Source organism: Bacillus paramycoides (assembly GCF_038971285.1).
In the GTDB taxonomy this organism is placed as follows: Bacteria; Bacillota; Bacilli; order Bacillales; family Bacillaceae_G; genus Bacillus_A.
The window spans coordinates 57672-115342 of record NZ_CP152428.1; the positions used below are offsets into that span (position 1 = coordinate 57672).

Genomic DNA, 57671 nt, shown 5'->3' on the forward strand with positions numbered 1-57671 from the left:
TAATTTTATCGTTCTGTGGTAAGAAATTTACAGGGGAAATAGCATCTCAGTCGGATGAGTGAGTTGCGCACACAAGATTGCGCCAAAATTTATGGATGTCAATACCACCCAACCATGAAAATACCATAGGTTGTCCAGGCTGCAAGAATCCTTCACGGAAAAAAGTTTTATTTGATGCATTTGCCTACACCTTCATTTCTATGCTCATCCATACTTTCTTAGTTTTGTAACGTTTGATGAGATCAATGTAGGTGCTAGTTACGTAAATAGAACTCGTCTGTTGGCTGTCATTCGCCTATAACATTTAAGCGTAGCTAAGTGGAGTAGTTCAATTAGTAATTAGTATGTAAATACTCTAAAAAAAGAGTCCTATATCTAGGACTCTTTTTTTAGAACTTTATTTTAAACTTACATCTTATCGATAATTAACTGTCGTTTATACCATTGACTTAAATTGTTTCTCGCCGTACTAGAGAGTCGTTTTGTTTTTTTATGATAAAATCTAGAAAGAGTAGGCTGCGATATACCTATCTCTATTGAAAGTTCTCGCATAGTTATATTCTTTTTCAGGTGCACAAACTCTATCTTCTCTCTAATTACTTGTTCATTTTCACTCGTATCTAATGGTTTTTCTATAATTTTTATTGGCTGACTTTCCTCATGTATTGTATCAATTGTTTTCTTTTTTGCTAATTTTTCCATTGAACTAATTAGTTCTTGAGGTGGCAATATTACTATTCCTAACTGTGAATAATAGTTTTTAAACCAATTCTTCTTGGTCAGTTTTTCTTCTTCTAAACCATTATCATATTCCCAATGAGAAATTACCTTTTCTTTTTCTAAATCCATAAGAACATTTTCTAATTGTTCACGAATACGATTAGGTTTTTGTTTCTGGTTTATACCCATAACTGCTAACAAACCTTTATCTCCACCTATAGAATAAGGTCTTTGTATACTAGAAAACATTTGACGTATTCTCCATTGCCATGTCAAATATCGAATTAACCTTTTATGATATTTGTGTCTATAACTATTATATTCAAGTGCCTTTTTTGATAATAATGCGGTAGTACTATTAGATCCATATAAATATCCGGATAAGAAACTACCCGGTTTGATTCGGCACGATTCTATTCCCATGTATTCGTTTGTATTTTTATCTCTCCATAGAACTACAGAATCTAATACGAATAGCCTTTTAATTACCTCACGTTTAACTTCATAATGCTTACCTGTTTCAGCACGATCATTTAATACGACTACTTCATTGTCATCATTTAGATATATAAAAATACTCGCTAGGGCCGCAATCCGCTTCGCTACTTTAATTTTATCTTCTACCCTATAATATTCAACACCATTTGCCTTGGCCTTTGAAATACTGCACATCTCTAAAACTTGTTCATATGAAAAATCGATAAATTCATCCGGCGATTTAGCTTCATTCAACCATTGAATCGTGATGGAATCTAAACAATCTGCAGTTAGATCATCCATATTACTCATTACACCGTCTACTAATGTATTCCATCTTGCTGCCTCTTCAATATTCGTTAACTTTAGATCTTCATCTTTATGAGATGAAAGCTGTGCTACCCCATTACTATCTTTTGTTTCAATAGGGTATGATTTTAACCGTGTGTTTTCATCTTCTTCAAATTGATTTTTAGCTATTCCATCTCTTAACTTATAATACACAGCGGAGTTATTTACTTCTAAATAGTTTTCATTCAAATTGCTTGCATCTGATTCACTTGTTGCTGTATTCACTATATTAGCTGTTTGATTTTCACGAAACTCTTGTTCAATAAAAACTCCTATTTTCTCATGAATAATTAATTTGTAAGTATCTATATTTTTAAATATATCTAGAGAAGAAACACCTTTTCTTTGTTGTTGCTCTAGCCACTGTACAAGCATTGAAAATGATGGAGAAAGGTATTCTGAAGTCACAATTTTACTTTTATCTGCTTTAACCTCAATATAATAGGAATTCCATTTACTCCACAATTGCTCATTCTGTTTATACAGTGGTTCTGTTATTGACAGTGCATCTCTAAACAATTGAAGAACGTCTTCCATATAAACTCGGCTCCTTATATACATTTATTTATTGGCGATCTTAATTTGAAAACAATTAGCTATATGATGTTCCTTTATATAAAACTAGAAACGTAGTCGGAATCTTCCACTCTTTCATTTCAACGTTAACATCTTAAGGGCTCTAATTTGTATACTTATAGCCCGCTCTGTAACTGATTATACAAGACGCAATTGATTTTTAAAATCCAAATAGCAATTTTTTCAATAACCAATCTTTTTCCATACGCTCTTTTCCTATTAGCATTTCGGCAATATTATTCATATTTATCATTTTAGCCAAGAAGACTCCTTCCTCAAGGAGCGTGAAGGGTCACAGCCCAGTGAGTAGGTGGGAGATGAATTGGCTTCGAACAAGGGATGGCAGGAAGCCATCTTAATTGTTCGACATACATAAAGTGTTACTCCACTACCTATCGAATGTACGTTTGGTATATAATAGTCATATACCGAAATGGAGGTGAATTAAATGATGATTAATAAAGCCTATAAGTTTCGTATCTATCCAAATAAAGCACAAGCAATTCTAATCAACAAAACGATTGGTTGTTCTCGCTTTGTATTCAATCATTTCCTATCCTTATGGGATCACGCATACAAAGAGACAGGAAAAGGCTTGACCTATGGTACATGCTCTGCCAAACTACCTGCCATGAAGAAAGAGTTTGTTTGGCTAAAAGAAGTGGATAGTATTGCGATTCAGTCGTCTGTTCGCAACCTTGCGGATGCCTATACACGCTTTTTCAAAAAACAAAACAGCGCCCCGCGCTTTAAATCTAAGAAAAACAACGTACAATCTTATACCACAAAACAAACAAATGAAAACATTGCTGTTATAGAAAACAAAATTAAATTGCCAAAACTAGGGCTTGTTCGATTTGCCAAAAGTAGTGAAGTAAAGGGACGTATTGTAAATGCTACAGTTAGACGGAACCCTTCTGGTAGATATTTTGTGTCATTGTTAGTTGAAACAGAAGTACAAGAACTTCCGAAAACAAATTCTTACATTGGAATAGATGTAGGACTAAAAGATTTCGCTATTTTGTCAGATGGAAGACCCTATAAAAATCCGAAGTTTTTCCGATCATTAGAAGCTAAGTTGGCGAAAGCACAGCGTGTTCTTTCTAGAAGAATGAAAGGATCTTCTCGCTGGAATAAGCAACGAGTAAAGGTAGCTAGAATTCATGAATACATTTCAAATGCTAGAAAAGATTACTTAGACAAAATCTCAACTGAAATCATCAAAAACCACGATGTTATCGGTATTGAGGATTTGCAAGTATCGAATATGTTAAAGAATCATAAGTTAGCAAAAGCAATTAGTGAAGTGTCTTGGTCGCAATTTCGATACATGTTAGAATACAAAGCAAAATGGTACGGCAAACAAGTCATTGTCGTATCGAAAACATTTGCTTCCAGCCAATTATGCTCTTGTTGTGGATATCAGAACAAAGACGTTAAAAATCTAAACCTACGTAAATGGGACTGTCCTTCTTGTCGTACACACCATGATAGGGATATTAACGCAAGTATCAATATAAAAAATGAAGCGATAAGGCTTCTAACCGCAAGGACTGCGGGGTTAGCCTAATCAACTAGAGTTCGATAGAACTCTTTACTTAGGAATCCCTCACTTCTAAACGAAGTGAAAGTGGGGGTAGTTCAATAAAGAGATGAAAGTTAAAAAATGTAAAGATGAAAATATAAATTTCACTTTGCCCCCCCAAGCTCATCAAAAATGAAAATTTATAGCCATATCATTGCCCTTTCCACCAAAACATGAAACAAAAAATTACATGATGTAATTCTTTTTACTAATTCGAAATTTTTTTCTAAAAGTGCTTAAAGCTTGATATATAAGCTTTTCTATTAAAGCTATACTATTAGTTATGAAAATTTATAGCTATATGATGTCCCTTTCTTTTCAGATAAAAACCTCATAAACCCTTTTATATTGGGAGTTTTCAAGTTATTATCTCTGTTTTCACATATTTATGAAACATGAAAACCTATAGCTGTATGATGTCCCTTTTTTTACCCAAACATGAAAATCCACCTAGCTACTTCATGTTCCTTTTGAAATTATAAAATTATAGATAAACCCCATTAACATCACTATTCAAAAGGTTTTAGCGTTTTAAATCACAATTATAAACATGAAAATTCATAGCCATATGATGTCCCTTTTATTTTTTAAAAAATTGATATAAACGCTGATTTAATCACATTTACAAGGTTTATTTTCTATTTTTCTTCTTTTCTACCAATATGAAAACCTATAGCCATATCATGTCCATAAAAAAAAATACAACAATCCTTTAACCCCTTGGTACACAAGGGGTTAAAGGGCGTTTCATCTTTTTATTTTTTCTCTTAAAGGGACGCATTTCAGCAAATTTCGATTTGGTATAATCAAAATTGGTATATTTTATAGTTTATTGGCATTTATTTCTGAATCTATAGGTAGGAGGTGAAAAAGATGGGAAAATCATTTATTATTCGTAATCAACGTAGTCTAAATGGACAATCTACAAATGCGGTTTTAGTAACACTGAAATCTTGGCAAAAACTTGTGGAAACTTTTGAAGAGAAATACTACAGCTATAAAGACACATACCTTGAGGATATTGTTGATCATATGACATATGAGGAGCGTATTGCCGATGTGGATGGCTTCGTAGCACAGGCTAAACCATCTTTTTCACGTCGTACACTATCTGCTATTTCGGAAACAATGGGAAGAAAGCATAAATTATATGGCATTACAAACGCAGATTTGGAAGTCTTCTTATATCTACATAAAAAATGTTACACGAATGGGGTCATTCCAAATGTAACAATACATATGATGTGGGAAGATTACAAACTATATAAAGAAGAATTTGCTTATATACAGCATTCTCAATTCTATATTGCATTAAAGAAATTAAGTATACATAACATTATTACGATTGAAAATGAATTAGATGGTCGATATACAATTAAATTAGCTCATTTTATGAATGAAGAAACTAAAAAAGCCAATGCATATGTTTATATTAGCCCAGTGGTATTTACGAAAGCTTTCTTTGAACTATCAGTTGCATCTAAGAAGCTATTCTTAGATATTGCTATGCAACAACATAGTGAAACTACACTAAAACGTTCCTTAGACAAACAGGATGAAAAAGGGAATAAAACTCATTTTGGTGGGATGTATCGCTTTTTACATAAAAAATATCCACATCAAATCCGCGCAGTTATGACAGAATTAACAACTGCCTTACCATGTACAGGGACTCCATTATTCAAAATTTGCAAATTGCAAAAAGGAGTTAAGAATAAAAAAAGATATACGACTCTATATCTATCCTTACATACAGATTTCTTGTGTGCAAAAGAAACAGGAGAAGTACAGTATCGCGATCCATTCACACCAAAGCTTACTTATGCTCGTAAAGCTCGTTTTATCGAATCCGTACTACAAGAGATGAATATCGGTGAATTTGCACAAGACATGAACAAATTCATTCATGTACTTAAATATACATGCCATCGACAAATTCGAAGCGTAATTCATAGCTTACGTGACATGATAGATCGTAATGAAGAATATCCAAGTAAATTAGTCTATACTCTAAAGAAATTATTAAATCAAACATCACAATATCAAATTCTTGATACTGCGGCTAAAGAGGGGATTTACCCTCTTATTACACAACATGTTCCAAAAGAACAAAAGGAACAAGCTGTATTTGATTTCGGATTGCATTTCTCTATGTACTCTCTTCGAAACATCAAAAAGCTGTTCCGCAAAACATATGAGTTACTAAACTATAAATTTGCTGTACCTGTTACAGAGGAATCCTATCACCGCAACTATCTAAAGTATCAAGAAGAAACGTTATTTAGAAAGTACGCCTATGAACAAGGTGCAAACCTAAATGCTTATATTGCTTTAGAAATAGAAATACGTGAACTCTTAAAAGCAAGAGGACATAAAGAGCGTATTATTCCTAGTGATGTTCGTGAATTGTTCATTGAAAAGATAGATAGATTACCGAAAGAAAAGCTTCGTGTTATTGAAGTACCCGATAGCTTCAATTTAATAAAATTTATTCGTGCCTTTGAACAGTTAATCCGCGGTGGTATTCGAGTAACAACAGCTGAGCAAGTAATTTCAGCAATGAACACGAACTAATTATAATCAGCTCTCTATTTTTGAAAAAATTCAAGATAGAGGGCTATTCGTGTTGATACGTATATCTAAAAGAATTTTACTTGCTCTTCACAATAAGTAACTTTACTGGATTCTATTCATAATAGAATCTTTTTTTATGCACTCATATACAAAAATAGAATAGTGCCTATCTAAATCTCCACACATACTTTCATATAGAAATGTTATAAATTATCTATATACATTCAAATACCTACAAAAAATCATAAGGAAAAAATTAAATTTCGTGGATAAGTAGATAAATAACATATAATGTGAGCAATTTATTGTAAATATCGTTGGTATAAATAGTATCTACGTCTTTATCTACCAAAAATCATCAATATCAATGTTAGTTATGTGCTAAAACTGGATTATGTTGATTAATTTACATATAATGTGAATCTTTTGTGGATAAATATAATAAGATTGTGGAAATCCAGTGAATTCATATGGAATTTTACAATTGAATAAATATGTTTATTAATGTATTAATTTGTTTCATTTTTTATGTAGGAATACTACATTTCATTTATGATTATTTGTAGATTCCAGATTGTAATAACACCTATTTTTTCGTTGTTATATTCTACTATTTATGATTTTTTACGCTATGTACTGTTACAAGGCATTGTTACAGTAAGGATAAACATACATTTGGCAATCCTATATAAGTTTTATCTTTTTATTTTAAATATATATAAGATATATATTTATATTAGATTTTATTAACTAACATTCAATTTCATTCATACTAAATTAACTGAAAACAAAGATTAAAAAATGTTCTATTCATATACGAAAAAAAGGATGTTTTCTAAAATCAAAACATCCTTTTAAAATTTTCAAATTAATGTTCTTTAAACTGTATGGTTGCTACCACTTGGGCATGATCAGATTGTTTTTGATTTCCAATATCATCACATTTTAAATGCCGGTCAAGTACCTCATATGTGCTTACTCGACCAACATGCTCTTCGTTTTTTTCATTAAGTGCATTAGATACAAAAATATAGTCTAGTACATTTCCTATTTTTTTATAATAATGAGTTGGCAATCTTTTTTGTCCACTTTGATTTGGAGCTAAGTCAAAAGCATCGTAAAGTTTATAATCGTACCCTATTTTTTGTGTTTCTTCAGGAAGCGTTGAATAGGCTTTTCCATCTACTTCTAAAAGCCTTTCTCTATTAGTTAATGCTTCGATGGGAATAGAGTATTCATCATCATTTAAATCACCCAGCAAGATAACTGGAACCTCTTTATGAGTGCTTAGAGTTTCTGAGATCTCATGATACAAAACTGCTGATTCTGCCCCTCGTTGTAGTAATGATGCTACATGTCCAATTGATCTTGCACGTAAAGTTTCTAAAATTTTCTTATCCCATGTATCACTAGATGTAAAATTTAGATCTTTAACTACTGGATTTTTTGATTTTAAATGAGAAACATAAAAAACGACATCACCAGATCCATTAATATGTATCTTAGCTTTTATCGGAATTCGGCTGAATTTAAAACCTTTTTCAACCGGTAGTTCTTCAGTAATAGAATCTGGAACTTTAACTGGATCTATTGATATTATTGAATGCTTTGAAGCTATAGCAACCACTGGTTTTATAAATACTAACGAATTGTTTGCATCTGTCACAGCGTTTTCTACTGTTTCAAAATGAGTAAACCCTAGCTCCTCAACTAAGCTCTTCAAAGTCGTTGTGCTAAATACTTCTTGGAAACCAATAACATCGCATTTCATCTTCAATATTTGTTCTTTAATCCATTCTTTCTTTATTAACCAATCGGCGTCTGAATAAACATTTTGAGGCTCATACCATGCGAAAGGCGGTTCAACAAATTGGTATAAGTTAAATGTTCCACAGCGGATTTGCATAAGCTTTCACCTTCTTTAATATGATTTTTCCACACAGTGAAGATAGTGGCTGTTTTTCACCTATTAATTCGAATTTAATGATCTATTCTTTCTACTTATATTGTCTTGGTTAGTATTATATTTTAATTGGCTATTTAGAAAGAATATTTTCAGGATATGCCATTAATGTTTCCTTCTAAATGATGAATATACCCTATTAAATATTCTCTACAATGTGAAGGCATATTTTTATGCTTTTTAAGGTATAAATCGAAAATTTGGATTCTAACGCTCTCAAGGGGGATGAATGTGCGATGCAACAGCATAAAACTTACAGGACTTCTCATGTTCTATTTAATAGTTGGGGAATGTAAAAAAATCTTGGGCTCCAAATTATGTAGAAAGTTCAATTCATCCATTCACAAAAAAAGTTATTATGGACTAAATTTATTTTATTAAATGCTAATTCCTTTTTTTTCATGTATGAGATGTTTTACCGATTACTCATAATATGGATGTTCTTAAACTTATTCAAAGGAGTAACGTAAAATGAATCAACTAAAAGAAGTTATAAGTAAAGCCAAAATTTTATTAGTGATATCGCTAATACTTTTGTCAGGATGTCGTATGAATGGGGCAACTCAACCGGATGTTAGTCAAGAAAAAGTTTCTAACAAAAGTAATTCAATAAGAAACATTCAATTATCTCATGAAAATGAGGGGAATACTCGTACAGAGGGGATTTTAGGTTCTGATTATTACAAAAATGTAAATGAACAATCAGGAGAAGAGCTTAAGGGGGTATTACATGAAATCATTAAAAAACAAGACGTACTGTCTTACGAACAAACAAAGCAAGCATTAAAAGAAACAGATGAAGATCCCAATAACCCAAATAATATTTTGTTATTTTATGCGGGGCGTTCTCAATCTAAGCAATCATTTGGGAGTAGTGGGGATTTATGGAATCGCGAACATGTATGGTCCAAATCACATGGTGGATTTGATACAGAGAAAGGTCCAGCAACAGATCTTCATCAACTTAGACCAGAAGATGCCTCAGTAAATGCGGACAGAGGTAATCTTGACTTTGACTTAGATAATGGACATGTGAATAACCATAATGCAAAATGTTCTGGAACGGAACATAATGAGGCTCCAGATACTTGTTATGACGATGATTCTTGGGAACCAAGAGACGAAATAAAGGGTGATGTTGCAAGAATAATGTTTTATATGGCAGTTCGTTATGAAGGAGAATCTGGTGAACGGGATTTAGAGTTGGTAGACAGAACAGGCACTAAAGTACCTAATCACGGAAAATTATCTACATTGTTAAAATGGCATGAGCAAGACCCTGTTGATGAATTTGAAAGAAGAAGAAATAATATCATTTATGAAAAGTATCAACATAACCGTAATCCTTTTATTGATCATCCTGAATATGTAGGACGAATTTGGGACTAATTAACTAAATCAGCATTGATTTTAAAATGATGTAATAGCTATATATATATTGAAGTTCAAGAAAATGAATTTGTATATCAAAAAATTTTATTCGATTATTATTAAAGTCAAAAAAAGAGGGATTAAATGTTAAAAAAGAAAAATATGAAATTAAATTCCCCCTTAAACTTCATCGAGTATTAAATGAAAAATTTGAATTAAGTTGCGAAATAATAGAAGAATTCGACATTAAGTTAAAGGATGTTGATGAGACATATATTCAATTTATTGATAAAAAGAATAGGGATATGTATACACAGGTTTGATTTTGCGAAATCGAATAAACAGAGAAGAGAATGCATGTGAATTAACTTATAAAAAAAGATATGAAATTGTTAAGGATGATATACAAGGTGCTTTAGAAAAAGCAAAAGAAGATGGATTCGTTGTAGATAAGAATGAATTTAATGTGGAAATTGATTGGGGACTTACTAATAAAATTTTAAATATCGTATATAAACCAGATAAACAACCACGATTATCTGGACTAGAATTGCCGTCGGTAGAAACTTTACGAGAAATGTTTTTTAATAATGGCCACAAATATTTTTTAACTCTGGGAAAGAGGTTATTAACCATTCAGTTGTTTATGGTCCTGTTTTTTCACGAAAGTTTAAAGGGACATTTAAAAACAAAGAAGTAAATTTAGAAATATGGTCCATGGCTGAATGTAAGGAGCCAATTGTGGAGATTTCTTTAGAGAAATTTAAAAGTGATGAAAAAGACGAAGCCAATCAATATTATAATGAATTAAAAGAACTACTAAGTACTAAAGTTAACGAAGGATGGATTTTGAAGGAAAAGTTTTCTAAAACAGATTGGGTAATGAAGAAGTGCAAATAAAGTATATCTAGTATTAAAAAATACGTCATTCTAAAATGGGAATGACGTATTTTTTTAGGGACAAATTCGAAAATCTGTATCATTATCATATGTATTTAGTGTATCTAGAAATCTATATGGATGGTGATGAGATGAATCAATATCAAATGTTATATAGCACTCCGTATCTCTACTCTTCAGAAATGCTCAGGCAAATGTATAAAGGAACCAAGAAGGAAGATAACATGTATGCAATACGAGAGCACATGCTACGTCATGATGTATACCTAGACCGACAATACAGAGGTTATTATTATTTAAGTCAACAAATCGAAGAAAATCTGTATGGTGATGAACAGGCTGTCTCCTGGAATGAGCTATTAAATGAATATCAACTTTTTAAGGATGGTAAAGGGAGTATGTCCATTAAACCAAAAGGATGGGGTTAATTAGTATGACAATCATTGGGGAACTGGGTATTGTATATGGCCTGACGGGTGCTTCAGTTTTAGGAATAAAATTGTTAAAGAAGAAAGGTTTTTACCTTCCAGGTTGGTTGCTACGTGCGGGTCTTAAATGCTTACTAATTGGAACGGTTTGGTACGTACTAATGGATATACTAGATGTGTTTCTACGTTAGTATTACATCTGGTAGTTGAAAATGATTGTAATAGCGCATCTTAAACGTTTTTTCTAAGCATCCATACAAGCTCAACTACCTTAATGGAGGTATGGAGGAATGTTATCACTTTTATTAATTCCAGCAACCTTTTTAACTGTAGCTTATTTTTATCAAAGTAACGGAACGAGTGATAAGAAAAAAATTACAACATTTTTTGAAATTGCAAAGATATGTGTTCAGCATAAAGGGGAACTAAAATACCCAATTTTTATAAAAGAAATAGAAGATGGCATAAGTATGAATTATGTTTACAAGTTACCACTCGGCGTACCAAGTCAACTTATCAAAAAATTAGCTGTAGTATTAGAAGAAGGACTATATAAACCTGTTAAAATATTGTTCCATCAAAGAGAGCTTCATATTCGCGTATTTAAGCGACAAATACCTGAAATGTGGAATTGGTCTAGGGATCTGTTAAAAGAGCACACATGGAGAGTTATGATCGGGAAAGCGCTAGATAAATATGTATATCATGATTTCGAGAAAACACCGCATATGTGTGTGGCGGGTATGACGCGTTTTGGAAAGACAGTATTTTTAAAAAATGTGATGACTAGTTTGATTTTACAACAATCTCAACACGTGAATTTTTTTATTATCGATTTGAAAGAAGGACTAGAATTTAGTCCTTACAAAGAGTTATCCCAAGTTGTAGAAGTTGCTGAAAATCCGGAACAGGCGTTAGAAATGTTGATAAGGGTACGTGAAAAGATGGTAAAACAGATTGAAATGATGAAAAAGTCCTATTTTACCAATATCATAGACACATCAATTAAAGAACGTTGCTTTATTATAGTCGATGAAGGGGCAAATCTATGTCCTACACAGGGATTACCTAAAAAACAACGTGATGTATTATTTTTGTGCCAGGAGATGTTGTCCGAAGTCGCAAGAATTGGAGGTGGTTTAGGGTTTCGGCTCCTATTTTGTACGCAATATCCAACCTCGGATACATTACCAAGACAAATTAAACAAAATGCTGATGCAAAAATAGGCTTTCGATTACCGACTGCGGTCGCTTCCCAGGTCGCTTTGGATGAATCAGGACTGGAGGATCTGCCATCCCTGCCAGGAAGAGCATTATTTAAGACTGATCGTACAGAAGAAATTCAAGTACCTTTTTTAAAAGATACAGATATGTGGGAGTTGTTGAAGAAATATAAGGTGGTGAAGCAATATGAGGCATCAAACACTCAAACAGAAAGCGAGACAAATCGAGATTTTATCCACTTTGAGTAAGTTAGATTTTGCAACCAGGAGGCAATTACAAGCAATTCACTGTCTAGGGAGCATTCGAAACGCAAATCGTGTATTAAAGGATCTACATTCATATTGCCACATTACAAAAATGGCTCGTGAACACGTATATTATTTAAACAAAAAGGGACGGGATTTATTAGGCTTTACAAAAGAAGTAAAGAAGAATAGTCAATTACAGCACATATTAATGCGAAATGAAAGCTGGATGTGGCTTGGTTTTCCAGAATGGAAAACAGAAAGACCTATAGATTTTTCAATTAATGGTCAACGGTATCAAATCATACCTGATGCAACGTACTTTGAGGGTAATGTCCCCCATTTTATTGAAATAGATCGCATGCAACACATGAAGGTAAACGAACATAAAATACAGTTATATGGCCATATAACAGATATCTATAAAAGACAGAATGCTATTGTTCCAGTAATTATTTTTTTTACACTATCAGACTATAGACAATCAAAGTTAGAGCAATATGCTGTAAAACAAAATGTGTTTATGAGAACTTTTGTGATGAATGATATTTTCTGATTAAAGCCAAAAATCTTGATGATCTACATTTTTATTAGTTAGCTTTTTTAAAGCCCTAATAATTTTGTTACCGTTTTTTAGAGATGGATGAAAAGCGCTTCCTTTACACAACCGACTAATGGTTCCTCTACTAACACCACTCTCTTTAGCGATATCTTGTTGTGTTAAATGGTGCTTATCTAGGAATTTACCAAATTTACTTCTGGGCTTGCCAATATCAAACCAATTCATTATATTCACCTCAATTAATCTAAGTTTTTTACTACTAGCTTGTCCTTAAGTTCAAGATTTAAAACATGTCAATTAATTAACATGTTTTAAATCTTAAATGCATATAATAAACAAAATAATAAAATGAAAAAACTTGTAATAATTTTGTGGAATCTAGCATTCATAATAATAGCTACAAGTTGCTGATACACTATTCTAATGGCAACTTGTTGCAAAAGGTATTCCTATAAAATTAAAAGCCTAAACTCGTTGGTGCACAAGGGTTTAGGCTTTTCTTAATTTATGGAGTAATGAAAACAAGTTTAATAAATTAAAAGATACTATATTGTTCGTTGGTCGAATATTGAAGAAATATATATAATTTCACGTACCATAATGGTAATAAAAAATATTTTCTAAATGATTGTATAACGTAAAACAATAGGAAAACAATGAGAACTAATATTTTGTTTTTTCGGAGGGTGAAATGAAGTTTGATTACTCAAAATGCATGAATCTAATGATTTTTAGCTTAGACCTTTGTTCATTTTTTTCCAGTTTTGCGTGTGTCATGAAGGGATTAGATCCATTAAAAGTAAAATTAGCTGTCGTTGGGGATGGAAATAGAAATGAATCTATTGTGTTGGCTACCACTCCTGAACTTAAAAAATTAGGTATCTCCACAGCAGCAACCAGACTATAAGAAATACCAAGAGGTCCAAATTTAATTGAGGAGCTACCACTGGTTCCGCACCATTCATATATTCCTTTTACTTTCGACGCACTTTTGAGAGTATATGATATTGTCTCATAATCCGTAATACTTTTTATGATTCACAGACAGTCCCATTTATCTAAGAGTGGTGGTCACTCTTAGATATCCATAACGTAATTTATGCTTAAGACAGACGGTCTTTATCCTCTCTTCTATATCATTTCTAAGACGTTCCGTTCGCTGTAACCAGCGATAAAATGTGGAACAGGGTTTCTAATAAGCTACATAATTCTCTTACAGTTATTTTTGTTTTGCATAGTAACTGCAGTTTCTGGTTTCAACCCCTTTCGATTTCCAGATACTTTCTACTCAATAAGATAGTTTAAAAAAACACCGAGAAAATTATTACAATGATACTTGTACACTAGATGCCAACTTTCAATTTATAACGGTGTCATAAACTAGGATGCCCTGTAATTATATTCCGTTAAGGGGATATAATTACATGTTTTTAAACTATAGGTGGGTTAACCTTAAAAACAGAGCTTCCTGTAATCTTTTTATCCACTCTGTTGCCCTATTGCCTATCAAGAGCATCCCACGTAATTGGACCTACTGTTCCATCAGCAACTAGATTAAATGCTAATTGAAATTCTATAACTGCTTGCTTTGTCTTTTCACCAAAGATTCCATCACTTGTTTCTGTAAAAAATCCAGCTTCCTTAAGTGCTTCTTGAAGTTGTATCACAAATTCCCCTGTATCACCAATACGTAGAATTGGCCGAGTGGAATTAGGTTTTAAATTTTTCATTTCTAAGTGTGGATTATCTTTAAATGAGATCCAATCTCCTCCCCATTTAAATCCCAATTCCTTTGCGATTGTTACTACCCGCATCCATTTATCGTTAACTTCCCAAAGAGGTTTACTACCATCCTCACTCATTACAACAAAGTCAATTGCTACCCCAAAATTATGGTTAGATTCTCCAGGTTTTGCACGCGTTACTATTGGCTTACTTAAATCACCATATTCTTTTCCATTATAAATGTATGTTTTTCTCCCTTGACCAAATAAAGCTGCCTGTTCTTCCATACTTCTAAAACCAGAGGTAATTTGAACATATATATTTTCTTCATAAGCGCGCTTAATAAGCTCCAATGCAGATTCTTTAACAATAATATGAATACCATCTTTCATATTCCTAATAGAACGCTCTAATAAAATTTCTAATGTAACAGTCATTATAATTACCTCCATCAATTCATATCGTTTATTCTTTCTCAAAAACTTTAAATTATGATAAAGAGAAAACTGGAAAATGTTCTCTGAAAAGAACGTTATTTTTGCTTTTCTTCTAACATCATTAAGGTAAAGGCTAGTATCTATTCATTTATAAAATAGTCCTTACTGGGTATTCTAATTTTTAGAAGGAATAACATGTTTAAAAGTGGAGGGATTCTAATGCCTGAAAATATTTCAATTTCTGGACAAGTACAAGGGTATAATAGAGAACCGATTTGTAACATTAAAGTGTTAGTATTTAAAGATGAAAATTATGTAAGTCACACATTCACCGATAATGATGGTAAATACCAGTTATCTATACCATCTAATAATTTGATTAGTGTTTGCTTCAATACGCATGCTACGTTCGCAAATGCAAAAGAATGGCATCCATCTGTTGTTTCAAACATAGACACTCGACAAGACGTCATAATCAATCGTTTTCTTATGCGCGTAGGCGCGAGTAATGGGGCTATGGCTGAAATAGACGCGCTCACAGCTTATCAATTTTGTGTAATGTGGACTAATATAGACACCAATCTTGAACGAGGCTATGCCGAGTATACCGCTTTTCGCCTTTCACAAATGAAGCAACCTTTACGTGAGCTTGATGAATTTCGAAGGAAATTAGAAGAATTTTTCTTAAAAATATCTAAATCCACATAATTACTGTTTGTTTTTGAATAATCCCTAATTAGTACATCTAATGCAGAAGAGCAATTTATAATGAAGAATGTAATTTTTATGAATATTCTTTAAGGAAGGAACTCACAAAAGTACCTTCCTTTTTATGTGCTCATTGAAGAATATTTCATTTAATAGCATAGATTTCACCTTATTTCCTTGAAAAATCCCCTTAATTTTACAAAAAATGCAAACTTTCGCTGTACTACATTTATTTCGTACCTGAAATCACTATTTTAAACCTTCATGTTTTTCAAAAGAAATCTTCTGTTAGAAAAAAGATCAAGAACAAAACTATAACATTTTATTTTTTCTTTCTAACTTGTTTCTTTTCAAAATATGTAATACTTCCTAAATATAAAAACAATTGATTAAATGTAAAAAGATGAATCCAAATGAAAACACTCCCCATTAATAAAACAATCGTTGTTGGTAGACCACTTAGTAAGAACTGTAAAAATTGATTTTCGTATGAAGCACCACCATACCTATTCCAATAAAAAATAAATAAACAAATTAGCAATAAAAACGAAAACAATATGTGCCCTTTTGCAACAGACTCATTTCTCCACTGCTCGAAGCTGGAACCATAAAAATAAACTAAAGCAAAGCCAAAGCAGATAATTAATAGAATCATGATAATCCTTACTGTCATGCTTAGCTTAAAAGTTCTAAAAACCCTCTGGCTAGCAGCGTCAAGAATTTCTTTATAATAGGAATCAGCAATTGAAGATGAGACCCATTTTTCCATTTTAAAAAATTGATATTCCTTCTCTCTTAAAGATTTATTACTAATTAGATTTTTAATGTTTGTTATTTCGAACTGATATTCACTCATTTTATAACCATCCAGCATGAGAGAATACGCTTCCACTTCTGAAAAAGAATCTAAATCCGTCCGGACCTTCGAAAGAGAATCTTGAACTTCTTCATTAATACCAAAGGTTTCAGAAGGTGGCTCAGTTTTACGCGATATTGTTTTATCGTGAAGTTTATGATTTTTATCAAAATAGGAAATCTCTTTAATTGGTAATCCTTTTTTTAAGTGTAAAAGAGCTACATTATCTGAGTGCTCTTTTATAATCCTTGAAAGTTGTTGCTCACGTATACGATCCATAAAAATACCATTAGTTCGTTTTAAAACACTAGGTATCTCGATACCAGGCTCTTTTTCATCGTTTAGTTGTCCAGACGCATCACTAATGATAAAATGGGTACATTTTAATTCATCATTCAATACCCCAATCACTCCTTGGTTATCATGTGCACCACCATCAACTAATTGGACACGTATCCCTTTATCGTAAAGCCCACTGATAGCAAGTGGTGTAAAAACACCCGGAAGACATGCTGAAGCAGCAACTGCCCAACCTAGCTCAAAACATCCATGTCTATATACATTCTCATATGATTTTACTGGTTTAAGCCTGAGGTTCTTATCAATTGTCTCATCTAACTCTATTAAATTTGTCTCTCCCATATTCTCTGCACTAAAATGCCAATTATGTCCATCATTTAAAACCGTAGCGTTCATTACTAAAATGGGTACTTTTGTTTTTCGTCTTCTATTTCCTATAATTGGGTTGAAAGTAGTGTCTTCACCTAGCGGATTTATTTTTAGATCCTTCATTTTTATTGGAATATTATTATTAGGGTTAAGTACTCTGCGGTATAAATATTTATCATATAGTTCACCTATATAATCACTTCGAGAATAATTGGGTAAACTCATTTTTAAGTTTTTAATGGGTTAAGAAAAGTACGTAATCGAAAATTACATTGAACAGATTGAAGAAAATCAACTTCAATTTTCGCGATGATTTCTTGATAATCTTCATCTCTAATTTGATCATCTGTTTTCTGCTCAAGTAATTTCTTTATATGAAGATAGTATAATGCTCCAATTATAGAACCACCCGATACAGTAGAGATAATTTCTACATAACGAAGTAATCCTAGATTAGCCAATTTCGCGAGTACTCCAAGATGAAAAAAAGCGGCACGAAATCCCCCACCCGAAAGAGCTATCCCAAGTTTGTCCCTTTTATCTTCTAGCACTATGATAAACTTCCTTTCCTTTAAGAAATTGTTTTTTAAACATCCTATCTCTATATTTCCTTTACTTCTGAATTTGATGAAAGAACAAGTTGTAGTATTTGTATTTTTTACGATTATATTCATCAAAACTTCGAATACCTGAGTATTAATGATTAATCTAACTAGAATCTGTTGATCCAACGAAGGGGTACTTTGTTCTTTTAACTCATCTAAAATTCGTTTTAAATCGTATAGTTATTCCTAAATTTATGATAAGAAATCTCACATAATCTATTTCCATATTTTAAGTTAGCCCCCCTTACTTTTTGTAAGATTAATTAGGAATAATTCATATCTTATTTTCTAAAAATAAATCAAGTATGAATGTTATAAGCAGTTACTTCCTGAAAACATTCATATAAGAAGTTAAGGACTTTCACTTTTGTATTACCAAAAAAGTTAAGGGTGGGATTTATATGCCAACAGCCGCTAGAACACATATAACTGTTGAGCAACTTGAAGAATTTGGGTGGAACATGGTTAATGATCTTATGGTAAGGGATTTAAATACCACTTTAGAGAAGTACAATATAACCACTCGAGAAAGAATAAGGCACTTTCTTAGTCAATGTATGATTGAGTCTGATTACGGAAAAGCGACAAAAGAATATGCAGATGGTACAGAATACGAATTCAGAATTGATCTTGGTAATGTAAATCCAGGAGACGGGCCCAAATATAAAGGAGCAGGATATATTCAATTAACTGGGAGGTATAATTACTTGAAATTAGCAGAAGAAATAGGCGATCCTCGTATTATGGAGGGAGTAGATTATGTAGCTAAAAACTATCCTTGGTTTAGTGCTGGATTTTGGTGGGAAATGAACAACATGAATGATTTAATAGACTCAGGTGCAAATGTTAGGGAGGTTACATTGAGGGTTAATGGCCGTGGATTGAGGCAATTAGAAGAGCGAGAAAAATACTATCAACGTACCAATGCTATCTTGGTTTAATAACAATATTGTGCAAATTATGAAACGACATAATATAGAACTTTCCCACTCATCGACAAGATTAACTCAGGAACTATTTTTATAATTTAACTATTAGGAGGAATATTATGTTCGAATATGAAGTTCCTGGTTTGGTTTCCCCTATAGCCCAGCCTTATACAATGGCTTGTTGGGCAACCGTTTCAACCAGTATGATTAGCTGGCATGACAGTACCAGTTATACAATTGAAGAGGTTATGGATAAAGTCGGTTCAAAGTACAGAAAAATATATGAAGATAATACAGGGTTGTTTCCAGTGGATACACCAGAATTATTACAAAAGCTTACATTAGTAGCAGAACCTTCAGGGATTAATTATTCCGTTGATGGATGGCTGACACTTCTTCAAAACTATGGCCCCTTATGGATAACTGTTGCTCCTAATCCTAATGAACCTTGGTCAATGCATGCAATTATAGTTATAGGATTAAGTAGTGATGATACTGTAACGGGAACTATATTTAAAGTTATAGATCCAGCTGATGGATCTATAAAGGATATAGTACTGACTGATATGGTTAAAGTATTTGAAGCTATTGCTAGTGTTGAGGAAATAGTTATTCAAGTTTGCCATTTTTAAAGTACTTTTTAGTATTTTCTAGCTTCAATAAGGAATAAAGTTTCCATTTGTCTCCGTTCTTAAGCTGATGGGTATATGGCGAGGCACCGTTATATAGGTATATAATGAAAAATTTAGTTGAAAACAAAAAGAACTTGTAGGAATCGCTACAAGTTCTTTTTTGGATAATGTAAAAAGGTGAAACAAACTATCTCATAATTTGAATCGGAGCAAACACTTTAACTACGGGTTACTCTCATTATATAACAAATTTTACCATATGCACTTTTAATGTTTGAAAATTATGATAATTAAGAAAACGAGATATTGCAATTTATAATGAATCCCTAAAAATACCAATTGTTCATTTCGAACAAAACATTTTAAATCAATATCTATATCATAATAAATTATAAAAAATATAGATATAGGTAAATAGAGAAGAATGTAAGACAGTTACAGGTATGTTAAAATCCATTTGAGACATTGCTTTTGGGAATAAAATTGCTATTATAATTGTAATTTATTTCCAAAAAACTGATTGGATTTCAATCCAAATTGCGGTTTTATTCCACAGTCCTTAACAAATTGTTAAGGACCTTTTCTATTTGTCCTTTAGTTGTGAAAAAAATTTATTAATCGTCTCTATTGAAACCTTTGGGGCAAATTTTCTAGAAGTGTAGTCTGCAACAGTTGGTAGACTCTTCAACATGATTTACTCATTGTGTAACATTTTAAATATTGAAATATACCATTAGGAACATTATTGTGTTTGAATATAAAATCTCTGGATTTAATAGCACTTTAATACCAGCTTTATACCATGGATTGTTAGGAAACCGTATCAACCGGTAAGTTGGCGTAACATTGCTAGCTGCACGTTTGAGAAAATTATGATTAAATTCCTTTTAAATTACTGAAAAATTTACGAAGATACTACGGAACTATACCGTAATGATGCAACGAAATTATTATAAGAACTTACATTATTTGCAGAACCTCTAAAAATAAATTGTTCCATTTATGGGGGATTATTATTTTAACGATTAGGTTAATAGATTTTTTTATGCTTTTTACGTCAAGAACAGATTTTGGTGTAGACCCACTGCTAAAAAAACTTCTTTTTCAATGCATAACGTTAACAAAATTGAGAACAATGAATACAGTAGTGAAAATATAGATTCAAAATTACATGTTATCTAAAAGGAGAATTGTTATGACCGAACGTTCCAACTTTAGAACGCTCAAAGAAACTAATCTAGGACAAGTATACACATCACTTGGGCTTCCAGTTACTGCATTTCATGATTCAAATAAAACGACAAAGAGACCTTTCTTTAATACTGTGCTAAATTCTGATGACAGCCGGCCAAACGGGTTATGGATGTTCAAGGGGTCAGAGTACTTTTTTTATAATTTAGAAACTGGCGAAATTGAAGACGGACCGCGGTCGATTGCCGGAAATTTTGCTGGAGACACATTACCAACATTGTTCAGGACAGGGATTGACTCCGCCGTTTGGGGTGGTCCGGCCTTCCCTAATTCTTGGTACCTCTTCAAGGACGAAATGTTTGTTCGCGTTAATTCTAACGTCAGCAGTAACGTAAATGGAATTGGCGAAGACTCTAGTTTCGTTAAGGAAAGGCTGTGGCAGGTCGATTATGGATGGAGGGGGATTTTAGGAGAATGGGCAACCGGAGTATGGACCAACCCCAATGGTACATGGCGAACAGATGGTGTTCCCGTCGCTCTTCACGGACTGGGTTCGAAATACTATGGTACGATTCATTTTTTCAAGGATGGGGAGTATATTTGTCACGACCTCAAGACAGGTGGAGTATTTGCAGGACCCATGCCCATCAAGGATGCTTGGAAATTACCTGATGAGTTCTCAAACCGTATTGATCTAGCTTTCTATGGTTCAGGACCTAATAAGGAGAATATTTATTTTGTTTCTGATGAAAAATACGTGCTTTATGATTTCCGTCGAAATGAAGTGATTGATAGTGGAGCAGTCGAAAAAAGATTTCCTGCCTTTGCTAAATTTATTGGGCGTCCTCAACTCTTTCTGGTGGAAGATTACACTCTCAAAACTCTAGTAGGACCAGCGCACATTGGACGACTCATAGATACTAGAAATATCGGTGCCGGTTCGGAGTTTACAAAAATTTTTGTGACTGAGACGCATGATATGACTAAGACGAACCTGACGCAGAGTTTACTTGAAAGTGATGATACTAGCGTCATGTCCGATTTTCATGACAAGATGGATGAGAATACATCGACTAGCGAAAACAGCGAAAGCTACAAATATCAATTGAATAGTAAATTACATGCCGAAGCAGAAGCAAACAGCCTTTGGGGTGGTGAAGTCAATGCATCTCTCAATGTCGCGGGCGGAACAGACACATTGCGTGCAGCTCTAAGTAATTCCGTTTTTAAGTCAATACAATCCCAAGTAACTAGTGCAAAAAAATCGACAACACAAACTACGTACAATTCAGAGGACGAAATCACTAAAGAGGTAAAGGTTTTGAAGAAAGAGATATTCAAAGAGACAAACTCAAGCGATAAAGCCAGGATATATGAGTTTTATGAGCAACTACAGCCTTATATTACTCTCCTAGTACTTCAACATGTCCGTGTCGGTTATATGAATGGCACGCATCTCAAAGTCGTAGAACTTCCAGAGCTACTAAATTTGCTAAATGAAGTTATTATTGAAATAGATCAGCAAAAGCAGTTGATGACCTATATTCAAAATGAGCTGACCAGCGTCACTGATTACCAAGGTAACCCACGTTCAATTATCGCTAGTAGTCCATCGTCCAATCTTATAATAGATAAAAATCTGAGTTCAACCTACCAGATACAACATACCGATGGAACTGTCCAAGACATTTCTGCTAAAGGGCTCATTAAGGCGAGCAAAAGCTGGATTGAACCGACTTTTACAATAACATGTGTACAGATTGAACAGGACACAAGATAGATAAAAACTGGATTGAACCCAAGAGAACTAAAAAATAGCTTGATAGCGATGGGGTACCCCAGCATTTTGGGCAAAAAAGACGCTATGCAAAAATACAATAAGCTGCCCATACGGACAGTTTATTTCTATAATTTTCGTTATTGGAAGTTTTCTTAACATCACCATTTATTTGATAGGAGTTTAATTGTAACTTTGAAATAAGATTTAATCAAAACTTGAAAACGGACACTGAAAAATCGAGAGCCCTAAGCTATGTCTAAAGCCTCTTGCAAAATTTGTTCTTCTCGGGATGATGGATGGGTAACTGCAAGGCTTAGATTGATAACTCGTGCCCCCGCTTCTATACATTCAATTATTGCTTTTGCAAGTTCTGTGGGAGTAGCAACTGGTACAGGTCCCTGAAGAGGAACTATTTCTGAAAAAATTGGACGTACCAAAAGAGTGCATCCAGGGCAAATTGCTGGAGCCATAGATTCTCTCTTCGCACTTAAAATTCCCGCTAAAAAAGTACCGTGCATACAAGCAAAGCTACTAGTATTAATACAACTTACACTAGTTTTCTCGGATATCCTACGAATGTTTGCTTCTATCAGATCAGGATGTTTGGTTGCAACGGGTCCATCAATTAGTCCAATCAGGATTTCTGATTTGCCAGTTGTAATATTCATTAACTCTTTTAACTTTACCAAACCTAAAGCTTCCATCTATTCCTCCTTTTTAATACCTATATCTAAATATTTCTAGAATTATTATTACCTTACTATCTACAAAATAATCATTTTATTTTATGATTGTGAAAAACGAGTAGTTGTCAATATAGTAAGTGCTGAAGCTAACTGATATGATGTAAAGTCATTACAGGAGAATAATATTATTTCCAGTGAGGATTCAGAGACAAATATGTAATGAAGCTTTAAAGGATTATATAATGTGATAAAAGTATATTGATCATTTCAACAGTTCTGGTGCTATTAAGAAGCAATCGGAATACATACAGATTGATATGAAAAAGTTTCTAAACTGACTACAGCATGGAGAAACATTTGAATTAAAACATGCTTATATTGGGGTAGCGCCACACATCCATCAACTTAAGGTATATTTTTATACAAAATGCGTTCTTTCCATATAGTTTTTTATTATCTTTTCTGGATTTTGTAAAACTTGGCATATCAAATAAACCCTGACGGGCTTCAATTTTTTTACTATGCTACCTGATGAGTAGAAGTGGTTTACTCATATACAACACCCAAAATATCAAAGACTGTCTTTTTCTTATATCGATGAGATTTTCGTCCGTTGTGCTGTAGGAGGTTAAACAGACGAAGGAGAACCTTTGATAATTCTTGGGTGTTTTTCTGTAATGCTTGGTAAAAGAGTAAAAAATAATCTTTAATTATGTACATCGCTTTATATTCACTTAGCTCTTTCTGTTTCTTACGTAACAGGAGTTCTCGCATTTTAAACATAGTAGAAGAACATAATAGAATACTAATGAGTTGCCCATAAAGGTGACATTCTAAGCGTTCTCGTTTAGTAGATTTACAACGATGAATTTGAAACCAAGATTTCCATATTTTAAATAACAGTTCAATTTGCCAACGCAGTGAATATAGATCATAAATTTTCTCTTTTGGTACCCATTCCGTAGGAATGTTTGTCATATATACCGTAATGCCTTGTAAAAGTTTTGTACGCTCTGTATATGTAATTCCTTTTTTCTTTTCGCGAATAGCTCGATCACGTAGGCGTTTCTGTTTTTGCTCCTCGGTACATCTATAAACCACAATGCGAGTAGGCAGTTTGTCTTTACTCCCCACATATACATCATGTAATTCATACACTTGGCCAGGTTGTAATTGTTTCATGATGTCTTCCAAATGAATTTGTATATATACCGGTCTCAATTGAGCGGGTTTTGTTTTAAATACGACTGTTTCGAATTCTTTTCTATATATTTTAGTTGGTAACTTAAGACGTGATAAATAATATCCTTGCTTATCTTGAATAGACTTAAAATCGTGTAGACGAAAACATCCTAAGTTACGAATATATAGTTCATTCTTTTGTGCCATGCCTGTTCGAGTCGCACTATATGCCTGATCACTTCGTTTTCCTGGTTCAATTTCCACATCAGAAAATTTTCCACTCAACAAGTCATACTCTAGTTGAATTTTCACACCAGCTGTATGACTACATCCTCCGGCACCAGGATAAGTAGTTACGAATCAATCTGGAACTTGGAAGGTTGTTGGATCAAGGAGGAGAATCCGTTCAAAATAAGAAGAAAGAGAATGAGAAATCTTAGATACTCCTCCAATTTTAGCTTGTAGAAGTGTAGTAAATACAGTGCGAAAGAAGGCTACTGAAGCCGAATTAAATCGTCGATTAATTCCCTCCGGACTTAATAAAATTCCTGTTGAAGTTTCTAATTGACTACAAAGTTGAGTAAGAGAGGTAATAGCGATTTGTTGATTTAACCATACACACAAAGATAAGAAATGGTGCCCGTGGCAATTGCGTTTTCGTTTCATCCCGCCTACTTCTATAGCTAATTGATTAAGTGTAGCGGGATATATATATCGATATAGCTCCTCGGCAAATAAAGATAACTCTTGTTTTTGGTGCACATTCATAAAAAGCACGTCACCCTTTCTCATTAACATAAGAAAATAGTAACGTGCTTTTAACTTCAAAAATAGTCTAAATCCTTAAGTTGATGGATGTGTGGTGCTACCCCATGTTAGAATGTAAATTTTGAATATTTTTTATTTCTGTTTTAATTTGTTTTTTTATTTGTTGAAGATTAGGACGTAAATTCGCATCTTCTAGAGTACACATCTTTATTAGTTCTAGTAGTTCTTGTGAAATTATACCATGTGAAAATATTGAATTTTTTTTTGTGATAGTTTTTAATGTAGTGTTGGGGTTTTTACCTGTTAAAATAAATATCATAATACATCCTAGAGAATAGATATCATCTTGTATACTTGGTTGTTCTTCTTTAATCTGTTGTGGTGATGCAAAACCTTCTGTATACCCTTGGAAAATTGGTGACATATCTCCAATTTTACGAGTTAATTCAAAGTCTATAATCCTAATTGAATTATCATGATTATTTATAATAATATTGGTTGGTGTTAAATCACGATGTACATATCCTAATTGATGTAATCTAATTAAAAAATCACATATCTTAACTATATATATATATCTTAAAAAATTATTATTTTTATTTAATGGAAAACCTCTCTTTTTATCATTAAAAGTTTCACTTTCAATTACTTCTTTTAATGTTTTACCTTTTATGTATTCTAACGGAAGATAGCCGATACCATTATCTTCAAAATAATCATCTGCTCTAGGAATTGAAAGCAATTTATATAACTTTTTGTGCAGGTTTTCTTGATATTTCAAACGGCTTCGACCATCTCTGTTATAAAAGTCTGACATGCAATAAGGTTTTGCTTGTTTAATTACTTTTAATCCATCTTCTGTTTGATTGCGTATATCAAAAACTAACCCTACGCCTCCTTTTGGATGGGAATGAATAGAATCTATTAATAAATATCTAGAACCAATTAATCTGCTCCCTTTTTTTAATGTTTTATCTGTATAATTTTTGAAAATATTAACTATACCTTTAGGGAGGGTAAAAGGTATATGATATTGATCTTTAATTAATTCTCCATCATTATTTACTATGTAATTATCAGATTTTCCCTTGATATTATTAATATTCATAGATTTGAAAGCGCCATACCGTGCATAGACAACATCACTAATTTTTACATCTGTTTCCACAATAGGTCCTTTAAATCCTTTAGTCAATTCGGCTAGAATAATTGCTAATTCTTTTGCCTCAATATCAGAATTAGGGTAAATAGTCATACATTTTCCAATCTGAGTACTACCAAATAATCCTGTGTTTAATCGGATTAATTGATTGCTATTTTCAATAAATTTAAAACAAACTTTTCTTTTCTTAAGTTCAGGAAGTACAGTATCCAATAGTCGATTTGCATCACATGGAACAGTAGAAATATGTAATTTCCATCCTTGAGTTTTGGTTGTTTCTCCAACAATTATCCATGGTGATTTAAAAGACAGTTTAAGATAAAACCTTTTGATATCAACGCTATAATCCATTCTTTCCATTACTAGCAAACCTCCATTAATAAAAGTACTAAAAGTTCTAATCATTCTAATTAGAACTTTTAGTACTTCGCTGTAAAAAATAACAAAAATACTTAATTGCAAGAGCCGCTTACAACTGTTGTAAGTACAACACAGTCACTTGAATTTAAGCCTTCAAATAACTTTTCAGGAGTCATTAATAAAATTCTTTCTTTAACTTTTGGATCAGTGATATTGAGTTCACTTATAATTTTTTCAGGTTCATGAGCTAATTTTGTGAAAAATTCTTTATCAGTTTTAGCTTTGTGTAACATCATTTCATAAACCTCTTTTTTTGTTTGAGAGCTATCGTTCATTGAATATTCCTCCTTTATTTTCATGCTAATATTATTTTCTTTTAAAAAAAATTTATACTTATTAGTTATCAATTAATAGAGAGAACCTTTTAACTTTGGAGTAATCCTATTAAATTTGATAATCATGGTGATTATTTAGTTAATTCTGTATATTTAATTGTAATGTTGTAAGTTCATTTATGTATAAAAAAATATATGTAACTGCTGAATAGGATTTAGATACTTCTATTTTTAAAATTTAAAATGTGAGGTGTATGAAATCATTTAGGAGGATCCATTATCTCAATATGTATGTTCTTCTTTAATAGCTAGTTGAGTGTTTTCACATAAATATCTACACCTTTTATGGCTTACAATCTTAATGTTCGGAGTTGAATTTTAGCAATATTGAAAGGGGTATACTGCTTATATTAATGGGTATAATAACAACCTACATAACGGAGCAAATACTAGTTATAAGTTTTTAAGCAGATGAAATGTGAGAAGAAAAAGAAAGTCGGATAAATCTTGTTAGAGAACAGTATTTGATTTTTATATTTTTACAGAAAAAACTTAAAGAATCGGATGTGAATTAGTATATATATTTTTGTATTTAATTATAATAAAGTTTTGATTTTTATGAACATTTCGGGTTAAGTAAAAAGCAGTATGTTTAGTGATATTTAAGTAAATGATAATGGAATTACTGAAGGTGATGTATTAGGCTTGACAGTACTAATTGAGCATGTCATCAACCTCTATTACAAGTAATGAAGTTGATGACATGCTCAATGGTGAAAATTATAATTTAAACGGTAACTTTTGCTCAGTAAAAGAAAATTTTAAAATTATGTCTAATGGTAAATTAAATTATAGAAATCATGTAGTAGGCCCTATAAAGCTATCTAGAGCACGTGAATATTATATTCAAAACTTATTTGTAGAAGAAGCTATGGATATTGTAGTAAACAACTTAAATATTGATTTGGAACAATTTTACTCTAAAGGAAGAGGGATTGTTGATGTAATAAATTTTCTTTATGCAGGAGAATCTGATCACCGAGGCGAACTTTGGTCACATAACTCAAATATAAATTTGGAGTATAATGGGATGAAAACTCATTTTTATTTATTAACTGGTCTTGGCTCATCAGCACAAGATTTAAGGATTGGAACATTCTGTCATGAAACTGGTCATTTGCTTTGTCGTTTTTGTGATTTATATGATTATGGGAAAAGAGATGGTGATTTCCAAAAGAGCCAGGGGATAGGACTGTACTGTCTAATGGGTTCCGGCAACCATCTAAATGATGGCTTAACTCCATCTTCTGTATGTGCATACCTAAGAGATTTAGTGGGATGGTGTGAAAACAAAGTTATCCTAACAGAAGGCATATATACTGCAAAGCATGGTGATTATAATACTGTAATGAGATACAATACTGATACAGACAATGAATATTTCCTTATTGAAAATCGTACAAATTTAGGGCTAGATCGATATCTTCCTTCGAGTGGACTTGCTATTTATCATTGTGATATACACGGTTCAAATGAATATCAATCTGGTACAGCATTTCAGCACTATCAGTGTGCTGTGGTACAGGCTGATGGGAATTTAGATTTAGAACGTAATCGAAACAGAGGAGATGCTGGTGATTTATTTAAAGCTGTTACAGGAATTGCCTTCTCTTTTAATACAAACCCATCTAGTAAACAGTGGGATGGAAAAGATTCAGGATTTGTTATTTCAGACATTACTGAACCAAGTGAAAGCATAGAATTCAAGGTATTGTCGTAATTTTAAGAATTAATTAGGAACAGATTTCTAATATAAACGAATTCCTAAAATATAGGGAAATTTTTTTAGATATATTTCGAATTATGGAACAGAACAAGCCACTTTCTTTATAGAAGTGGCTTGTTATATTACATTCGATTTTGAACCCATTATGTTAATCAAGGAATCAGATACAGTATTTTGTTACAGCTAATTCAACAGTTAAGACATTTATATTTTCAAATAGAAAACGTAACAAAAACGTTCGTTTTTGTTACTATCGAATACAAAAAACTATAAAAATGAGATTATAAAATGGATTTTTCTCCAGTGGCTCGAAAAGTAAAGAATCATTGCCGTACCCCATCGCCATCAAGCTAAGAAAAACATAATACAGAAATATGTAAAATTTTCTTTGTAACACTTCAAGAAAAAGAGATATATAGAAAAAAGGGCATGCTAAATAACCCTTACGGGTTAAGTTTTTTAAAACTATTTCATTTTTATTTTGATAGATGTTGTACGTATGCAATACCTAAGATATCAAACACAGCTTTCTTTCGATATCGATGTGACTTCTGTCCATTTTTATCAAGTAGATGAAACAAGCGAAGAAAACTTTTTGCTAACTGATTCGATTGATCTTGCATTTGTTGATATAGTACTCGAAAGTAATCATGAATCATATACATGGCCTTCCATTCACTCAGTTCTTTTTGTTTTTTAACCAGTAGTAATTGTCGCATCTGGAACATCACTGTAGAAGATAATAAGAGCGCAATTAATTTCCCGTAGATATGACACTCTAACCGTTCCTTTTTTATATTTGTATTGTGATGAATACGAAAGATCGATTTCCACGTTTTAAAAATGATTTCGATTTGCCAACGAAGGGAGTAGAACTCATGAATCGTTTCTTGTGAAACATATTCCGATGGAATATTGGTCACATACAAATTGATTTCTTGCAATTTTTTAATTCGATCGCTAAAAGTTATCTTTATCTTTTTTCTTTATATGCACGATCTTTTCTACGTTGTGTTTCTTGATCAGGAGTTAGCCTGTAAATCACAGCGCGTGCTGGAAGTCCATAATCACGACCAATGTAAACCACAGGAATTTCAAAGTATTCACCTGGCTGTATATCTTGTTCCATTCTTATTGTTTAAATATATCTTAAATTTTTTATTATATAGTTCTTCTTTAAGGATTGTGGTTACCTTGATTAAATCTTCAATTAAACGGGAATTATTTTCAAATTCATTACTACTGGTATTAATAACTAAAGTCACCTTATATCCTCGACAGTACCTAGTATTATGTCACCTTCAAAGATGGCAAGACCCTCAGTGACCGAGTATTTTACTTCTCTACGACTTGATGGGAAATTGAAAAATCCTGTCCGTATTTCTTCACTATCTTGATTGATTTCACACAGATCACTACTCTGATCTTTCAACGGCAAATACTCCTGTCGATTTTTTAATGAACTGCTAAACCTGAATTTTTAGAGCATTTACTAGAACTACCCATTAATTATGTAAATAAATTAAACATTTCGAATAATCGTATAAATATAGTGAGGTCATTTGATTTTGAAACGCTAAATAGGGCGCGGCAATGATTATTTCTTTTTGAGGCCACTTAATAAAATAGCCACAACCTATTAATAAATAGATTGTGGCTATTTTTGTTTAATTTGCAGCTTTTAATCCATATCCATTAAGAGCATCAATAGAGTATCTTCTGAATTTGTTCTGATAATATCAATTGACTTGAGAGTATAAAGATAAAAACGTTTCCCACGTCGAATACAGCCATTGGATGGTAATTTAGAATCAATCGTCTGTCCCAAAGATTTGCAGGAAGGTCAACGGCAGAACTCGAAAATTCCTTATTCCACCTTTTAGTTCAGATATTCTTTTCACTCCTGTTCACCTTTTCTAAAAGTATTCCTGAGTTTTAAAAATTTTACGACAGAACCTATCTATTGCTGCAAAACCAATATTAATGGTTGGTTCTGAAAATTCGCACGCTATATACATCGCAAAGAATAGCAAAAGGAGCATGTCCAAAACCTTTTTAATGATATGCATTCTCACTTTATGAAAAAAATAATACATTAGATGTAATAATAGTAAAGAGATTTTTATGCTTAGTAATTAATTAGACAACATATTTATACCAAGGAACAAATAAAGAAGGAAGCGATTTGTTTTCCTTCTTTACTAAAAAATAGTACAACGATGAAATGAAGTTTGATAAAAACTCAATAAAATTATTCATTAAATAAAGTTACCATTGGCATAGAATTCATCAAATTATTAAAAGTGAGTAATACTAATTGTTGGTGCAACCTTAGTTATTTCTAAAATAGCTCCAAAATGAAAACCTTTTGTTTTTATATTAAAAACAGGCAACATAATAAGGAGAGATATATAAGATGGAAAATGCAATTGGATTTATTCATAATAATCAGTTCTACCAACTGATTTTACACAAAAATCCTATAACATTTATAGAAAATATCAGACCTAGGGAAGCTCGGCTACCACTTCCTTTAAATTTTACAGAAAATGAGGAGGGACGTATTATTTTAATTTCATGGGATGAAAATGAACCGCGAGTAGGAAAAGCACCTGAAGTATTACCAAATGAATTTATAGAATTATTACTAAAAAATAGTATGGAGCAGTCGTGTTCATTTTTACCATCTATTGTTGGTGGTTCAGTAAATGTAAGACCATAACACAATGAATGTAGAGCATAAATCTATTTATTTAATTGTTCTGTAGAAGGTTCTTGGGTTAGAAGGAATTTAAGGCCTCTTTAAAGAATTTGGAAGAAAATTTTTGTGTTTTATTACATTTAAATTAACATAAAAAAATTATGGTTAATTATATAGAAGGTTACTGCTTTTACTGCAAAGTTTTTAAAGGTATCCTTCTAGAAGTTTTTAATTGGGTTACATTAAAATATCTTTAAGGGAACATACAACACACCTATTTATGCGCAATTTTACTTAGCTTAAGTTTCTAATTGAATGACGTTAGATACGCTTTAAGAAATAACATCCTTAAATAATTAGAGGTGAAATAATGAATGGGAACTAATAAATTTAATGGGATAAATCAAATCTCTTATGAACAAGCAAAAAAGGAAATACAAACAGGGGACATTCTTTTGTGTAGTGGTCATTATTTAGTTAGTGAACTTATCAAAAAAGCTTCCGACTCAATTTTTAGTCATGTAGGTGTTTTATTTCATTGGAATAATCATATAATTATATTAGAAAGCGTGGAAGATGACGGCGTTAGGGCAGTTCCTCTCTCTCATTATATGTACAATTACGAAAATAGTAAGGAGAAATATAACGGAGAAATATATATAGCTCGACACAAAGAAATTGAAAATAATGATTTTCATACCGAAAAAATAATGAAAATGTTTGAAAAAGCAATGGATTTTTTGAATCGAAATTACGACAAAGATGAAATAGCTAAAATTGTGGCACGTATAGGTCTAGGTATTGGAAGACACAAGGATGATGATGAGTATATATGCTCAGAATTCGTAGACGAATGTTTCAAACAGTTAGAAATAGAATTTTCACGTGATTCAATGGGGTATATCTTACCTGAACACATTGCTGCAGATCCAAATGTGAAACCATTATTTGGGATTTATTAATAAATAATTTTTGATGATGAATTTTTGTGTAGTTAATATATAATAAATTAAAAATAGAACAAGGTGAAATCGATATCGGGTTTCACCTTATTCATTTGAATTGTTATAAATATTTACATTGTATAGACTTCAATTTTTGTAGGATTAGAAAAACGGCGTTCTAATTCTTTTTTGATTTTTTCAATTGCGAAGAATGCAGAAGATGCATATACAGTGACTACTTTTTTTATAAAAGTATTGCCTGTTATTAAAATGTATCTTACTGAATATGATGAAATCATACTCTCACCCTTTCACATATCTATGGTGTTTAAGATATATGCCGCTAGGTGTGGATATATTCTCAAAAGATTTAAAGTGGCATTGTGATCAGAATGAAAAATATCAAAAAGTTGATTATGAAAAAGCACCGCCAAAATCTTCAGCAATGCTTTTCCATTAGACATACTACGATAATGAGCGTCTACTTTCACTCACACGTTTTCTAATGAATAGTATACAAATTTGTATTTAACATAAGTTCTGTATGTTTTTAAATTTACTTTAATTTCAAGACACTTTCTACTTCCTCAAAGCTTCACTTACTTGCTTTTGCAATAGTTGCAAGTGGTACGCCAATTTCATGCAATCCTTGAATTATTTGCATCTTACTTTCTTCAATGTCTTTTTCCATACCCTCTTGTACTATATGTGCAAGTTTCGCTTGTTCATCAAGAAAAAGTTTTTCACGAACTTCATATGTAAGTTGGAAAGAAGAATCATTACTCATATTTTCCCATTTATCCATCGCTTTTTGTAAGATTGGATCTCGATTCATAGCAATTTGGAGTTAGATGTTCACCTTCATGTGCCGGTAATAATAAAATCCAACGAACGAATGCCTTTTCCCATTGGTTCAAATTTTCTACGTAACACTGTTTAACTAACTATGGAATTTCTACAAAATGGATTTCAATATCATCATTCAACACTTGATGTGTCTTTGTCTTCAAGGATTTTCCTGTATTGTGAAATGCATCATCATTAGAAAATAACTTGAAATCTAATAGATTGATGATTATTGTTTTTCGAAGCGAACGATACGACGTTCTTTTAAAATTTTAGAAACATCACGATAACTTAAAGAAAAACCAAAGTAGTAGTCGACCGTTGCAAAAAAATATCTTCCTTAAACTGTTTTCCTTTAAAATATCGCATTTGTGTTTCCTCTTAATTATTTGGAAAATTTCACAACATAACTGTGAATACTATTGTCCATAATTACAAAAAATAGTTACTATCTGAAATGATTTTACAAAAGGAGGAAAGCAATGGATTTAATTAACTCAGCTCTACCGTGGCCAAATGGCAAAGCATATCTTTTTCAGGGTACTGAATATATTAGATATGATTTCCACGACGGAACACAGGATCAGTCCCCACAATCCATCTCTCCTATGTGGCCAGGGCTAAGGCAAGATGCACCTGATGCTGCGGTCTATTGGGGATTTGGTAAGGTTTACTTTTTTTATGGGGATGAATATGTTCGTTTCGACATCGGCAATAATGCCGTAGACCCAGAATATTTACCCCCTAATCCTCCGAGCAAAATTGCGGACCATTGGCCAGGGATTTGGAGTGATCGTATCGATGCTGCAGTCAATTGGGGCAACGGAAAAATCTATTTTTTCCGTGATTCGGAATATCTACGTTATGATATTTCTCTGGACCGCGCCGATCCTGGTTATCCAATGTCTATTAGTTCCGCATGGCCAGGCATCTGGACAGACAAAATTGATGCTGTACTCTACCAAGGGGGAGAAAAGGCTTACTTCTTTAAGGACAAGGAGTATCGCCGCTTTGACCTAGTAACAAATAACGTTGATCAAAGTGGACCAGTTAGTGGCTTAAACTTGGACCCTCTTCCTCCAGGGATGTGGACGCCTAGTCGTGATTTGACTCTAGAGCAGGCAAATCTAGTAATGGGTTACCTAATACAGAATGGGAAATTTTCACTTAGTTCCACCCAAACTCCATATAGTGGTGATTGGATGACGTCCATCAGTTCGCCTCAACCTGCTACGAGAGTTGTAGTCAAACCCGCTAACATCAATGGTATTAACTTTATCAATGAAGCTGGTCCTGCTCCATTGATTGATAACTTAGATCAGCGTATGCTAATCTGTCTTTATCGCCTGACTCAATGGGTTAACGCATCTGAACCGGACGTGGCTGTTATTCGGCATATGGGTATTGGTCATGGCAGCGGACCACCAACTGACTGTCATAACCAGGGGCGGGCACTTGACTTTTCTGGCCTTGAGGGAACCAGCTTAGGTGTGGCTTTTGTCCGCAAGGTATTGAACGACTGGGGAAATAAACCAGTCATATCAGGCAATCCAATGCGACTAGACCCTGTTTCAGATCCATTGACACATGACCTTTTTCGCTCGGTATTCCGTTTTGCAACCTTTGAATGTGAATGTAATGGAATCGGCCCAAATAATAAGTGGCCACCAAAGGAAATTGGAGATGTAGGTGGGTTTGTAATACATCCTGATTACATCGACAATCCACCTCCTGCTCAGCAGTTACGTCCCCAACACAAGAACCACATTCATATGCAAATTGGTCCAACGTGATAATATTATTGGGGGTCACGATTATTTTATTGATGTGTTTATTTTAAGTACCAAACATCCGACTTCAAACTCAAAAAACTTGTTCTAAACGTCTTTTTCTTGTTTGAACTATTTTAGGGTGTTCTAATAAAAGTAGTTTGTATGTATAATTTTTGATTATTCTTTTAAAGAAGTCATCAACTTATCCTTCATATTGGAATACAGTAGAAAAACGAAGCGTATATTCAGTTATATGCTTCGTTTTTCTAATTCAATGAAGCACTCAAGAAAAAGATTTTGAACTACTTTATATATTGAATTTTTCATGATTCATTCTGGAGTGCTTGCCTGTATATCTTTATCCTTCCTCGATGTTTGCCCTTTTATTTGCCTAATAAATGCCCCCTAGTCTATTAATAACGTCTAACTAAAATTATTTCCCATTAAAAAGCTGTATCAAAACTTTGGGCTATAGAGAGAATAACTTTTAGGGAACTTATCCTTTTAGTTTGGTACCCTAAAAAATAGTGCTACTTAATTAAAAAAATTGAAATAAGTCGAAAGATACGATAACGAAGGAAAAGATGAATTATGAGTGAATTAAATAAAAAAGGTCATCTTGAACAAAATTTTAAAAAGAACCATAATCAGCATCCGGATTCCCAAGGTTACCTAGATAAACTGGAAAATAAAGAGTGCACTACTATAGTGGTCAATGGAGAGGTTACTATATGTTGTTGCGACGAGAACGGGGACAATTGCTCTTGTACAGGTATCGTCTAAACTAGATACTTCATAAAAATCTTGGTAGAAAAATTAAGGTGAATCCGATTGATTGTTGAAGCATAAAGTGAGCGAAATATTACTTTATGTGTGGATTAAGTCTTCTATTTTTGGGATACAGGATAAGATATCATTTCTATTGTCACAAAATGAAAACCCTCTTATTTTTAAATAAAGGGTTTTCATAAAATTTATAATAATACCTTGAAAATATAATTTTGTAGGAATCTTTGTATTTCCATTTCTATAAAATTTGGAAGTTTTACACTATTTTCTACATATGTACCATTTTTACGCATACCTTGAATAAGTTGCATCTGTCATTGTTTAATCCCCTTCCAATGTTTGGGTTAAATGTTCATCCTCATTTGCTAGAAGTAATAAAAAACAATGAACAAATAAAGAAATCTTCCCAAGGGTTAATTTGTTCAGTACGCCATTGTTGTATTAAATTCGGAAACTATACAATATGAATTTCTATGTCATCACTCAGTGCCTGTTATAGTTGTTTATTCCATAAAATTTCTGTTGTGTGAAATGCTTCGTATTTTGGAGACATCACAAAATTTAATAAATTCATTGTGATTGTTTTATAAAGAGAGCTATAAGGCATTCCTTTTTGTAATTAAGAAGCTGTATTTCTACATTTACTTTTGTTCCTTCGTCTAATGTAGCTGAAATATCTAAAATCGATAATTTATCTTCCTCATGTTCTCGGCGCAAGTGTAGGTCTTTTAGCTGTAATGAAGCAATGGGTGAATCTAACGAATTTTGTAATATTGCATTTAAAAAGGCAACCAGAATATCTTAATTTCCACTTGTACCAGATAATTGTTTAAAAAGTAAAATCAATACGTAAATTTACTAACTTTTGATTGGATATGGGTTTTCCTCTCCCCCATCTCGTACGATGTTTTTTTATTGTACGTAAAAGAATGTTACATATGCAAACAATCTCTTATTTCAACATACATAAGGACTTCAATAGTTTTTTATAAATTTAACAGTGTGTATTTTTTATAAAGTTTGTCCATTTTTCTTATTTATTGAATTAGAATTTTAAAGGGTATATTAGTGAAAGAAATCTGGTAATAGCAAATATATATTGGATGGTCTTTGCTTATTATTTAAGTGACTGTACGAATAATGTAAATTCCAATTGTAAAAAGAACTAGGTTCAACCAAAGGAAAGGTACATTTTAGATGTTGGCGTGTGTAGACTATTTTCTTGTTATGAGTAACTTTAAGTGACGGTAGTGAAATGCTCTGTACTTTACTCAACAAAATCAGCAAAACCTTTGACACCCCTCGTAATATAAAATAGTTTTATAAACGAAAGTTAAGGCTTATGCTCCACTAAATTCAACAAATTATATATATCCTTTATACTTTTGTAGACGAATGCAATAAATTACTTGAATTACTACGCATAAATATTTCAGCTGTTCCATTTTCTCGAAAACTAACTACAGGAGTACCGACAGAAACAAAAGGAGTGGCAATCCAATCAGACCATTCTGAATTATTACACACCTTTTGAAGTACAATATCATCTTTGCCGACAGCAAAAATCTCCAAACGATTAGCGCTACTTGAAGAAACAGATACACCTTGGATTGGAGTTTCACCTAATTCTGACCAGGAACTCCAAACTGAACCATTCCATGAAATATGATTCAGTTTTGATTCAAGTCCAATTACAAATATATCTATTTGATTGGTTCCCCTCGAAACAGCCACGGGAGCTGATAAACAAACACCACCGATTGACTCCCATTTACTCCATTCTTTTCCATCCCAATACTTATGCCACATCGCACTATCTAAGCCGACAGCAAAAATATCTAGTCGATTTTCACACCATGAAGAGACGGCAACACCATACTGGCAAAGCCCTCCAATACTTGTCCATTCCTTTGATACTCCGATTCCTAATTCTTTGTGCCATACTGCGTTGTCTGGGCCAAGGACAAATACATCTATTTTATCAGCCGTTCTCGCAACAGCTGAAGGTGCCGAAAGACAAGAACCATCTATCTTGTCCCAATCACTCCATGAATTTTGATTCCAACTTTTATGCCAAAGAGCACAGTCAAAACCTACTGCGAAAACATCCATCTTCTTTTCATCAGTTAAGACAGCAGCAGGTACGTGAATTATCCTTCCTCCAAGGTTTTCCACAGTACCCCACTTCTGACCTTCTTCTTTTGACATCTGGTCAAAAGCGGCTTTGGCTTGAATAATTCCCGATCCAGAATAAGTGTTCCAGCCTTCTCCACCTATGCTTTTAGCGGTTTTCATAAGCGCTTGTTTTGCTTGATCTTGCGTTAAAGTTGGCCTAGCTTGCTTTAGTAACCCTACCACGCCAGCGGCAATTGGGCAGGCCGTAGATGTTCCCTTGTGTATAACATTATTTACGTTAAACTGAGCAATGCCACAGAAATCCGGCTTTTTTTGTTCTAATGCAGCAGGCCCGATACTGCTGTATCCTAACAGCTTTTCTTCGATATTGGCGGCTCCCACGGTCATTACACTTGGGTGACCGTTCGCTCCCCATATACTTTTACCGGCACCAATGTCATTCTGACATCTGAAATCTGAGCATAATTGTCCACAGTTTCCAGCCGAAAACAAGACGAGAATCCCTTCCTTAATCGCTTCCACCACCATACGTGTGAAAGGGTGATTCGGTTCTGTTGCATACCGTTCGTCCCATGCTTTCTGATAGATTCCCCAACTATTTGATAAGATATGAGGAGTACCATTTAAACGGTGTTGGTTAATTGCCCAAGAATAAGCTTGAATTGCATTACTTATCATGGCCGGAATGCTATTGTTTGGATCAGCAATTCGTAAGTCATATAGCTGGGTTTCTGGAGCCATTAACAAGGCATCTGTTGCAGTCATGTTGCCATGCTTATCCCAATACGCCCCCATTCCCCAACTGTCTATAGGAAAACCGCCAATAACATTTGGAATCCTTCCGTTTGGCGTACGCCCCATCGCTTCAATTCCACCGTCTACGATTCCGATAACAATTCCTTTCCCTTTAAATCCTTGTCTCCAAAGTTGATCAACACCTAAGTAAGCAGCCACATCTAAAGGATTGCCTTTAGCCGTTTCTGTATTACAATCAACACTCCCATGCATTATAGGGGTATCCGTAACAGTTCCCGTAGCAAAACAATTGGAAAACGGAGCAATTGGTGTGTCTAAGTAAACATCAATTACATCTACCTGTGATTTTATTTCTTCGATTTTCTCTTTTTTGATAGTTCCACGAACAAGTACGGCTTTTTCCATATTTACAGACATATCTACCATTAAATCATCCTTCGGTTGTATATGAACTGGCTGAAATTCACGATCTATGTAGAATCCATATCTATCCAATGTAGATTCTGCAGTAGACATTGCAAGACTTGGAGTGGTATCTTGGGACATACGAATCTCAACAAGAACATGAGCAATTTCTTGTTGAGATTCGTTATTTTCTGACATTGTTGCACTTCCGAGATAATCATTCATATTAAAATTTGTCATTTCTTTATTCCTCCGATTAATTATTTTGTCAAACGTATCAATCGGGTTAGATGTGAATGGTGGGCATTGAGTCCTAACCGAAGAGTTAGATGTCATTACAGATTCTTCTGTAAAACTATTGGAAAATGGGGCAATCGATGTGTCTAAGTAAACATCAATAATATTTGGTTGTGATTTTATTTCTTCTATCATCCTTTTTTCAATAATTCCACAAACGATTACAGTTTTATCCTCAGCTTCATACATATCGAGATGTTTCACTGGCTTTATGTTAACCGGGGCGAATTTACGATCTATTTTGAATCCAAATCTATCCAAGGCGGATTCTGTAGCAAAGGTCGGATTGACGTCTTTGGGCATACGTATTTCAACAAGAACACGAACAATTTCTTTTTCATTTGAAGAGTTATTTTCTAAACGTAGATTACTGTTCATATTTGAAAAAGAATCGGTATTATTTTGTGTACATTTGGGGTATTCATTCGTATCAAAGTCTTTATTTACATTCCAATTAGTCAATTTGTCGAATGCCTTCTTTGCTTGAATCATCCCCGCTCCGGCGTATGTATCCCATCCCAAGGTTCCTAAATCTTTTGCTGTTTCGATGAGTCCTTGCTTCACCAGTTTTGGTGAAAGTAACGGATTGGCCTGCTTACATAATGCGGCAACCCCTGATACGATTGGACATGCAGCTGAAGTACCAGACTCTATAAGCGGATGATATCCTTTAAAATGAACTGGTGCACATAAATCTGGTTTGTGGGGATCTAACGCTGCAGGTCCCTGACTGCTGTATGTGGCTATATTTTCTTCAAGGTCAGCAGCTCCGACGGTTATGACTAATGGATGACCATTTGCTCCCCAAATATCCTTGCCTCCACCGACATTTCCATTGCAAGTAGCGTCTGAATGACCACAAGGTTCTCCGCAGTTCCCTGCTGAAAATAATACTACGATTCCTTCCTCAATGGCTTCTGCCACGATACGATTAAATGGATGATTGAGATTTGTTGCATAATCCATACATTCGGTTGGATCGAAAATTCCCCAACTGTTAGATAAAATTTGTGGTGTGCCATCCTTGCGGTAACGCTCAATTGCCCAATGATAAGCGGCAAGCGCATTTGATAAAAGGGCCTCTGGTTTTTCATTTATGATTTCGGCAATCCGTAAATCATAAAGGTTCACTTCTGGTGCAATAAACAACACATCACTTGCAGTCATATTTCCGTGAAACGGCCAAGATGACTTTTGCCCCCAATTTTCTGTTGGAAAACCGTCGATTACCCGGTTAACCTGCCCATTTTTCGCTCTCCCTACGGCTTCGATTCCGCCATCAACAATTCCTACAACAACTCCTTTCCCTGTGTACCCATTACACCAAATTTCATGAGCTCCAAGATAGCGTACTACATCGGAAACAGTACCTGTCAGTTTTGGTATAGAGGTACAGATTGAGTTGTTTTGCGGGGGCATTTCAGGAACAAATGGTTTAATCACGGGGTCTGAATATATTCCCAAAACTTTTTCGTGAGCCCTTAGTTGATCCATATCCTCTCCCAAAATCTTTCCACGAATAATCACACCACTTTCATGAATTGATTCCATGGCTGGCCCCTCTCCTTGTGTATACGGCAAGGGGATTGGGCTGAAACTAAAATCTCTCTGAAATCCATTCAGACCAAAAGGATTGGAATCTCGTGCTAAGAAGAAATGATCATCTTCATGAGAGACACGCATTTCAATCATGACTGGAATTAAACGATTATTATCTGATTCCATATAAATCTCTCCTTTTATTCTATCTATTAATTTATTCATATAATTATTGAACCCAATTAGGTTTTAATTTATTCACATAATTATTGAACCCAATTAGGTTTTAATTTATTCACATAATTATTGAACCCAATTAGGTTTTAATTTATTCCGTCTGAGCAGGGGATTTTAATTTAGTACCAAGGTGTATAAACAGCTGTTGGATGGAAAGACTGAATTTGTAATTAAATGAAATATAAATGTTAGGGGGAAATATTATTGAAAACTGGTTTATTAAAAAACATAGAGCTTATGGTTTTTCGGTCGAATCCAAATTATGGGATTGCTATGCTTGACCAATTACCTTTTCAAATAAAACAATTGTTCACTCATTTAGAGAATGATGAGAACCATTATGCTATTCTTTATCCGTTTTATTCATTTCAACTTGAAATAAAATCTATTTGTAAAAATACAGCTTTGCTTTTCTATACTCTGCAACAGCCAGGCATTCTACCTTCTAGTTTTAAAGCATTGTTTGGAGAAAACTCACTAGAATTAATCGCTAAGATGGTTCTAGACGGAATTTTAGAAATCCAGAATAATGGCTCTTTTATTTCTGGAACAGCTGCGTATCCACTCCTTTACGAATCTATTTTTGAAGAAAAAATAGATTCTTTAATCCCTAGACTATCTATTGAGGCTTTGAAACACGGTGATTTACTCGAAGGAGCCGATTATAATACGTTAATAGCACGTATGTACTTCTATAATCGGATTCCCAACTCGCCAGAATGGGAAAAAAAATATCCATCTCCCGAATCTGTTTTAAAAACTTTAGGTCTTGATAACGGGGGGAATTTTCAGTCCCGATTTGATCAAAAATGGTCTTACCATAAGCAAAAGACAATTCAGTCTGGTTGGTTATCGTTTTCTGCTAAAGAGAAACGCTCTTCCCAAACAGAAAACCAGAGTAAGTTCAAATTGTATATCAGCCCTTTTCCAAAACCTTCTCTAATACGAGAGGTCTTCCAAGCAACAGCAGACGTACTTGGAGATATGAACGTACAGAATTTTAAGATTGGTCAAGATGTGATTGGCTTATTGAGACCAGATAAAATGGTTGCTTACTTTTCAAATTTTGAAGATTGTGAGGAAGCTGCTCTTCGTATTCGACAAAAAATAGAAGGTACACCTGCCCATGGCGTACCATTTACTGCTGATTTTTCTAACGATGGTTTACTTTCATGGGGAATGGATCCACCAATAGACATGCTATGGGGGCGTTTCAGTTGGCGTCTATGGATAATTTCCCAACTTACTAATTTCCTTTTCGAAGCAAAATTATATCCAACAACCAACGTAGAACCTTGGAAATATGCACTTGAACGTTTACAAAACATGGGCATTGATTCTTCAACATGGGCTCCACCTCATCATTTATTTACTAATACTTTATCTGGAGGTATTAATCATGGATTTTCAAGAGGCTTTAATATTACCTGAGGATGTGGAACTCACACCTGTAAAAGAGCTTCCTGCCGATATAAGAGCTAAAGTGCAGGGTAGTGAGGACTCTTATGTAATATCCCGTCCACGCTCTCGAACTCAGTCAACAATCGTTGACCCGGAAGGCGCTGCACTGCTCAAAGAGTTCCGAAGTTCAATGACTATTTACGATGCGGTTACCCGCTACAGCAAATTGAAAAAAAAAGATCCCAATAAAATTATGGAGCTGGCCTTTCCCTTGCTTATGAACTTTAAGAATTGGAACATTCTCGTACCGTCTAATTCGGAGCAGGCCAAACCAATACAACCATCGTTTCCTGAGGGATACCAGTTTAACGAACTCGAGTTAGATAAGTGCATTCAACTGGTGGAAGACAGTGAAATTTATCAAGCGAAAGATAAAGAGGGCAATCTGCTGGCACTTAAAATTATGCGTCCTTGTCATAACAATAAAATTAATCAAGTGTATGAGCGGGAAACGACTATCCTAAAACATCTGGATGGTACGTTTACTCCAAAATATATTACCGGTGGGGTCACTGAGAATCGCAGCTATATTGTAATGGAATTATGCTCAGGTGAGCATGTATCCAGAGTAGCAAAACGATTTCGCGAACTTCCTATAAAAGAAAGTCGTAATAAACTTCTGGAGCTTTGCAAAAAAATTGTATCAGCGTATGTTCATCTACATACAAATAATGTTATTCACGGAGATGTCCATCAAGGAAATCTTCTGTTCGAGGAAGAAGGTTCCCTAAAAGTAATCGATTTTGGTCTGGGTAGACTTGAAGGTACAGATAAAGATTTTTATCAACCATTCTGCGGAGGACATTTATTTTATTCTTCACCCGAGTATACAAGGCATGAACAGATAACACCTAGCGAACGGAAAGCAACATTTGCTTCGGAACAATATTCACTAGCAGCCATGCTGTACTTCCTCATCATCGGTGAACATTATCAAAAATTTTCGTATGATCGTAACGAATTGTTCCGACAAATACGTGAGGGAAGTATGTTATCCTTTACCGAATACGGGCAAGAACCTTGGCCGGAAATGGAAGAAATTTTACAAAAAGCCTTACATAAAGAGCCTGCTGGGCGTTTCCCTTCTATGGCTCATTTAGCTAAACAATTAAACCAAGTAAGGGTAGATACGGAGTCTTTTATACCAATAGAAAAAGATACTATTAAAAAAAACGAATATATAGATTTTAATCATGCTCGCAAATTTTTAGATAATATTCTTAAAAGAATCGATACTCCATCGGAAAGCTTGTTCGCTGTCACAGCTGGAATGCCACTACCATTATGCTCTACACACAGTGGGATGAATGGGATTGCCTATGCACTATATCGTATTGCAAGTATCCAGGGTGATGCCCATTTACTGGCATTGTCAGATCGTTGGCTTCACAAAACGATTGCTAGTATGGGACAGTCTAACGCCTTTTATACTAATACGAATCAGCTCACCCCTGAGGTATTAGGTCGCGTTTCTCCGTTCCATACTCCAAGTGGGATTTATATGGTGCAAGCACTCATCAGTCATGCTATGGGGGATTTTGTAACACAGCAGTCCGCTCTTGACAAATTTGTAATGACATCTTCTGTTCCTTGCGATAATTTGGATCTCACACTTGGAAAAGCAAGCACGCTTCTTGCTTGCTCGATTTTAATGGATATAACGCATGACAATAAATTATTAAACAACAGTTCTTTGCTTGCACTAGGTGATACAATTTTGCAAAGCTTATGGGAAAAATTAAATCGTTACCCTACGATTCGGGACTGTCCAGAAATGAAATATTTAGGTATCGCACACGGATGGGCTGGTGTAATGTATGCCACCATGCGCTGGTGTCAGTCAACATGCAAACCTATTCCTAATTTTATCCCGGTTCGTCTACGTGAATTAGCAGAACTGGGGGAACCTGCAGGCCGCGGGTTACGCTGGAAAAGCATTTTGTCGGATCAAGAAATTCCTTACAATTATATGTCAGGATGGTGTAATGGAACCGCTGGAATGGTTCATTTGTGGACTCTCGCTCACCAAATGCTCAAAGAGAAAACGTACCTCGATCTGGCAGAAAAGTCGGCTTGGAACGTATGGGAAGAGCCTGCTGAGATTATTGGACTTTGTTGTGGACACGCTGGTCAAGCTTACTCTCTACTTAATTTATATAAGCACACTGGTGAAGAGATTTGGCTTCAGCGAGCCCAAGAATTGATGTTAAAAGGAGTTCACACAGCTACTTCAGATCCACAAGAATTGCCCAATAGCCTATTTAGAGGTGAAATTGGTTTAGCCGTATTAATCGCTGATCTCGCAAAACCAGAATCAGCTTGTATGCCTTTATTTGAAGTAGAGGGATGGAGAGACCAAAGCTGATGAAATTAAATATGGAACAAATAACATTGGAGGTGTTAGTTCTATGTAAATGTATTTACTTTAATGGTTTGTTAAATTTTTCCTAGAGAGTATATTACATTAAATATATACTAATACTTTTTGTGTAGTTTCCCTGCAGGTGACTTCAATAAAAATGCTGAAAGGATGTTAATATGCAAAACTTTAATTGGTCAAATCTTTGCAACGGTGGACAAAATGCGGGACAGGGTTTCACTGCTAATCCGATTGCAACTAATATTTCAGCTGGTGGTCAATGCCTACCGGTAATCTCTGTTGTAACGCCTCTGACACCATTGATTTCTCAATTGGTGTGTAACGGTGGACAAAATGCGGGGCAGGGTTTCACTGCTAATCCGATTGCAACTAATATTTCAGCTGGTGGTCAATGCCTACCGATAGTTTCTGTTGTAACGCCTCTGACACCATTGATTTCTCAATTGGTGTGTAACGGTGGACAAAATGCGGGGCAGGGTTTCACTGCTAATCCGATTGCAACTAATATTTCGGCTGGTGGTCAATGCCTACCGATAGTTTCTTGCCCAATTATCAGCAGAGATCCAATTCTTTCTTTAGTACTTTGCAATGGTGGACAAAATGCGGGACAGGATTTCACTGCTAATCCGATTGCAACTAATATTTCAGCTGGTGGTCAATGCCTACCGATAGTTTCTGTTGTAACGCCTCTGACACCATTGATTTCTCAATTGGTGTGTAACGGTGGACAAAATGCGGGGCAGGGTTTCACTGCTAATCCGATTGCAACTAATATTTCGGCTGGTGGTCAATGCCTACCGATAGTTTCTTGCCCAATTATCAGCAGAGATCCAATTCTTTCTTTAGTACTTTGCAATGGTGGACAAAATGCGGGACAGGATTTCACTGCTAATCCGATTGCAACTAATATTTCAGCTGGTGGTCAATGCCTACCGATAGTTTCTGTTGTAACGCCTCTGACACCATTGATTTCTCAATTGGTGTGTAACGGTGGACAAAATGCGGGGCAGGGTTTCACTGCTAATCCGATTGCAACTAATATTTCGGCTGGTGGTCAATGCCTACCGATAGTTTCTTGCCCAATTATCAGCAGAGATCCAATTCTTTCTTTAGTACTTTGCAATGGTGGACAAAATGCGGGACAGGGTTTCACTGCTAATCCGATTGCAACTAATATTTCAGCTGGTGGTCAATGCCTACCGATAGTTTCTGTTGTAACGCCTCTGACACCATTGATTTCTCAATTGGTGTGTAACGGTGGACAAAATGCGGGGCAGGGTTTCACTGCTAATCCGATTGCAACTAATATTTCGGCTGGTGGTCAATGCCTACCGATAGTTTCTTGCCCAATTATCAGCAGAGATCCAATTCTTTCTTTAGTACTTTGCAATGGTGGACAAAATGCGGGACAGGATTTCACTGCTAATCCGATTGCAACTAATATTTCAGCTGGTGGTCAATGCCTACCGATAGTTTCTGTTGTAACGCCTCTGACACCATTGATTTCTCAATTGGTGTGTAACGGTGGACAAAATGCGGGGCAGGGTTTCACTGCTAATCCGATTGCAACTAATATTTCGGCTGGTGGTCAATGCCTACCGATAGTTTCTTGCCCAATTATCAGCAGAGATCCAATTCTTTCTTTAGTACTTTGCAATGGTGGACAAAATGCGGGACAGGATTTCACTGCTAATCCGATTGCAACTAATATTTCAGCTGGTGGTCAATGCCTACCGATAGTTTCTGTTGTAACGCCTCTGACACCATTGATTTCTCAATTGGTGTGTAACGGTGGACAAAATGCGGGGCAGGGTTTCACAACTAACAATCAAACTGGCTCAATAAACCTACCTACTGCTTTAAACCAATATAAGCAATATTTGAAACAAGTTATCGAACAGATTGAAAAAGTGGAAACAAATTGTGACAATAATCAAGTAAATTAATGAAAAAAGTTTAATCTCGTTAAATAGAGAACTATAAAAATGCCATAATGCAGCAACCGTTTCACGGTATTCCACCGGGGAACGGTTGTAACCATTATGGATGTAGGAAAGTTATATTAGTACTGTACCTATCGCTTAGTTGAATTGACTGTTGGTCCTTTATTGTTCCAAATTAAAATCCTCACCTATTATAATTACACCATTATATCCCCCTTTCCTTATAAGCAGTTATAATTCTTCAGAGTATGATTGAAGGGAATTCTTTACACACAGCATCAGGTATGATTCGAAGTTAACTTCTCAAACACGGCTAGACATAAATTATTAATGGATTAAAACAAATGGATTTTGAACAGCTCCATGTATTTTGAATGGAGGAAATTTAATTCCTATACTCGAATAAAGTTAAATGAAAAAATGTAAATTTTGGAAATTAGATACTTCTATATAAAGGGAAAAAGCCCTTGTTCTTAATCTATAGGCCGCCACAAATCCACTCATTCAAAAGGAATTGGTCAAGGATATATTATTGTATCTCGTTTAGATAATGCAATATGTTCTAAATTATCAATTTCTAATGTGCTTTGCACAGATACGTGGAGGGCATTTAAACCTTTTGTTAATGAAAAAGCTTTAGGTCATTATCGATATAAATCAGCTTTGCAAGGTATCGGTAAGAGGTCTTTGTGATATTTTTAAAGCAAATAACAATACAACTGTCTGAATTGACCGTTTTTAGGCGTGGCAACCTATTTTTTAACACATTATTTCAGTTGGTTACACTTTAAAGAGCCACTTATGATGAGCTGAGATTATCGAGAATTTTAAGAAGGTATACTTTCAAGCACCTGTTGGATAAACAAAACAAGTCCTACTTTCGTTCTCAAATCATTGACGATAAAATTAATGATGCTGGTAAGGAATAATTAATAGTTATCTAACTATTGTGGAGTTTCAGGTATGTGTTCAAGCAAGAAACTAATATTTTACATATAAAAAGGAAGATAGATGAGGCACTTTGAATATTACTGTTGAGATGCGTAGGATCGTTGAAAATCTAATGGAATTAATAATAAAAAACGTTAGGGTTTAGTTAACACCTAATATAATTTATCGATATTTCCTATAGTAATTTCCCCTTATTTAAAATGAATGACCATCAATAAATTACTAAGATTGGTGGGGAAATTTATTCAATAGATGTTGTTATTGTTTTGGATATTGAAATAAAATGTATTTCAATATCCAAAACAATTTTAAGAAAGAACCGTAACAGGTTCTTTCTAATTATCAACTGTTTTTACAGCTTTTACGGCTTTACTTGCATCAATTCTTCCTAAACCGTATCGATTATTCCATCCTTGTCCATCTGGTGGATTTCTCCTTGCTGCTTTCTTTATAATTTCTCGGATTTGGTCTATGCTGAGATTGATACAATTAGCCTGAGCTTCAGCAAGAACTAATGCAATAACACCTGATACTGCTGGTGCGGCCATACTCGTACCTGACATCTTTGTCACACCATTTAATGTGCCAGAAGCTGCGGCTATTACAGCATGACCCGGTGCGCTAATCTCTGGTTTTTGTCGACCATCACGTGTTGGTCCTGCACTTGAAGATATATAAATAGGAGTATCAGGGACATGTGCATCATAGGCACCGACTACAATACTTTTATGTCCACAAGAGATTGAATCTAAAGTATGCGTATTATTTTGAGGTGAAATAAAGCTAGATTGACCACGAGGAAGATCTCTTTCAATCCAAGCATGAAAAGCACCATGATTTACTCTGGTACCATGGATACGCACTGTCCAAGTACCCGTGGGTATTCCTTTCTCAAGGAAAATACCTATTTCATTGTCATTGTTGTTTGGGTCGCTTTTTCGATTTACCATAAACACCAAGGTGTTTCCTTGATCGTCCAGTACTTTACAATTTTCTCCAAGATTAATCTTGCCGATACTATCTCCTTCAGGATTAATGAGCTCTAAAAGGAACTCATCCTCACCTTTATACCATATTTCAAGCTCATTAAACGTAAAATCTTTATCATTTATTTTCCAGTGAAGATCAAAAGAACCTCTATTAGGTACTAAACCTTCAGCATGAATACCGTGGTTATATGAATTACCAGCCGCAATAACTACGGCACGATTAGGTTTTTCAATTAAAAGACCATCTATCCCCTGTTCAACAAGGGATGTTCCGTCATGTGGACCACCATATGTTCCTAGGCTAATATTAATTACACAAGGCCGCTCTCCAGCCAAATCAAAAATGAATTTTACTCCATCAAGAATCTGTTTAGAGTCTCCAAGCGTTGAATTAACAACTTCTTCCCCTATCCAAGGAATATCGCTAGGATAAGCTTGTACAAACACTATATCTGCATTAGGAGCCACACCGGGGATACCAGTAGCACGCCCATTACCAACGGCAATATCCATTACATGTGTACCATGCCTTGGAGCTTCTGGGTCAAAGGGGATTATAGGATAACCCAAGGTTTTATATGGCTGAGAAGAATTTAACGCACTATTGATTTGATCACTAGTAAAGACTCTCCCATATTCAACTGAACTATCGGTGTTTTTCTCCGCACTCTGATCCCAGATAGCTAGTATCCGTGTTGATTTGTCTTGATTTTGGAAGTTTTGGTGAACAAAATCACAACCATCATCTATTATCCCAACCACTATGTCCTGACCTCCATAATCCTTTGCAGCACCTGGTGGTAGGAGATTGCTTCTTGCAGCAATCTCTTCAATTGTGCTTTTTAACAAAGGTTTTACTGGTCTAACGGCTTTCAAGCTTAACACAACTTGTGACTGTCTTATCTTCTCCATTTCAGTCAATTCAACTTTAGCTGTCACGATTCGACCTGATTTATCTGGTGCCATAGAGATATCATTAGTTTGAAGGACCCCCGGAATAGTGCTCCAAGTATAAAGATCCTTCACCTTTGCGATTACAGATATTTCTTTCTCTGCTGTAGTAATTCCTTGGATATCCATATTCTGCTGACTTTTTGCAATAATCCTTTGTAGTCTTGGATCGAGATTTACTGGAATCTGTTCCTTGGTCTTTTCTAATCGCATAGTTTTCTCCTCTCAGTAGATACAAAATTTTTACATAAATAGTATGGTCATCCCTATGTTTAATATGTAATGTTTTCAATAACTGATTAGTCCTAATTTTGTTGTTATAGAAATTAGGACTAATTTAGCAATTACCTTTTAAGCTATTAATACTGTACCTTCCATAAGATTCCTGTAGTGTGAAGTGCTTCGTATTTTGGAAATATACAATTAAAAATCATAAATAAATTAACAAATAACACCAACAGATATATCTGTTGGTGTTATTTGTTAATTTATTTATGATTGTAAAATTTCTTGTATTTCTTCAATACGTAAATTTGTAAACCTTGCAATATCATCTATTGGCATTCCATTTTTGTGCATACCACGAATAAGTTGCATTTTTCCTTCTTCTATACCTTTTTTAATCCCTTGCTGCTCTGCATGAGCGAACTTTGCGGCCTCGTCCATAAGAGTTTTTTCCCTAGCTTCATACGCTTGTCTGAAAGAAGAATCTTGACTCATACGTTCCCATTTATTCATTGCTTTTTGTAAAATAGGGTCTTGGTTCATCGCAATATCCTCCAATGTTTGGGTTAAATGTTCATCTTCATTCGCTGGTAGAAGTAATAACCAACGAACGAAAGAATCTTCCCAGGGATTTACTTGTTCATTACGCCACTGCTGCATGAGTTTTGGAATCTCTACAATATGAATTTCTATATCATCACTTAATACCTTCTGTTGTTGTTGATTCCATAGAATTCCTGTTGTATGGAATGCCTCGTATTCAGAAAACATAACGAAATTTAACAAATTAATCGTAATTGATTTATGGAGCGAACTATATGGCATTCCTTTTTGAAGTTGGGACGTGTATAGCCTTCCCCAATAATATAAACTTCTCTTAATCATATCATGATTATTATTTAGCTGTATTTCCACATTTACCTTTGTTCCCGTATCTAATGTGGTGGAAATATCTAAAATTGATAATTTATCCTCTTCATGTTCTCGATGCAAGTGTGGGTCTTCTAATTGCAAAGAAACAATAGGGGATTCTAAAGAACCTTGTAATATTGCATTTAAAAACGCAATTAGAATATCTTCATTTCCACTTGTACCAAATAATTGTTTAAAAGCAAAATCAATGCGTAAATTCACTAATTGTTGGTTGTTCATGGGTTTCTCTCTCTCCACCTCATAAGATGTTTTTCTTTCATTGTACATAAAAGAGTGGTACACATGCAAACAAGTTCTTATTTCAACATACATAAGGGTTTTAATAATTTTTAAGGATTTAACAGTGTATATTTTTTTGAACTCCTCCCTATTTTTCGTATTTACGGCACGGAAATTTCAAAGGGTCTGTTATTGAAAGAATTTTGTTATTAGTAAATACATAATGAATGGAAAAACCTATTTCAAACTTTTAAATGAAAAATAAAAAAGCCTTGTGGTAAAAAAGACATTTTTATTTTAGTTCAATTATATACCGACTTTCCTCTGAACTACATAAACTTGCTGTATCAATTTTCACGTGATATGTACCTAACCGTCGCCTTACTTCTGACTTTAATTTTTCATTTGCTTCTTCTAAAGAACGCGCTGGAATGATTGTAGATTGTATGTTCGTTACCTTGCCCTCATACATTACTGAGAATTTTAGTTCATATTGATGTATCATGGTTTCGTCACTCCCCTCGTTTTCCTTACAAATCACGATTGTTTATCGTCTGATTTTTAGCTTTTGGATATATATATGCAATAATTTTTTTAAAAATGATTGTTTCATCTCAGTTCTCTCATAAATTTATTTAAACTATTTAAAACCTCGAATAACATACAAGATTTCATATCAATATCCATGTGTATTAATATATTTTTCAAAAAGGATTACAAACGAATATATAAATTTATTTTTTTAGAATCTAAATAATTTCACGTATCTTAATATTAGTAAAAATATTTTTCAATAAATAAGTGAAAAGTACTAACAGCGTTTTTTCATTTTATGGATACAATTTTTAAATTTGATGGCGATAAGATAGAACCTCTATTTGGGCGAAGCTAAAAGCTTGGGAATTACTCGGCCATCGATAAACTTAGATTAAATTTAAAAAGAACCAATAATTTCGAAGTTTTAAGGTATTATGATCCGCTGCAATAAGCAAAAGATCTAAAGTGTAATCTTGAGAAGATGTGAAGAAAGTAATTGAAGGAAAAAATTTCTCAGATGATGGCGAACCTGACGACTACTCCGACAACAGAAGACATAGTACGCATGTAGCTGGAACTATGGCGGCTACCATTAATAGAACCGGAGTAGTACCGGAAGTAAGCATCCTCATTTTGAAAGTATTTGATAAAGATGGTTTTGCCTAGAATACAAATGTGATTAAAGTTATTGATCACGCAATATCATAATTTCTATAATTAACGTGCAAAATAACCCCTGTACCACAGATTTTGAACACTAAACAGGAGGTTTGAACTCATGAAATTACCTGAGGAAAGCAAGCACAAGGTAAGTGCGATGATGGTGAAGCACTTAGAGGATTTACGTGATGAAGAGCAGATCATTAACGTTTTCCTTAAAAAGGATAGCCAAATAAGTACAGCATCCTTAAATACTCAACTTGAGGAAGTAGGTGCTAAAGTGATTGATCGATTTGATACGATCAACACAGATGTTATACAAGTAAAGGCTAGTCATCTTAAGGAGATTCTTAAAAATCCAGCGGTCAAGTCTGTTGTTATGGAGCAAACGTATCACCTTACATTGGATGTTGCTAACAAGGTTGTGACTAATCCTGTAAATCCAGATATTGAGACTTCCTTAAGTGGTAAGGGGGTAACGATTGCGATTATTGATACAGGTATTTACCCACATCCAGACCTAACCATGCCAAATAATCGAATCATTGGTTTTTATGATGTATTCAAGAAACAAGAGGTAGAGCCCTTTGACGATGGCGGGCATGGGACTCACTGCGCGGGATGTGCTGCTGGAAATGGGCATAGCAGCGGTGGGAAATACCGGGGGTTAGCATATCAAGCAAACCTTGTTGGGGTCCGAGTTTTTGAAGGGCCTAATACGTCAACTAGAAGAATCATTCAAGGGATAGAATGGTGTATTAAGAATAAGGAGAAGTATGATATCAAAGTTATGTCATTATCTCTTGGCGCGATAGCTCTAAACCCGCCAGAAATTGATCCGTTGTGCACAATCTTAAGAGAAGCTCAAAACCATGGTATCACAGTCTTGGCAGCTGCAGGTAATGAAGGTCCATTTCCACAATCGATAGGTAGCCCAGGGACAGAACCTGAAGTTATCACGGTAGGGGCAACCAATGATAAAAATACAGTAGGGAGCGCTGATGATGCCATTAGTAACTTCTCAAGTCGAGGACCAACAAAATTCGGTCATCAGAAGCCGGATGTTGTTGCACCAGGAACGAACATTATCTCACTCAGGTCAGTGAACTCTGATTATGACCAATCCTTTCCTGAAAAGAGGGTTGGGGAGGACTACTGTACAATGAACGGAACTTCTATGGCTACACCAATCGTTGCTGGTCTTGCAGCGCTTCTATATGAGGCCAAACCAGATGCAACCCCAGAGGAAATCAGGGATGCTATTCTAAAAGGAGCAAAAGACTTGTTCCATGATGCAGATAGTGCGGGTAGGGGCTACACGAGTCTTAAAAGTTCACTTGAACATTTGTAGGTTCCTATAACTATATAACATAAACAGATCAACAAAAAAGTGACAGTTTAGGACTTTATTTTCGCGTCCATGACTGTCACTTTTTTTCTCCTGGGGAAGTCTACATCGTCATCAACTTAAAAAATTGATTGAGCCCCAAAATGAAAAAAACGAGTCAAATTCTCATAAATAACTGTAAAAAGGTAAATTTCTCGTAATAGAGATGTCTCAAAATCTTAGCTTGATGGATGTGGCGCTACCCCACATCCATCAACTTAAGGGATAGTTTAGAGGACTTAATTGAAGCAGAATTGATTTTTTCAGATGAAAGATATATCGATGGTATTATGGATTTTATTAAAAATAATATTAAGTGGATTAATTATTGTGTTCAAATAATACTTAAAAAAAATGATAATAAATCAAAAGGTGAGAATTTAATTAAGAAACTTAGAGAATATGTGGAAAGCAACGAAGAAATAAATCCTCAAATTGCTGCATCACTTGAAAGACTTAATCAATAGGTATTTTAAAACTGAAAGTTACTTTGCAAAAGGTAACTTGATGGTAATAGCGACTGGGCTTGCAAGTTTGTCTAGTTTTTATTGTCTTATTTAAAATAAAAAGAGTAGCATGGCATAGCGACATGTGGTCATCTCCCTGTCAAGTAGACAGTAATAAAAAGAGTATTATGCCACGGCCTTTTCCCGATATTCTATCGGGGAAAGGCCGTGAAGTTTTTCTTGGAACCTTTCTGTATTATAGAAGTGAATATATTCTTGAATTGCTCGATAGGCCATTTCATATGTTTTTGGGCGCACTAAATACAACTTCTCTGTTTTTAAATGTGAGAAGAATGATTCGATACACGCATTATCAAAACAGTTTCTACGTCTAGAATGACTACCGACAAATCCTAATTTCTCTAACTGTTTTGCGTAGGATTTAGATGTATATTGAAACCCTTGATCTGAATGGAAAAGGGGCTTAGTGGTTAATGACTTCTCTTCTAATTGACGTAATGTAGTTAAAACCAAATCTAAATCATTTCTTGAAGATAGCTCCCAGGCAACAATTTCATTGTTGTATAGATCTAACACAGCTGACAAATAGGCAAATTGTTCTCCGATTCGCACATAAGTAATATCTGTTACGAATTTTTGGTTTTGCTTTTCAGCCTGAAACTCTCGATTCAAATGATTTTTAAATATCACAGATGTTTTTCTTCCATAAAATGGACGTTTTTTTGAATGATAGATTGAATATCCAGCTCTCTCATGAGACGACGAACACGTTTATGATTGATTACCATTCCTTCCCGTGTAGATTTGGATTGCGCTTTTTTAAATACTCAACCTGTGCCTTCAAATAAGCATTTTCTTCTTCTAGACTATTAAAATTCTTTCGATTCCAGACACCACGTTGATCATCAAAGGACTCCCCCTGTTGCGCACGTTTTACCCACTCAATAATCTGGGCATCGCTCTTCACACTGAGTTGTTCACGAATTTCTCGCAATGATTTTCTCTCTTCTAATCGAAGATGAACTGCTTCTCGCTTTAGTTCTTCTGTATATTTTTGAAATGATTGTCCCTTTCTTGCCATAAAAAAATCCCCTCCAGATAAAACAGTATTGAGTCCATCATATCAGATGGACTCTTTTTTTACTGTCTACCTATAGGGGATAATACCAATGTTACTCTTTTTTTTGAATCAATTTTTAGCATTTGAATTTGAAAGATGTCACTGTCTTTTATGCTCAGGACTAGCATTTCATCTTTTAGTGAGCGTCAAGATTCAATTTAGATAGGACTTAGTAGTCCTATTTAGTAAAGTATATTAGTAGAGAGAATATAATCCCTCATTTTCCCTCATTATCAAACCTCTATTTTCATTTGATTCGCTAAATTTATGTAGGTGTGTAAAAATTATATATTAACTGACGGTTATGAGTCTGTGTTTTTTATGGATTGTTTGTAGTAATCGAAATATCTTTTTAATGATAAGTTAGATTTAAATCCTATTTGTTTCATGATTTCTTCAGATGTAGTATCCCCTTGAAACCTCCTTAAAATAAAGGTGTTTCGAAAATGCTGAGCAGAAATTCCCTTTCGAAGATTAACACGTTTCACTTCTAAACGAATCATTTTTTGTATTGAGATTTCGGTTAAAAATTTTGGTGCATCATCCTCATAGCTCCAGTGATATGTCCCCCGGGTAAAATCAAAAGCAACAAATAACGGATCATTGCTGTGATATTTAGGGCGTACAGGTTCAGGAATAGTTTTATAGTAATTGTATAAGTGTAGTTTATCTTCTTCCTTCAAATGAATGGTTCTATTCACTTTTGAGTCTTCAGGAATCGATAAAGTGTTATTTCGAAATGAACGTGTACCATTCGTAAAGAAACAAGCTCTTTTAAAGAGAGTCCATAATCCAGGAGTAATGTGATGATAGAACTATTTCGCTCTAAGATCATTGGGCGTGTTGATTGTTGTTTTTCTGTAAGGCCCTCTAGTGAAGAAATGACTTCTTTTAAGCGTGCTCCTTCCTGGAAAGAAACGAAATCCTCCTTGCGCAATGTGCGATCAGGTGGATTTATCTGAATAGACCCTTCAATGGGGCTTGGTAAATTCAAGTATTCGTACAGCCTATTTAAGACAATATATATACGATGAACCGTTTTATCAGCGTATTGACGATCCTCTTTTAAATATTTAAAAAACGCTTTGAAATCATTTTTATAGAGCGATTCCCAAACGTTATTTTCATTTATTTCTTTTGATAGGTACAGCCATTGAATGAAACTTTCTACATCATATATATATCGTTTAATAGTTGAAGGTTTTCTTCCCTTACTTAATAAATAAGAGGAGAATCCTTGTATTGTGTCTTGGATTTCTTGCATAAATACAGTCTCCCCTACTTTTAATGATATTTATATTAATTGTTTAGTTAACGCTCTCCGTTTTCATAACGTTTCACAATTCTATAAAACGTGGAACTGCTTTGTATATTGCTTCTTCTCATGGCTTCAACCGCTGTAATCTCCCCATTTTTCCAATCTTTATAGGCTGCAATAAATTCTTCTGTGATTTGTACCCTTGGCCTTCCCATATGAGTTCCTTTCTTCTTAGCGATATCAATGCCTTCACGTTGACGGACTTTAATTCTGGTTCTTTCTTCTTCTGCAAGCCAAGAAAGAATTTGTAATACTAGATCGGTAATGAGGGTACCTAAACTATCTTTATATTTAGTTGTATCAAGTAATGGCATATCTAATACGACAATATGTGCTTTAATGTTTTGTGTAATATCTTTCCACTGCTGAAGAATGCCTTCTTTATTTCTTCCAAAACGATCTAAAGAATGTATATACAGAATATCACCCTCTCTTAACATTCTTTTTAGAAGTTGATATTGATAGCGGTTAAAATCCCTACCGCTTTGTTTGTCTATAAAAATGTCACGTTCATCTGTTACGAATTTTTTAATCGATTCAATTTGACGCGCTTCGTTTTGATCCTTTGTACTAATTCTTATATAACCAAATTTTCTAATATTCATTTTAAATCCAACCAATCTATTTTGTTTTCGGATAATTCACTAAAAATAAATGATTATTCAATTTTGAAGTATTATTCTCATTATACAACAAAAAACACTTCAAAAGGTATGTTTATTTATGGGATGCCCCTAAAGTTAGATTATAAACCTTTTGATAATCGTTAATCTATAAAAAAACAACCACCCCAAAAGGAGTACCTTTTGATGTAGTTATAAGAAAATTATTAATGAGGTTTATTTACAAAATTCTACTGAAGGAATCAGAAAGGAAATAGATATATTAAATAAAGTTTAATCCCTATTATTTTGATCAATC

The 57671-nt window shown here is 34.2% G+C and carries 38 protein-coding genes and 9 pseudogenes; 24 read left to right on the top strand and 23 right to left on the bottom strand.

Annotated features, from left to right (window positions below):
• Positions 1-408 precede the first annotated feature (408 nt).
• Positions 409-2085 (bottom strand): helix-turn-helix domain-containing protein, encoded by a 1677-nt coding sequence (locus AAG068_RS27735; RefSeq protein WP_342719837.1) that lies wholly within the window; start codon positions 2083-2085, stop codon positions 409-411.
• Between the two features lie 487 nt (positions 2086-2572).
• Between AAG068_RS27735 and tnpB the strand changes: the two genes are divergently transcribed.
• Positions 2573-3694 carry an IS200/IS605 family element RNA-guided endonuclease TnpB gene (gene tnpB, locus AAG068_RS27740; RefSeq protein WP_342719838.1) on the top strand — a complete coding sequence of 374 codons (1122 nt, stop codon included), beginning with the start codon at positions 2573-2575 and terminating at the stop codon, positions 3692-3694.
• An 888-nt stretch (positions 3695-4582) separates the two neighbouring features.
• The gene (locus AAG068_RS27745; protein WP_342719839.1) at positions 4583-6283 is read left to right on the top strand and encodes a hypothetical protein; all 1701 of its coding nucleotides are present in this window, start codon (positions 4583-4585) and stop codon (positions 6281-6283) included.
• Between the two features lie 868 nt (positions 6284-7151).
• Here the strand turns inward: AAG068_RS27745 and AAG068_RS27750 are convergent.
• Positions 7152-8189 carry an endonuclease/exonuclease/phosphatase family protein gene (locus tag AAG068_RS27750; RefSeq protein WP_342719841.1) on the bottom strand — a complete coding sequence of 346 codons (1038 nt, stop codon included), beginning with the start codon at positions 8187-8189 and terminating at the stop codon, positions 7152-7154.
• Between the two features lie 528 nt (positions 8190-8717).
• Between AAG068_RS27750 and AAG068_RS27755 the strand changes: the two genes are divergently transcribed.
• The 7 genes from AAG068_RS27755 (at position 8718) to AAG068_RS27785 (ending at position 12970) form a co-directional block, all read left to right on the top strand.
• Positions 8718-9635, top strand: coding sequence for an endonuclease I family protein (locus AAG068_RS27755; RefSeq protein ID WP_342719842.1), 918 nt, complete (start codon positions 8718-8720; stop codon positions 9633-9635).
• 307 nt (positions 9636-9942) lie between these two features.
• A complete protein-coding gene (locus AAG068_RS27760) occupies positions 9943-10317 on the top strand; it encodes a hypothetical protein (protein ID WP_342719843.1) in 375 nt (124 codons plus the stop codon).
• 17 nt (positions 10318-10334) lie between these two features.
• Positions 10335-10517, top strand: coding sequence for a hypothetical protein (locus AAG068_RS27765; protein WP_342719844.1), 183 nt, complete (start codon positions 10335-10337; stop codon positions 10515-10517).
• A gap of 131 nt (positions 10518-10648) precedes the next feature.
• A complete protein-coding gene (locus tag AAG068_RS27770; RefSeq protein WP_342719910.1) occupies positions 10649-10945 on the top strand; it encodes a hypothetical protein in 297 nt (98 codons plus the stop codon).
• A 5-nt stretch (positions 10946-10950) separates the two neighbouring features.
• Positions 10951-11136, top strand: coding sequence for a hypothetical protein (locus AAG068_RS27775; protein ID WP_342719845.1), 186 nt, complete (start codon positions 10951-10953; stop codon positions 11134-11136).
• A gap of 99 nt (positions 11137-11235) precedes the next feature.
• Positions 11236-12417, top strand: a complete 1182-nt coding sequence (locus AAG068_RS27780) for an FtsK/SpoIIIE domain-containing protein (protein WP_342719846.1) — start codon at positions 11236-11238, stop codon at positions 12415-12417.
• A complete protein-coding gene (locus AAG068_RS27785) occupies positions 12356-12970 on the top strand; it encodes a replication-relaxation family protein (RefSeq protein ID WP_342719847.1) in 615 nt (204 codons plus the stop codon). The genes AAG068_RS27780 and AAG068_RS27785 overlap by 62 nt, the downstream gene beginning before the upstream one ends.
• Here AAG068_RS27785 and AAG068_RS27790 read toward each other — a convergent pair whose 3' ends face one another.
• Complete coding sequence (locus AAG068_RS27790) at positions 12971-13201, bottom strand: helix-turn-helix transcriptional regulator (protein WP_342719848.1); 231 nt, start codon at positions 13199-13201, stop codon at positions 12971-12973.
• 466 nt (positions 13202-13667) lie between these two features.
• Here AAG068_RS27790 and AAG068_RS27795 point away from each other — a divergent pair, with 466 nt between their 5' ends.
• Entirely contained in the window at positions 13668-13883 is a 216-nt protein-coding gene (locus tag AAG068_RS27795) for a damage repair protein (RefSeq protein ID WP_342719849.1), read from the top strand.
• A 70-nt stretch (positions 13884-13953) separates the two neighbouring features.
• Here the strand turns inward: AAG068_RS27795 and AAG068_RS27800 are convergent.
• A pseudogene (locus AAG068_RS27800) lies at positions 13954-14260 on the bottom strand (IS3 family transposase); the annotation flags it as partial.
• A gap of 212 nt (positions 14261-14472) precedes the next feature.
• Positions 14473-15138, bottom strand: coding sequence for a peptidoglycan-binding protein (locus AAG068_RS27805; RefSeq protein ID WP_342719850.1), 666 nt, complete (start codon positions 15136-15138; stop codon positions 14473-14475).
• Between the two features lie 219 nt (positions 15139-15357).
• On the opposite strand from AAG068_RS27805, the gene AAG068_RS27810 reads away from it, so the two are divergent.
• Positions 15358-15846 (top strand): hypothetical protein, encoded by a 489-nt coding sequence (locus tag AAG068_RS27810; RefSeq protein WP_342719851.1) that lies wholly within the window; start codon positions 15358-15360, stop codon positions 15844-15846.
• Positions 15847-16168: 322 nt separating this feature from the next.
• On the opposite strand, the gene AAG068_RS27815 is transcribed toward AAG068_RS27810, so the two are convergent.
• Complete coding sequence (locus AAG068_RS27815; RefSeq protein WP_342719852.1) at positions 16169-17596, bottom strand: hypothetical protein; 1428 nt, start codon at positions 17594-17596, stop codon at positions 16169-16171.
• Between the two features lie 2 nt (positions 17597-17598).
• A complete protein-coding gene (locus tag AAG068_RS27820; RefSeq protein ID WP_342719853.1) occupies positions 17599-17922 on the bottom strand; it encodes a patatin-like phospholipase family protein in 324 nt (107 codons plus the stop codon).
• 455 nt (positions 17923-18377) lie between these two features.
• On the opposite strand from AAG068_RS27820, the gene AAG068_RS27825 reads away from it, so the two are divergent.
• The 3 genes from AAG068_RS27825 to AAG068_RS27835 all read left to right on the top strand — a co-directional run bounded on the left by AAG068_RS27825 (position 18378) and on the right by AAG068_RS27835 (position 22508).
• On the top strand, positions 18378-18917 hold the full coding sequence (locus AAG068_RS27825; RefSeq protein WP_342719854.1) for a glycoside hydrolase family 19 protein: 540 nt from the start codon (positions 18378-18380) through the stop codon (positions 18915-18917).
• 107 nt (positions 18918-19024) lie between these two features.
• Positions 19025-19537, top strand: a complete 513-nt coding sequence (locus tag AAG068_RS27830) for a papain-like cysteine protease family protein (protein WP_342719855.1) — start codon at positions 19025-19027, stop codon at positions 19535-19537.
• 1195 nt (positions 19538-20732) lie between these two features.
• Positions 20733-22508 (top strand): hypothetical protein, encoded by a 1776-nt coding sequence (locus AAG068_RS27835; RefSeq protein WP_342719856.1) that lies wholly within the window; start codon positions 20733-20735, stop codon positions 22506-22508.
• Positions 22509-22753: 245 nt separating this feature from the next.
• Here the strand turns inward: AAG068_RS27835 and AAG068_RS27840 are convergent, their stop codons facing one another.
• The 4 genes and pseudogenes from AAG068_RS27840 to AAG068_RS27855 form a co-directional block, all read right to left on the bottom strand.
• Complete coding sequence (locus tag AAG068_RS27840; RefSeq protein WP_342719857.1) at positions 22754-23212, bottom strand: S8 family serine peptidase; 459 nt, start codon at positions 23210-23212, stop codon at positions 22754-22756.
• 528 nt (positions 23213-23740) lie between these two features.
• A pseudogene (locus AAG068_RS27845) lies at positions 23741-25144 on the bottom strand (IS4 family transposase).
• A gap of 97 nt (positions 25145-25241) precedes the next feature.
• Positions 25242-26666, bottom strand: coding sequence for a protein kinase domain-containing protein (locus AAG068_RS27850; protein WP_342719858.1), 1425 nt, complete (start codon positions 26664-26666; stop codon positions 25242-25244).
• 92 nt (positions 26667-26758) lie between these two features.
• Entirely contained in the window at positions 26759-27001 is a 243-nt protein-coding gene (locus AAG068_RS27855; RefSeq protein WP_098818326.1) for a hypothetical protein, read from the bottom strand.
• 724 nt (positions 27002-27725) lie between these two features.
• Between AAG068_RS27855 and AAG068_RS27860 the strand changes: the two genes are divergently transcribed.
• The gene (locus tag AAG068_RS27860) at positions 27726-28781 is read left to right on the top strand and encodes a M6 family metalloprotease domain-containing protein (RefSeq protein WP_342719859.1); all 1056 of its coding nucleotides are present in this window, start codon (positions 27726-27728) and stop codon (positions 28779-28781) included.
• A gap of 482 nt (positions 28782-29263) precedes the next feature.
• On the opposite strand, the pseudogene AAG068_RS27865 reads toward AAG068_RS27860, so the two are convergent.
• A pseudogene (locus tag AAG068_RS27865) lies at positions 29264-29916 on the bottom strand (transposase); the annotation flags it as partial.
• A gap of 1287 nt (positions 29917-31203) precedes the next feature.
• On the opposite strand from AAG068_RS27865, the gene AAG068_RS27875 reads away from it, so the two are divergent.
• Together AAG068_RS27875 and AAG068_RS27880 are read left to right on the top strand one after the other, a co-directional pair.
• A complete protein-coding gene (locus AAG068_RS27875; protein ID WP_342719862.1) occupies positions 31204-31509 on the top strand; it encodes a hypothetical protein in 306 nt (101 codons plus the stop codon).
• A 353-nt stretch (positions 31510-31862) separates the two neighbouring features.
• Positions 31863-32450, top strand: a complete 588-nt coding sequence (locus AAG068_RS27880; RefSeq protein WP_342719863.1) for a YiiX/YebB-like N1pC/P60 family cysteine hydrolase — start codon at positions 31863-31865, stop codon at positions 32448-32450.
• Between the two features lie 577 nt (positions 32451-33027).
• Here AAG068_RS27880 and AAG068_RS27885 read toward each other — a convergent pair.
• Positions 33028-33532, bottom strand: a pseudogene (locus AAG068_RS27885) (Rpn family recombination-promoting nuclease/putative transposase); the annotation flags it as partial.
• A pseudogene (locus AAG068_RS27890) lies at positions 33529-33647 on the bottom strand (IS6 family transposase); the annotation flags it as partial. The pseudogenes AAG068_RS27890 and AAG068_RS27885, both read right to left, overlap by 4 nt.
• Positions 33648-33760: 113 nt before the next feature.
• On the opposite strand from AAG068_RS27890, the gene AAG068_RS27895 reads away from it, so the two are divergent.
• Entirely contained in the window at positions 33761-35071 is a 1311-nt protein-coding gene (locus AAG068_RS27895; protein WP_342719864.1) for a hemopexin repeat-containing protein, read from the top strand.
• Between the two features lie 1098 nt (positions 35072-36169).
• On the opposite strand, the pseudogene AAG068_RS27900 reads toward AAG068_RS27895, so the two are convergent.
• Both AAG068_RS27900 and AAG068_RS27905 read right to left on the bottom strand, forming a co-directional pair.
• A pseudogene (locus tag AAG068_RS27900) lies at positions 36170-36716 on the bottom strand (Rpn family recombination-promoting nuclease/putative transposase); the annotation flags it as partial.
• Positions 36717-37216: 500 nt separating this feature from the next.
• Entirely contained in the window at positions 37217-40852 is a 3636-nt protein-coding gene (locus AAG068_RS27905; RefSeq protein WP_342719865.1) for a S8 family serine peptidase, read from the bottom strand.
• A gap of 561 nt (positions 40853-41413) precedes the next feature.
• Here AAG068_RS27905 and AAG068_RS27910 point away from each other — a divergent pair.
• The 3 genes from AAG068_RS27910 to AAG068_RS27920 all read left to right on the top strand — a co-directional run bounded on the left by AAG068_RS27910 (position 41414) and on the right by AAG068_RS27920 (position 46996).
• Entirely contained in the window at positions 41414-42640 is a 1227-nt protein-coding gene (locus AAG068_RS27910) for a hypothetical protein (protein WP_342719866.1), read from the top strand.
• A complete protein-coding gene (locus AAG068_RS27915) occupies positions 42609-45035 on the top strand; it encodes a lanthionine synthetase LanC family protein (RefSeq protein ID WP_342719867.1) in 2427 nt (808 codons plus the stop codon). Before AAG068_RS27910 ends, AAG068_RS27915 begins: the two co-directional genes overlap by 32 nt.
• 173 nt (positions 45036-45208) lie before the next feature.
• A complete protein-coding gene (locus AAG068_RS27920) occupies positions 45209-46996 on the top strand; it encodes a hypothetical protein (RefSeq protein WP_342719868.1) in 1788 nt (595 codons plus the stop codon).
• 1283 nt (positions 46997-48279) lie between these two features.
• Here the strand turns inward: AAG068_RS27920 and AAG068_RS27925 are convergent.
• The 3 genes from AAG068_RS27925 to AAG068_RS27935 form a co-directional block, all read right to left on the bottom strand.
• Complete coding sequence (locus AAG068_RS27925; RefSeq protein ID WP_342719869.1) at positions 48280-50097, bottom strand: S8 family peptidase; 1818 nt, start codon at positions 50095-50097, stop codon at positions 48280-48282.
• 279 nt (positions 50098-50376) lie between these two features.
• Positions 50377-51261 (bottom strand): Rpn family recombination-promoting nuclease/putative transposase, encoded by an 885-nt coding sequence (locus AAG068_RS27930; protein WP_342719870.1) that lies wholly within the window; start codon positions 51259-51261, stop codon positions 50377-50379.
• 292 nt (positions 51262-51553) lie between these two features.
• On the bottom strand, positions 51554-51766 hold the full coding sequence (locus AAG068_RS27935) for a hypothetical protein (RefSeq protein WP_342719871.1): 213 nt from the start codon (positions 51764-51766) through the stop codon (positions 51554-51556).
• A 515-nt stretch (positions 51767-52281) separates the two neighbouring features.
• On the opposite strand from AAG068_RS27935, the gene AAG068_RS27940 reads away from it, so the two are divergent.
• The 3 genes from AAG068_RS27940 (at position 52282) to AAG068_RS27950 (ending at position 54312) form a co-directional block, all read left to right on the top strand.
• Positions 52282-52464, top strand: a complete 183-nt coding sequence (locus AAG068_RS27940) for a S8 family serine peptidase (RefSeq protein ID WP_342719872.1) — start codon at positions 52282-52284, stop codon at positions 52462-52464.
• Positions 52465-52576: 112 nt separating this feature from the next.
• Complete coding sequence (locus AAG068_RS27945; RefSeq protein ID WP_342719873.1) at positions 52577-53809, top strand: S8 family peptidase; 1233 nt, start codon at positions 52577-52579, stop codon at positions 53807-53809.
• Positions 53810-54036: 227 nt separating this feature from the next.
• A complete protein-coding gene (locus tag AAG068_RS27950) occupies positions 54037-54312 on the top strand; it encodes a hypothetical protein (protein ID WP_342719874.1) in 276 nt (91 codons plus the stop codon).
• A gap of 165 nt (positions 54313-54477) precedes the next feature.
• On the opposite strand, the pseudogene AAG068_RS27955 reads toward AAG068_RS27950, so the two are convergent.
• From AAG068_RS27955 to AAG068_RS27970, 4 genes and pseudogenes are all read right to left on the bottom strand, one after another.
• Positions 54478-55393 (bottom strand): annotated as a pseudogene (locus AAG068_RS27955) (IS3 family transposase).
• A gap of 59 nt (positions 55394-55452) precedes the next feature.
• A pseudogene (locus AAG068_RS27960) lies at positions 55453-55663 on the bottom strand (hypothetical protein).
• Between the two features lie 71 nt (positions 55664-55734).
• Positions 55735-56696 (bottom strand): annotated as a pseudogene (locus AAG068_RS27965) (tyrosine-type recombinase/integrase).
• Between the two features lie 47 nt (positions 56697-56743).
• Entirely contained in the window at positions 56744-57355 is a 612-nt protein-coding gene (locus AAG068_RS27970) for a recombinase family protein (protein ID WP_342719875.1), read from the bottom strand.
• Positions 57356-57671: the final 316 nt, after the last annotated feature.

What these genes read in the sequence shown, in the direction of transcription:
- AAG068_RS27735 (WP_342719837.1), bottom strand. Translation starts at nt 2,085, where the DNA reads ATGGAAGACGTTCTTCAATTGTTTAGAGATGCACTGTCAATAACAGAA.
- tnpB (WP_342719838.1), top strand. Translation starts at nt 2,573, where the DNA reads ATGATGATTAATAAAGCCTATAAGTTTCGTATCTATCCAAATAAAGCA.
- AAG068_RS27745 (WP_342719839.1), top strand. Translation starts at nt 4,583, where the DNA reads ATGGGAAAATCATTTATTATTCGTAATCAACGTAGTCTAAATGGACAA.
- AAG068_RS27750 (WP_342719841.1), bottom strand. Translation starts at nt 8,189, where the DNA reads ATGCAAATCCGCTGTGGAACATTTAACTTATACCAATTTGTTGAACCG.
- AAG068_RS27755 (WP_342719842.1), top strand. Translation starts at nt 8,718, where the DNA reads ATGAATCAACTAAAAGAAGTTATAAGTAAAGCCAAAATTTTATTAGTG.
- AAG068_RS27765 (WP_342719844.1), top strand. Translation starts at nt 10,335, where the DNA reads ATGGCTGAATGTAAGGAGCCAATTGTGGAGATTTCTTTAGAGAAATTT.
- AAG068_RS27770 (WP_342719910.1), top strand. Translation starts at nt 10,649, where the DNA reads ATGAATCAATATCAAATGTTATATAGCACTCCGTATCTCTACTCTTCA.
- AAG068_RS27775 (WP_342719845.1), top strand. Translation starts at nt 10,951, where the DNA reads ATGACAATCATTGGGGAACTGGGTATTGTATATGGCCTGACGGGTGCT.
- AAG068_RS27780 (WP_342719846.1), top strand. Translation starts at nt 11,236, where the DNA reads ATGTTATCACTTTTATTAATTCCAGCAACCTTTTTAACTGTAGCTTAT.
- AAG068_RS27785 (WP_342719847.1), top strand. Translation starts at nt 12,356, where the DNA reads ATGAGGCATCAAACACTCAAACAGAAAGCGAGACAAATCGAGATTTTA.
- AAG068_RS27790 (WP_342719848.1), bottom strand. Translation starts at nt 13,201, where the DNA reads ATGAATTGGTTTGATATTGGCAAGCCCAGAAGTAAATTTGGTAAATTC.
- AAG068_RS27795 (WP_342719849.1), top strand. Translation starts at nt 13,668, where the DNA reads ATGAAGTTTGATTACTCAAAATGCATGAATCTAATGATTTTTAGCTTA.
- AAG068_RS27805 (WP_342719850.1), bottom strand. Translation starts at nt 15,138, where the DNA reads ATGACTGTTACATTAGAAATTTTATTAGAGCGTTCTATTAGGAATATG.
- AAG068_RS27810 (WP_342719851.1), top strand. Translation starts at nt 15,358, where the DNA reads ATGCCTGAAAATATTTCAATTTCTGGACAAGTACAAGGGTATAATAGA.
- AAG068_RS27815 (WP_342719852.1), bottom strand. Translation starts at nt 17,596, where the DNA reads ATGAGTTTACCCAATTATTCTCGAAGTGATTATATAGGTGAACTATAT.
- AAG068_RS27825 (WP_342719854.1), top strand. Translation starts at nt 18,378, where the DNA reads ATGCCAACAGCCGCTAGAACACATATAACTGTTGAGCAACTTGAAGAA.
- AAG068_RS27830 (WP_342719855.1), top strand. Translation starts at nt 19,025, where the DNA reads ATGTTCGAATATGAAGTTCCTGGTTTGGTTTCCCCTATAGCCCAGCCT.
- AAG068_RS27835 (WP_342719856.1), top strand. Translation starts at nt 20,733, where the DNA reads ATGACCGAACGTTCCAACTTTAGAACGCTCAAAGAAACTAATCTAGGA.
- AAG068_RS27840 (WP_342719857.1), bottom strand. Translation starts at nt 23,212, where the DNA reads ATGGAAGCTTTAGGTTTGGTAAAGTTAAAAGAGTTAATGAATATTACA.
- AAG068_RS27850 (WP_342719858.1), bottom strand. Translation starts at nt 26,666, where the DNA reads ATGGAAAGAATGGATTATAGCGTTGATATCAAAAGGTTTTATCTTAAA.
- AAG068_RS27855 (WP_098818326.1), bottom strand. Translation starts at nt 27,001, where the DNA reads ATGAACGATAGCTCTCAAACAAAAAAAGAGGTTTATGAAATGATGTTA.
- AAG068_RS27860 (WP_342719859.1), top strand. Translation starts at nt 27,726, where the DNA reads ATGTCATCAACCTCTATTACAAGTAATGAAGTTGATGACATGCTCAAT.
- AAG068_RS27875 (WP_342719862.1), top strand. Translation starts at nt 31,204, where the DNA reads ATGGAAAATGCAATTGGATTTATTCATAATAATCAGTTCTACCAACTG.
- AAG068_RS27880 (WP_342719863.1), top strand. Translation starts at nt 31,863, where the DNA reads ATGGGAACTAATAAATTTAATGGGATAAATCAAATCTCTTATGAACAA.
- AAG068_RS27895 (WP_342719864.1), top strand. Translation starts at nt 33,761, where the DNA reads ATGGATTTAATTAACTCAGCTCTACCGTGGCCAAATGGCAAAGCATAT.
- AAG068_RS27905 (WP_342719865.1), bottom strand. Translation starts at nt 40,852, where the DNA reads ATGCCCCCGCAAAACAACTCAATCTGTACCTCTATACCAAAACTGACA.
- AAG068_RS27915 (WP_342719867.1), top strand. Translation starts at nt 42,609, where the DNA reads ATGGATTTTCAAGAGGCTTTAATATTACCTGAGGATGTGGAACTCACA.
- AAG068_RS27920 (WP_342719868.1), top strand. Translation starts at nt 45,209, where the DNA reads ATGCAAAACTTTAATTGGTCAAATCTTTGCAACGGTGGACAAAATGCG.
- AAG068_RS27925 (WP_342719869.1), bottom strand. Translation starts at nt 50,097, where the DNA reads ATGCGATTAGAAAAGACCAAGGAACAGATTCCAGTAAATCTCGATCCA.
- AAG068_RS27930 (WP_342719870.1), bottom strand. Translation starts at nt 51,261, where the DNA reads ATGAACAACCAACAATTAGTGAATTTACGCATTGATTTTGCTTTTAAA.
- AAG068_RS27935 (WP_342719871.1), bottom strand. Translation starts at nt 51,766, where the DNA reads ATGATACATCAATATGAACTAAAATTCTCAGTAATGTATGAGGGCAAG.
- AAG068_RS27945 (WP_342719873.1), top strand. Translation starts at nt 52,577, where the DNA reads ATGAAATTACCTGAGGAAAGCAAGCACAAGGTAAGTGCGATGATGGTG.
- AAG068_RS27950 (WP_342719874.1), top strand. Translation starts at nt 54,037, where the DNA reads ATGTGGCGCTACCCCACATCCATCAACTTAAGGGATAGTTTAGAGGAC.
- AAG068_RS27970 (WP_342719875.1), bottom strand. Translation starts at nt 57,355, where the DNA reads ATGAATATTAGAAAATTTGGTTATATAAGAATTAGTACAAAGGATCAA.